Below are 56,497 nucleotides of genomic sequence, written 5' to 3' on the forward strand. Positions count from 1 at the left end.
ATGTTATAAACAGACCTATACCTACTGTAATAGCCTCTTTAAGTGAATTTGGAATTGATTCCGTAAGTATCTTAGATAATTTAGTAAAAGCTATAATAGCAAATACAATTCCTGATACAAATACTGCTGCAAAACCTTGCTGCCACGTTAATCCCATATTTGTAGCAATAGTATACGAAAATAGTGCATTTACTCCCATACCTGGAACTAAAATCATTGGCGCATCACTTATAAATCCAACTAATAAACATCCTACAAAAGAAGTTAATATAGTAGCTACTATACCGCCTTCTATAGGTACTCCAGCATCTCCTAGAATAGATGAATTAACTGCGATTATATAAACAATGGCAAAAAATGATGTGAGACCTGCGATGATCTCTTTTTTTAGAGTTGTATTATTACCCTTAAGATCAAATACTTTCTTATTTTTTTTCAATTTTTTCACCTTTTATATTTTATCCCTCGCCCTCCCGTGTTCAAAAAACATCACTTTTTATTATATTTAAAACTTTATATAAAATCAACTTTTATTTAATATCTATCCTTAAAGAGTTTCTACATTAACAGAACTAACCTTTTCAAGTTTCTGAATTTTTTCTATTAACTCCAAGGAATTTATATTATTTTTAATTCGAATTCTACATTCAATAATATAAAACTCCTTATTATTTTCTACATATTTACTCATTTTATAAAAAGAAATAGTACACTTTTCCTGGCTCAATACTTCACATAAATCATATATGGGTGCTTCTAATAATGTTATAGAAACATCTAATGTTTTACTTGTTGTCAATCTAAACAACTTTTGTAATCCCTCTAATCCTACAAACACAACTAGTGTACAAAATATGCCAATCCAGTACAGCCCCGAACCTATAGCCAACCCAATTCCTGCTGTTACCCATATTCCTGCCGCCGTAGTCAAGCCTTTTACTACTTTTCTTTCTATTATTATAGTACCTGCTCCTAAAAAACCTATTCCACTAACAACTTGTGAAGCCATTCTGCTAGGATCTAAACCTATCGAAGTATGTCCTAAAATATCTAGAAATCCATACTTTGATATTATCATAATTAATGCACTACCTACTCCTACTAAAAAATGAGTTCTAAATCCAGCTTCTTTTGAATGTAATTCTCTTTCCAATCCTATAATTCCAGCTAAAACTCCTGCCAATATAATTTTAAAAATCATTGTAAAAGTATTCATCATTATAACCACTTCCATATTAAGATAAATTATCTATTATTAATATTATTTATAACTCCTAAATAAAATAGGCTTATATTTATATATAGTATATATTATATATAAATATAAGCCTTGTATCTCATCTATAAAAAAATTTATTTAAACTTTTTATTAAAGTCTTAACTACATAAGTATTCATTAAACAAATGTATAAAAAATATCTTTATAATTCCACTTACTTAAATTACGCTTTTATATCATCTTTAACTGATACTTTACCATTAGTTTTTCTGGCTATAATCGGTAAAATTAGTCCTAATCCAAGTAATACAAACGGTGTCCCTATATTAAGTGCTAATTTAAAATACCATTCTCCTGAAAAAAGTTCAGCACCTTTAGGAATCATTCCCATTATACATGCGAATGCAGTAAAGAAGAAACACCATCCCCCTAAAATTAAAGCGAATTTTCTATTTTTAAATGCTTTATATTGTAAATCAAATCTCTCTTCATTTTTTCTTAAACAAATATATGCAAAGAATACCCAAAGATATCTCATCGGCATAACTATTGAATTTAGGTCTAACAACCAAGTAAATAAATTATTAAAATCTCCTATACCTAAAGCTGGAATTAACATTAAGATTCCAACTAAAACAGCTGTTAATTTGTAACCATTTATAAGTACTCCATTTTTATTTTTCTTTGCTAATGCTTTAGGAATATAACGTTCATCTGCTTCACTAAGTAAAACTTTTAATGGAGCATCTATTGCAATTATAAAACCTGAAATTTGTACTGTAAAAACAGCAGCTGCATATAAGATTAAGAAGAAGTTTCCTAATCCATAATATTGACCTAATAATTTAAAAGAATAATAAGACCCATTCATTTTTAAATCTTTTGGAATTGCATTACTATTAAACATCATTCCCATAGCTACAGAACCTAAAACAGCACTAATAATAACCATTATAGCTAAAAGTATCATAGCTCTTGGAAATTCCTTTGTTGGATTTTCACAGTTGCTAACATAAGGTGATAATTTTTCACATCCTCCAACTGCAAATACAAGCATAGATAAAGTTGCAAAATATGTTAAATCAAATTTGGGTATAAAATTTTTCATAGCCAATAGATTTGGTGTAGCTGATTTTAAATCTACCATAAATGGTGCGGCTATCATTAGAATTATATATAATATAGACATGATAAACATTGAAGAACCAGCTATAGTAGCTAATTTTTTTAGAGAATTTACTCCTCTAGATGAAAAGTACATAAATATTAAAAATATAATTAAACATAAAATTTGTATTTTACTACTTGAAAATTTTTTAATTAATTCTCCACTTCCAGTTAAAACCCATGATAATGATATTAAAACCCCATGAGGTTTTCTTGCTATATATGGAATATGAACAACCCAATAAGTCCATCCAGCTAAATAAGCTAAAAAACTTGCATTCTTTGAAAAAGAAGTTTCTTTAATCCATTCACCTAATCCTGATTGAGTTTTGTTAAATACTGAACCTAATTCCCCTACCATTAATACATATGGTATAAAATATAAACTCATAATTAATATCCATGACACAACTATTCTTAATCCTTGATTGGCATAGTTATTAACTATATTTCCAAAACCCCATACCGACATAAATCCCATCATGGCTAAATTATACCATCTCATCTTACTTTTACTTGCATTTCCCATAAAAGCCCCTCTTTTCTTGTTAATTTTTTATTATTCCCACAGTTACATTTTAATCTTTTATAATAGATTTTAAATATTGAAATTCTATATTTTTATTTTTAATAATATTTATTTTCTGAATATTCTATTTGCTTTAATATTATTAATAATAAGTAACAACTTTAGATCATTATTTACATTTATATTTATTATTTTCTTATTTTATGACATTTTAATTTTTATAATTTAATTTTAAGCTATTTTTTTAACTTTTAACCAATTTTGTACTGGTTAAAATATGCATATAAAAAAGCAATAGGTTTTAAGTAAAATTTAATGTTTTCTTAAAACCTATTGCTTTTTGGGTTAACTATTTAACTAGATGTTTCATTCTATCGTTAATTTGTTAACTAAATTTCTTTATTTAACATAGCCATAATTTCTTTACTTACCTTGTCCACATCTATCTTATCATCGATTTCCATAGTAATTATCTGGCTCTTCCCCTTTGCTTCTCCTGTAAGATATAGGATTTCTCCTGACTTATTATCTACTTTACGTAACACTTGAGCCATATCACCTTTTTTTATTGTAACTGTTCCACCATTCTCAATACTTATCTTTCTATTTTGTGTAAATCTTATTGTTTGTCCTAATTTTACTTTCATACTTAGTCTTACACTCCTTAAAATTATATTAAACTTACTAATTAAATAATCTTTTATATATAATAAAACTTAATAGTTTAATATAAATTTTATGCATCTAGCACTTCTTGCTCATCATCATCTTCTTCTTTTATTTTACTTTTATTTTCTTCTATTTTTTTGTTATCCGCTTTATATCTTTTTAAATTAGATTTTTTTAATATAAAACTTGATAAAATCAAGCAAATTCCTTCCGATACTGATGTTGCCATCCATATTCCATTTCCTCCAAATAAGGCTACCATGACAAATAAGGACGCTATAATTATAATAAGTCCTCTTCCTAAGGAAATAATTGTTGCATGAATTGGTTTAGCTACAGAAGCAAAAAAACCTGATATAAGAATATTATATCCTAAAATAAGAAATGAAATTGAAAAAATCCTAAACGCCTTTACAGAATAATTAAAAATATCACCTTGCACATTTCCATCTATAAAAACCCTTACAATAGGTCTTGTAAAAAACATTGAAATTACAAAAACTATTATAGAACAATAACCTATCACTCTAAAACTCATTTTTAAAAGTTTTTTTACTGTACTATTTTCACCTTTGCCATAATAAAAACTAGTTAACGGTTGCATTCCTTGCGTAATACCTATCATAGTCATAATAATTAAAGTATTTACATAAGAAATTATACTATAAGTTACAACTCCATTTTCTCCTATATATCTTAAAATACTTTGATTAAATAGAAAGATAACTACACCAGATGATAATTCTGTTATCCCGTCTGGAACTCCTATAAATAAAATTTTTCTAATAATAGAAAAATCAAATTTGAACTTTACAAAATTTAATCTTGATCCCTTTCTTTTCAAAAAATGGACTAAGAAAAATATACAAGAAAACAATTGTGAAATACCCGTAGCCACAGCTGCGCCTTCTATTCCCCATTTAAATTCTATAACAAATAACCAATCTAATACTATATTCGTTAAAGCAGATATAACAACGCCTACTATAGCATATTGTGGAAATCCATCTGTTTTTATTATTACTTCCAAAGAATAAGAAACAATAAAAAACATATTAAATATAATTATTATTTTAAGATAAGTTTTAACAAATTCAATAGTCGTTTTTGACGCTCCTAAGAAAAGTGCTAATTTATCCAAGTTTAGAAGGCTAGTTATTAAAATAGCCATAGAAACTATAACTAATAATGTTACGTTCATAGAAAAGATTTCGTTAGCTTTTTTTGAATCATTTCTTCCCAAATGAATGGCTATCATGGTAGATGCCCCTGTAGTAAATAACATAGAAACTGAAAAAATAAAATTTACAAAAGGCATAGCTATATTAACAGAAGCTAATGCTGTTGGTCCCACACCTCTACTTACAAATATACCATCTACTATAGTATATAAAGAATATACCCACATAGATGCTACCGAGGGAAGTAAATACTTTAAAAATTTTTTTCTTAATCCTTTAGTCTCAGTATTTTTATCTACTGACGTACTCATATTATCACTCCTTTAATAATAGTATAAACTATGGTATAATACCAAGGTCAAACTTTTTGAAAATTTTAAGGAGTGTTTTTTATGAAAAACTACTATAAGATAGGCGAAATATCTAAAATATATGATATAGGTAGAGATTCATTAATGTACTATGAAAAAATAGGAATATTAAATCCATTTAGAGATAATAATGGTTATAGAATGTATAGCATAAGAGATATTTGGAAACTTAATGTAATAAAAGAACTCAGAAATTTAAACTTTCCTATGAAAAAAATAAAAGAATACTTGGATAACCGAAGCATAGATTTCACTAAAAATATATTAATTGAAGAAATTTCTTTATTAGAAAAAAAAATTTTAGAACTTAAAACTCTAGAAAAAAACATTAAAAAGAGATTAGAAGCTATAAATTCCGTTGTATCGAATAGTAATTTATATAAAATTCAACTTCAATTCATGAATGAACGAAAAGCATTAAAATTAAATGGAGATATTCATCGAGATGAAGAGATCGATTTTCTTCTAAAAAAACTTCAAAGAAAATATGAACATAAATTTTATGTTCTAGGAAATAACAATTTAGGTGCAATATATTCTATGGATAAAATCAACCAAAATATATTTAATCATTTTAAAGCAGTATTTTGTCTTCTAGAAGATGAAGATCCTGATTATAATTTGACTTTAAAAGAAGGCTATTATGTAACTTTTTCATACGGTGGCCCCTATAAAAAAAATCATGTTTATATTACTAAACTTTTAGAATTCATAGAAAATAATAATTATAAAATTCTAGATAATCCTATTGAAATTTATAAAATAGATGTTCATGAAACTAGTTTAGAGGAAGAATTTATAACCGAGATACAAATTCCTATAGAGATAAATAATTAAAGTTTTATCCATATATAATAAAAAAATTATAGCACTTGATACTAAATTATTTAGACATCAAATGCTATTTTAAATTTATTTTATAATCAATTCAACTGGACAATGATCTGATCCTAAAACATCTGTATGTATATCGGCACTAATTAACCTATCTTTAAATTTTTCAGATACACAAAAATAATCTATTCTCCATCCCGCATTATTTTGTCTTGCATTAAACCTATAGGACCACCAAGAATATACTCCCTCTTTTTCAGGATTAAAATATCGATATGTATCAATAAATCCTGATTTTAGTAGCATAGAAAATTTATTTCTTTCTTCATCTGTAAAACCTGCATTTTTTCTATTACTTTTAGGATTTTTAAGATCAATTTCCTTATGAGCAACATTTAAATCTCCACATATAACTACAGGCTTTTTTTCATCTAATTCTTTCAAATATGCTTTAAAATCATCTTCCCATTTCATCCTATAATCCAATCTTTCAAGTTTTTGTTTAGAATTTGGAGTATATACTGTTACAAAATAATATTCATTAAATTCTAAAGTTATTACTCTACCTTCTTTGTCATGCTCATCAATACCTATACCATAAAACTCATTAATTGGCTTCTTTTTAGTAAAAATAGCTGTACCTGAATACCCTTTTTTCTCTGCATAATTCCAGTACATATTATATCCCTCTAAATTTAAATCAATTTGTCCTTCTTGTAATTTAGTTTCCTGAATACAGAATATATCCGCATTCATCTCCTTAAAATATTCCAAAAAACCCTTTTTTACACATGCCCTAATCCCATTTACATTCCAAGATATGAATTTTTCCATATTAACTTCCCTCTCTTTTATTTTCTTAATAGTTTCTCTCTTAATTTTAACATAAAAATTAAAAGAGGATGTTCTTTACAGAACACCCTCTTTTAAAAGATTATTTTTCTAATTGCTTGTCTACCGCTTCAGCTGCTTTTAAAATAAAGTTTATTATATCTTCTCTAAGTTCCTTTTCATCACATCCCATATATGGAGACATTGGATATGCCTTTATAGCTGCTATAGGCTCCCCATAAGGTGTTAATCTAAATTTACTTGTAAAGCTTAATGCAGGCCCATTTTCTTCAAACAACATTCTTTGTATTTCTTGTGAAATCTTAAATTGATAATCATTATGTTTCTTTAATTCTTCTCTATAGTTTTCATCTTCAAATTCTTTTTTATATTGATGCTTTGCAAAATTTTCTACATTTAATTTTTCACCTAAAGTTTTTGGATACACTCTAAATAATGTAACTGAACCATGGTCATCTTCATTTACACAAACCATGGAGTCTTCTTTTCCTATAACTTTTCTTAAGGATTTTTCTGATTCTATTAAATTTCCTAATATAGCTCTATATCCTTCTAAACCAAAGTATTTTAAATTACACCATGCTGAAAGAGCATATCCTCCTCCTCTAGAACATTCTAATGTATATTCCCCTGGTGTATATGCACTAAATTGATATAAGTATGCCATTTGTTCTCTTCCTCTAGCCAAGATTTCTACATCTTCACTATCCTTCATACAAATCATACTACAATTATAGCAAGTAAATCCTGTTTTATGGAAATCGATTCCTATAGCATCGGCAAGATTTATATCTTTAATTTTTTCTCTACATTCATCTATAGCTTTTAAAGTATCCTCTGAGAATTCCATAGGATTATTTTTAAAATCATAGGTATTAAATACACTCCATGCCCATCCTATAACTGCATCTGCATATATAAATGGTTTTTGTTTAACATTATACTTCTCTGCAAGTCTATCACAAATTTCTCTAATACCTCTTATATCATCAATAGCAAAAGCATCTGTAGTTCCCATTGTCGCTACAATCATAGCTACTGGTTTTCCTTCTTTATAACATTGTTCCATTGTTTCTTCTAAATGTTTTAAATTCATTGAACTATCTTCATTAAGATCTATAGATCTTACATTGTCCATTCCTACGCCTGTCCAATCACTACAATTTTTAACTGCATAGTGTCCAACTTTAGATGCTAATATTTGAGCCTCTGTTCTTATTCCAGTATTTCTACTTTCCTTACCAAGACATTTAGTTAAGGCCAACTTAGTAGCAAATAAATATGCTCCTGTACCTCCAAAAGTAAAATGTCCTGTTGATTTTACCGGATCATATCCAACTAATTTTGAAATTATAGATGCTACCTCTATTTCTAAAGCTGCTATATTTCCAGAATATTCTTGTTCTACTAAATTAGGATTAAACATAGCTCCCATTAAACTTCCCATTACTGAAGGAATAGCAGCTGGTGGAGCTACATTAAACATAGCTTTTGGATGTACCCAATTGAACATTCCGTTAAAATAACCAGCTACGTCTTTCATAACATCTTTGATATCAGTAGATTTTTCTGGAATATTAGCTTTCTTTTTAACTTCTACAATGTCATCAGCATTAGCTATACAACATTTAGATTCCCCTAAAAAACATTTTTTATCTTCTCTATCACCCTTTAGAGAATTTACACTGCGCAAAGTTTCTCTAACAATATCTTTAAATTCCTCTTCCTTGGCTTCTTCTTGCCATGGTGCTAAAAAAGCTGGTTGAACTTTGTTTTTTAGAATTTCTTGCCACTTTTGTTTTTCATTTTTGTTAATCATTTTATCCCCACTCTCTTGTTATTTTTTATACAACCTTACTTTTTCATTATAATACTAATTTTATAAATTTTCTATGTACAAGTTAAATTTTTTTCATAATGTAATTTATTGCATATTTTTGTTTAATTTTATTTAATTTTAAAACTTATTAGTGTTACTTTATGACTGTTTTTGTATAAATTGGTTTTATTATTTTTTTAAGCTTTTTTTATATCATTATTAAAAATACTTAAAATTTTTACACTTATATTATTATAATCAAGAAATTTACACTAAAAAATCATTGTTTTTTTATAACTTAGACTTTTATTACAATTTGTTGTATTATTTTATATGTAACTTTTATATGACTATTTACGAAAGGAGACATAAAAATGGATAAAAAAAATCATAAGGTAGTAATAGCTATAATGCTTTCTATGTTCTTAGCAGCTTTTGAAGGAACTGTAGTTACCACTGCCATGCCAACCATAGCAAATTCACTTAATGGTTATGACTTAATAAGTTGGATATTCTCTGCTTATCTTTTAACTTCGGCGGTTTCTACCCCAATTTATGGTAAGCTTTCAGATCTATATGGTAGAAAAAAAATGTTATCTGTTGGTATTATAATTTTCTTAACGGGTAGTTCACTTTGTGGATTTTCTCAGACTATGTTACAATTAATTATTTTTCGTGCCCTTCAAGGACTAGGTGCAGGATCTATTTTGACTATTACTTATACAATTATTGGAGATTTATTTGATGTATCGGAAAGGGCTAAAATTCAAGGATGGCTTAGTACAGTTTGGGGGATAGCCAGTTTAGTAGGACCTTTTATAGGAGGATTTTTAATTAACTATTTATCTTGGCATTGGATATTTTTCATAAATGTTCCTTTTGGTATAATCGCTATAATTATACTAAATAAAAACTTACAGGAAAATATTGAGAAAACTTCTCCTAAAATTGATTATTTAGGTGCTTTTTTATTGACTATTTCTATAGTATTTTTACTTTTAGGGGTTCTTTCAACTTCTTTAAAAGTTGCAGGAATATTTGTTATAATTTCTATAATTTCCCTTGTAATTTTTTATTTTACTGAAAAACACTTTGAAGAACCTATAGTTCCTTTTGATATATTTAATAAGACAACAACATTAGCTAATTTAATATGTTTTATAACCGCAGGTGTACTTGCAGCTATAGAAACTTACAGTCCTTTATATATTCAAAATGTATTAGGATTTAATGCTATTATATCAGGATTATCTATGGCTCCTATGTCAATAACATGGCTTTCCAGTTCATTTATTTTAGCTAAGGCATTGCCAAAATACGGTCATAAAAAAATACTTAAATTGGCTACATTATTACTTGTAGTAAGTACACTATGTCTTAAATTTTTAGGAACTTCTAGTCCTATTATTTTCTTAATGATATGCACAACTATCATGGGTTTTGGTTTTGGTTCTATCTTTACTACAACTACTATAGTAGTACAAACTCATGTTTTAGAACAAAAAAGAGGTGTATCTACATCAACTAATGCTTTAATTCGTACTTTAGGACAAACTATTTTTGTTAGTATATTTGGTGGTATTTTAAACTCAGGTATAAGTTCATACTTTAATAAACTAGGAATATCAGGAATTACTCCAGATAACATAGTTTCACAAACATCTAAAAATATATCTATATTACAAATAAAAGAATCCTTCTTTACAGGTGTACATTCAATATTTGTAACATTGACATTTTTTATGATAGTATGTTTAATATGTGCTTTAATTCTTCCTAAGAAAAATAAATATCAATAGCAAATAATTAATAAAACGGTAATGTATAAGTACTTTAATCTTATACATTACCGTTTGTTTTATAAAAAACCTAAATAAATTTATATTCTATATTTGAAATTTGTTATTTATGCAATTTAAAAATATTTCTTATAATATACTCATATAATTGTGGAACTTCTTTAATTGAATAAGAAAGATTTAATCTTTCAGTATATTTATGAAAATCCTTTCCAAACCCTCCAAAAATAATACTTGGGATATTTAGTTTTTCAAGACTTTCTATTGGAAGATTATAATTATATCCTAATCCTAAAATATTACTACATATACTTCTTATATCTTCTCCTTCATTTAATCCTGTATAGCTTAAATCAGAAATACCCATAAAATAACTTTCCTTGAAAATATCCCTATTAAACTTTTCCTTAGCATATTCTATAGTATTTTCTACTGCTTTTAAAAGAATCTTTGAATTTTTATCTTTAGAATCAAGAGTTCTAACTGGATAATATGAAGGTGAAAAACCAATTATTATTACAGGTGTTTTATCTGGATATTTTTCAAAGGTTTCTCTTATTATATTTATTGCTATATTTTGATGTCCTAACTTTTGATTTTTCCATAATAAGATCTTTTCTTCTAATTCTTTGTTAAATTTATCACCATAAGTTTTTAAAACCTTTTCATAAAGTTCATTATATGTCATTACCTTAGGCTCAATATGATTTTCAACTTTATGTTCTCCTAAATGCTCATTATATAATTTCATATTAGAATTAACTATATTTATGGCATTTTGAAAAGCTCTCAAAGAAAGTCTTTTTAGTTTATCTACAATTTCTTCTGGTGAACTTGTAAGATAAATCATATTGTAATATGCGGCAGCTGCACAAGGTAATTGAACTGAATAAAGTTCTTTTAAATCCTTTTGTTTTAAACATACTGGTGGAGGAGTTATATTATCCTCTACTACATCACAAAGTTCCACATTAACTTCCATAAGTTTATTTAGTTCAGATGCCAAAATATTGGGGTTAAGCCCACTAAAAGGTTCACACACATGGGATTCTTTGCCTACAAAATAGAAAAGAGGCATAATTTTTCCACAAGAACCTAAATAAATCTTTTTAGTAGTATCTCCATCATATTTAGGAAGTGTGCATTCTGAATTTAGTAAAGCTATAAATTCATATCCTTCTTCCTTACTTAATTTTTCAAGATATTCAGCAGCTGCTACCATTCCTTCTGAGTTACTTTCTTCTCCTGGTACTGCTACCATCATTAAGTTTCCATCAATAGTATTGTTGGTTGATATTTCTCTTAAAACTTCCATATGGAGTGCTATTCCATACTTCATATCTGCAGAACCTCTTCCAAATAACCAATCTTCACTTTCTAAATCTTCTTTAACTTCTCTAGTTAATGGAAACTCCGAAACTCTTTTAGTAAATTCTTCTGCATCAAATGCTATATTTTTTAAATGTCCAAATTCATCTATCCCTACTACATCTGTATGTCCAGTAATAATTATTGTTTTATTCGTCTTTTTAGGATTTTCATATAATGCGGTTACAAAAAATCTATTATAGCAATCATCTTTTACTGGAATTTTTTTAACTTTATTTGGATTCTTTTTAAAATAAGGCATTTGTAATATCATATTATATATTTCTTCACCTGAAAGATTCTCACTTTCAGTACCAGATATTCCTGGAACCTTTATTAGATGAAGAAGTGTATTCATCATTGACTCTTCTTTAATCATGTTTACTACACCCTCTTGTATTAATATATTTTCAAATACGATAATACTCTTGTGCAAAACTTTTTTCAATAAAAACTATATTAATGAACACATGAATTATCTTTAACTTTATTATGATTTTTATATTTAAGCATTATAAAAGAACCAAATAATATAAACATTATTCCTAGAATTGTATTCATTGGTATTCCTTCTTTTAATATAAAAAATGCTAAAATAGGTGCCAATGCAGGTTTTACAAAAAACACCAATGATGACATAACCACAGATGTTTTATCCATAGCTAAAAAATAAAATACATATCCAAGTCCTGTTACTATTACCCCTAAGTAAAGTAATATAAGCAAATTATCCATACTTATGCCTTTAAAAATAGGTATATTGTACAACATAGCCCCTGTTTCAGTTTTAGATATACCTTTAAATATAGGTAATTTAGATAATAAAATTAAAATCAACATTAAAAAATCTCCTACTAAAAAGGACACACCATTAATAACTATACTTCCAAACTTATGTGATTTAGTTTTTACAAGTACACTATATAATGAAAAAGTTACTGCGGATAAAACTGCTAGTCCAATACCTTGCAAATCAGAAATACTCAATTTTAAATTTAATGGATTCAAAATACAAGCAATACCTACTAAACTTATACTAATTGAAATAATATTGCTTTTATTTAATTTTTCTTTTAAGATCAAACAAGCAAATGGTATTGTAAAGACTGGATTTGTACTAAATAAAATAGCTACTATAGATGCCTTGGTATAACCAATGGCAACTTGCAAAACTGACATACTTATCACAACACATAACAAACCTGTTAAAAGAAAATATTTTATATCACTTTTAGTTAACTTTATCTTTTTGTTTTTTAAAATTCTTATACTAGGTATTAATAATATTAATCCTCCTATTAAAAATCTTAAAAAATTAAGTTGAAATGGATTAAAATCACTATTAGCTATTTTTCCTGCTATCTCCATAGTACTAAAAATAAATGCACCTAAAGCTATATATAAATATCCTTTTTTCACTGTTCAACATCTGCCTTATTAAATATTTTTATACCCCAAAATTAGACTATACAATTTAACCTATATATCTAATTTATATATAATGTTTCCATCTACAATTGTATAAAGTACTTTACTTTGTATTTCTAATGGGTCTCCATCAAATATAACGATATCTGCATCCTTTCCTTTTTTAATGCTACCAACTCTATGATCTATACCTAAAATTTGTGCTGGATTTATTGTTATAGCCTTTAAGGCTTCTTCTCTATCCATACCTGATTTAACAGCTAAAGATGCGCATATTGGAAGATATTCTAATGGTATAACTGGACAATCTGTTGTTATGGCAACCTTTAATCCCGCTTTACTTAAAACTCCTGGAGTTTTAAAAGATTTTTCTCTTAATTCATACTTTGATTTACTGGTTAAACTTGGTCCTACAATTGTGTCATATCCTTCTTTTGCTAGTTCATCTGCTATCAAATGTCCTTCTGTACAGTGATCTAATGTAAGCTTAAGCCCAAACTCTTTAGCTATTCTTATTGCAGTAAATATATCATCTGCTCTATGTGCATGAGCCTTTAATGGAATTTCTCCATGAATTACAGGAAGCATAGATTCTAATTTTATATCAAACTTAGGCCTCTTACTCTCATCCTCTCCTGCACTTTTAATTTTTCTATCATACTCTTTAGTTTTCATTAATATTTCTCTAAACAAAGCTGCCGTAGCCATTCTTGTCATAGGTGATTTTCCTTTACTGTTGTAAACTCTCTTAGGATTTTCTCCGAAAGCACATTTCATAGCGGTAGGTGCCTTAATTATCATATTATCTATTCTTTTTCCATAGGTCTTAATAGTTGCAAATTGTCCTCCGATAATGTTAGCACTACCAGGACCAACAGCAGCACAGGTAACACCTGATTTATAGGCATCTTTTAAAGCAGTATCCATTGGGTTAATAGCATCTATTGCTCTTAGCTCAGGTGTAATTGGATCGGTCATCTCATTTATATCACTACCTTCAAATCCTATTCCATCTTCTAAAATAGCAATATGAGTATGTGCATCTATAAAACCTGGCATAACAATTTTGCCTTTTGCATCTATTACTTCTACATCTTTAGTAATTTTAATTTCTTTGCCTATCTCTTCTATTTTTCCATTTTTAATTAAAATAGAACTTTCTTCTAATACAATTCCTTCCATAGTAAAAATTTTACCATTTTTAATAAGTAACATATGATTTTCCCCCAAATACATAATTTTAATTTATAACTTTTATTTTACTTCTTATAACAATTATATTCAATTGTTCCATATAATATAAAAATAAGGAATAAGTTTTAAAATTAAACCTATTCCTCACCTTTATAAACTATTTATTATTTATATTATTTTTTAATTCGTCAATATATGATACTGCATTTAAAACGGCTACTTGACCTTCTCCTGCTGCCTTCATGTATTGATAAGGTTTTCCTATGCAATCTCCTGCCGCATAAAGACCTTGAAGATTAGTTTCCATTTTTCTATTTACCTTTATATGTGCACCATCAACCTCAATTCCTGGTACCAGCTGATTAGGTGATACACTATCCCTTAGAAAAAATACTCCATCTGTTTCTATTTCTCTACTTTTTGTAATAATTTTTTCTACCTTACTCTCTCCTACAACCTCATAAGGTCTATCCTTTACTACTTCAATTTCACTATTTAAATTGTACTCTCCACTATACATAGGAATATAATAAAGCTTTTTTGTAAGTTCACTAACATAATTAGCTTCTTCCTCTGCTTCTTTATTATAGCCAACCACAGTAACTATCTTTCCCTTATACAAGGGTGCATCACAAGTAGCGCAGTATCCCACACCTTTTCCTAGTAATTCTTCCTCTCCTTTTATAGGTTTTGAAAATTCCACTCCTGTAGCCAATATTACGGTTGTAGCTTCGTAGATTTTTTCGTTAACCATAAGAGCAAAATAATTACCCATTGCATATATGTTATTTATTCTTTCATAAGTTACATTTACATCCATTTTATCCATGTGAGTCTGAATTTTTTCTTTTAATTCTAATCCCGTAACATCATAAAAACCTAAGTAATTATTAACTTTAGGGGCTTTTATCAATTTATTACTCAAATTTTTTTGTCCAAATATAATAACATTTTTATTCCTAATCTTAGCATTTATAGCAGCAGAAATTCCTGCTGGTCCACTACCTACTATAGCAATATCATATCTATTTTCCATATTTAATCCCCTTTCATTATATTGCTTTAATCATATTACTATAAATATTTTTCTATCATTTGTTCAATAGCTGCTTGTGGCTTAAAACCTACACTAGTTTCTATACTGTTCCCTTCTTTAAAAACAATTAGAGTTGGTATACTTGCAACTCCATATTCCCTAGCAAGACCTTGATTTTCATCTACATTAACTTTAACAACTTTTATTTTTCCATCATATTTTTTTCCTAGTTCCTCCATAACTGGAGTAAGCATTTTACATGGTCCACACCAAGGTGCCCAAAAATCAACTACAACTGGTATACTACTTTTCTTTACCTCTTCTTCAAATATGTTTTCATTTAGTTCTTTCATTTAAAATTCCTCCATTTATAATATATACATTTAGTATCTTTTATGAACTTCTTTTTTATTCTAATTCTTTATGGCTTTATTTTTTAAACATATAACACTATTTACTATTAAGATCTTCAACTAATTTTACGATTTCTAAAATCTTGGAATCTTTAATACTATAACAAGTTTTCATACCATCTTTTCTAGCTATTAAAATTTTAGCATCTTTTAAAACTCTAAGATGTTGAGATACATTTGACTGACTAAACTCTACATCTTCATTTAACTTACAAACACAACATTCTCCTGTCATTAGTTTTTTAATAATTTTTAATCTTACAGGATGAGCCAATGCCTTAAATATCTTTACAGTATCCTCCATAAATATTCTCCTTTACTTAATAAGAATATAAGAAAATTCTAATATTCTTATTATATTTTGTCAATATATAATTTTTAACCTCTTTATGATAAATTTAACCACTCTGTAATAAATTTAGGTTATTAAATAGTTTAAAATTATATTATAATATTTGTGTTAAATTTTTATAAATAACTAGAGGTGAATTATTTGAGTAAAATACTTATTATTGAAGATGAATTACCTATTTTAGATTTAATAAAAATGAATCTATCTTTAATAGGACATGAAATACACACTGCTAGTGATGGATTAGAAGGTTTTAATATGTTACAATCCAGTACCTATGATCTATTATTAATAGATATTATGTTACCTAAAATGGATGGTTTTGAAATATTGGACAAAATAAATAAAAAATCCATGGGCATAATCATACTATCAGCTAAGTTTGAGACAATAGATAAGGTTCGTGGTTTAAAGTTAGGTGCAGATGATTACATAACAAAACCTTTTGAAAGTATGGAACTTTTAGCAAGAGTAGAGGCTCTTCTAAGAAGATGTCAAAAAGAAGATCCTATAAATAACAACATTATTTACAAAAACCTTGAACTAAATGAAAATGAACGAACTGTTAAATTAAATGATATGTCTGTAGAATTAACTATTAAAGAATTTGAACTTTTATTGTTGTTACTTAAAAACCAAGATATAGCTTTTAAACGTGAAACTCTTTTAGATCATATTTGGGGATATTCATTTAGTGGTGGAACCCGTACAATCGATATGCATATTTCCAAATTACGCCAAAAACTTAATTTAGAAGATGAAATTATAACTGTATATAAACTTGGTTATAAACTTAAAAAAATAACTTAACTTTAAGGAATATATAAATATGAAAATTTGGAAAAGTTTCTTTTTATGGTCAACACTAGTTTGTGGAACATTATTTATACTATCTCAATTTATATTAATACAAAATAGTTATAATATCACTTTAAATAATAATATAAAAAAAGATATCTCAAACACAAAACATCTACAATTATTTTTAGAAAGTACTATATTAGACTTTTTGAATACACCTGATCCGGAAGAACCTACATCTGAAAAGGATATACTTTTTACTAAAAAAGCTAAAACTTTTATTTCTATAAAATTAAATGAATACTTAAAATACTCTAAGGATACTTATGTAGAATTTACGGATGATCACAACAAAAAAATCTATTCTAATTTTCCATTTGATATAGCAAAACGTGAAGAATTAGAAAATAAGTCCAAACATATGAAATATATAATTAGAGACATACAGAATAAAGAATTTATATTTATTGTTACTCCTATTAAAGTAAATTCTAATCAAAATTATATCTTAACATATATATCAGATATCTCTGATACATTCCTTAGACGGACAGAAGATTATAAATTCTCATTAAATCTTTTAATAATCTTTATAATTTTAATGGGAACTTCTATGTTAATAATAAGTAAAAAACTTAGTAAATCTATTACAGAATTAATAAATAAAATTAACATTTTTAAAGATGAAAATAAAATTTGTCCCAAATTCAATAAAAAGACTTTTTATGAAATAAAAATTTTAGAAAATGAAATTAACACTATGCAAGAGAGCTTAAAAGAAAATTTAAAAATATTAAGAGAAGAAAGTGAAAATAAACAAAACTTCATTCAAAGTTTCACCCATGAACTAAAAACTCCTTTAACCTCAATTATTGGATATTCAGACTTCCTGTTAAATGTAAAAAATATAGATAGTGAAACTAACTTAAAATGTCTTAACTATATAAAATCTGAAGGTAAACGTTTAGAAAATTTATCCTTTGTTCTTATGGACTTATTTTTAATTACTGGTACCTCTATTAATAAAAAAACTTATTCTACAAATTCTTTGATAATTGATTGTATAAACTCAATAACACCTAAAGCAAATATGCGAAAAATTTCCTTATTGAGTAATATAAATGATTTTAAGCTATTTGTAGATGAAGAGCTTTTTAAAGTATTATTACTAAACTTAATTGATAATGCAATTAAAGCATCCTCTGAAAATAGTAATATTATTATAAATTCTTATTTAAAAGATTCTAAAAAATATATAGAAATAATAGATTTTGGAATAGGTATACCCAAAAAGGATTTAGATAAAATTAAAGAACCTTTTTACGTTGTGGATAAATCAAGAGCAAAAAAAAATCAAGGAGTTGGATTAGGAATGTCTATAGTTTATAAAATATGTGATTTACTTAAAATAACTATTACTATTGAAAGTGAATTAAATAAAGGTACAAAGGTAACCTTATGTATATAAAAAGATTTTTTATATTTATTGGATTAATCATGATCTTCTTGACTTTAATTGCCTGTACTCAACGACATGTTGTTAAAGATAAATTATATATTATAGCAGAAGAACATGCTAATATTAATATCAAGGATGTAAATATTTTAAAAAGTTTAGGTAAAAATTTAAGTAAATCTGAGGCTACATCTTTAGCATATTCTATACTAAATAAATATTTTGAAATATCCCCAAAGAGTATAATTTCATACGATACTTATGTAGTATATAACAACGAAAAGAGAACTTATACTTGGAATGTCTATCTTAGAAATAATGATAATAATATATACTTAGTTTCCATAGATACAATTTCCGGATTGGTTCTTCATATAGATACAACTGGCATCACTACTTTTACCGAATCCCAAGAACTACTATCACGCGATGATGTTCTTATCATTTTAAAAAATTTTTTTAGAGAAGATATTAAAAATATTAAATTAATAGATTATACCTTTCAAAATTACATGGGAAAAGCTAATGTATCTATTAATAATGTTTCCTACTTTGTTTTAATAGATACTCATTCTAAAAAAGTAGATCTTATATATAAGAATTAAAATACGAATTTACAACTTCATTACATTTTTATTATATTTCTAATATACCCTTAGTATATTCTTATTTACATAAATAAGAATTACTAAGGAGGTTTTTTTATTTTGTGTGGTTTTATATGTTTTTTTTCAAATAAAAATTTACAAACAGATACTATAAATAGCCTAGAAGATTGTTCTAAAACAATTATTCATAGAGGACCTGATAAACATAATTCTTTTGTAGATAAAAATTTTTTTATGTCCTTTAATAGATTAAGTATATTAGATTTAAATACAGGAAATCAGCCATTTCATTATAAAAATAGGTACGTTACAGTCTTTAACGGTGAAATTTATAATTACAAAGACATAATAGACGAACTAAAAGAAGACTATTCTTTTGTTGATAATACAGAGGTAGAAACTATAACCTTTGCCTATGATAAATGGGGAGAGTCTTTTATAAATAAACTTCGTGGTATGTTCGCTATAATAATTTTTGATAGGCAAAAAAATAAATTTGTTGCCTATAGAGATTACTTTGGAATTAAACCAATTTATTATATGCAACTTAAGGATGGAGTAGTATTTAGTTCAGAGGCAAAAGCAATTTATAAATTTTCAGATAAACAATTAAATATTCTGGGTTTAAATAATTATCTTTCTTTTCAATATATCCCTGAACCTAGTACACCTGTTGAGGACATACATTGTGTACCTGCTGGTTGCTATATAACAAACAAAAAAGAAATTTTAAATTCTTTATCAAATAATAAAAATAATGAATTAGAAATTGTTAGATTTTTCAATCCCGCTTTAACTCCTTGTAAAAAAACTAATAAGGAAGATCTAAAAAAAGAAATCGTGGATACGCTTAGAAATTCTGTAGAAAAACATCTTCAAAGTGATGTTCCAGTGGCAACTTTTTTATCTGGAGGAATTGATTCTTCTATAATTACAAAACTCGCTAGTGAATTTAATAGTAACCTTACCACATTTTCTATTGGATTCCAAATGGATAATTATAATGAAGTACCTTTAGCAAAACAATTTGCCCAAGATATAGGTGTTAAAAATATCAATTTAACAATAAACCATGAAGATTTATTAGAAGAAATATATAATATAGTTTATCATATGGATATTCCAGTTGCAGATCCTTCAATAATACCTTTATATTTTGTAACTAAAGAGGCTAGCAAATATTTTAAGGTTGTTCTTTCTGGAGAAGGTTCTGATGAACTTTTTGGAGGCTATAACATATATACTGAAGAAAATTCTTTAAAGGTCTTTAAATACATACCTAAGAAATTAAAGCAAATAATAGCTAAAATAGCCTACAATAACCTTCCTATTAATATGAAAGGTAGGAGTTTTTTAATAAGAGGATGTACAGAATTAAAAGATAGATATATAGGAAATGCAAATATTTTCGAGGATAGAGAAAAATTTAAACTTATAGAAAAAAACTATATAAAAAAGTCTCATTTAAAGGTAACGGATTCTCTTTTTAACTCTGTAAAAAATCTAGATCCGGTTTCTCAAAGACAATATATAGATTTAAACACTTGGCTTATTGGAGATATTTTATCTAAAACTGATAGAATGTCTATGGCACATTCATTAGAAGTAAGAGTACCTTTTTTAGATAAAGAAGTTTTTGACCTTTGCTCAAAATTACATAAAGAAGATAAAATAAATAACTTTACAACTAAACATTTACTAAGAGAGGCTTTTAAAGATATATTACCATCTTATTTATACGATAGAAAAAAATTAGGATATCCTGTTCCTATTAGAGTATGGTTTAAAAATGAACTATATTCTTGGGCAAAAAATACAATTCAAAACACACCATTGGATATTTTTGATAAATCTTTTGCTCTAAATCTCTTAGAACTTCATAAAGAAGGACATGGAGATTATAGCCGTAAACTTTGGACTATTATAATTTACATACTTTGGTATGAAATTCATATATTAAACATAAGAAAATTATAATTTCTTTATATTTTTAATTAGAGTTGCTGATAATTTTATTTAATATTATAAATTTATCAACAACTCTATTTTTTATATTTTAATATGATAAAGTATACTTTTAAACTATTTATCAATTAAACTTTTAAAGGAGTCATAAAAGAATATGCACAAAAGATTAGATTGGATTGATTCACTAAGAGGAATAGCCATTTTATTGGTCATTTTAGGACATTGTACCCCATACATAGGACATAAAGCCCATATATGGCACATTATTTACTCATTCCATATACCTTTATTTTTTATTATTTCAGGATATCTTTTTAAAGAAAAAAACTTTTTGGATCTTATTTTAAAAGATCTTAAACGATTACTTCTACCATATATAATCACTTTACTGATTCTTCTAATATATAATCTTTTAAAATTTCCTTTTAATTCATACTATATATTTAAAGTATCATTATTAACCATTTTATATGGTTCAGGTCCTGTACCTGTATTTATTCCCTACTTAGGTTCAGTAGGTTGTCTTTGGTTTTTACCAACTTTATTTCTTACACGTTTAATATTTAATTTATTTCTAAAAGTTGTAAAAAATAAAAATATCTTTAAACAAATTTTAGTTTTAATGTTTTTAGTTATAATGGGATATATTTTAAAGAATATATCTTTTCTTCCCTGGGGATTGGATTTAGCCCTAGTATGTCAGTTATTCTTTTTTATAGGTTATACTCTAAATAATCAAAAAGTTACCTTAAACAAACTCTCTATCTCATCCATATTAATTATGATATTTTTATGGTATATATGCATTATTAATTGTGCCTTTGACATTAATCTACGTATATATAGAGATTTCATTATTTTTTGTACTGGTTCCATTAGCGGTAGTATATTAGTTATATATTTATGGAATTTTCTGAGCAATATAAAGTTATTAAGTACTTTTTTTATATATGTTGGTAAAAATTCTTTGATTATTTTATGCGTTCATTTTTTAGAAACTAATATAATTCCTTGGAATATACTTTTTAAGTATAATTCTTTCATAGAACTCAGTAATTCAAATTTATTAAAATTAATATTATTAAAATTCTTTATAATTATTACTACTTGCATATTAATAAAATACATAACAAATTTTATTAAAAGATTTACTTACATAAAAATTTAACCAAAAACAACTTTAAAGATTAAAAACTTTACTAGAATCTAGTATAATAGTTTATATATTCTTATAGAAAAGAGGTACTCAATTGGACAATATAAATACATCCTATAAAACCATAAAAATACCTAACTGTTTATGTAATATTTTTAAAAATATAAAATTTATTTTTAAAGATAAAGCATTTATATATTCTATTTTAGCTATTTTAGTTAAAATATTTTTATTTTTTGCTGTTATGGGTGATCATAATGTATCAAAATTTAATTTCAAAACCATGTTTTTCAATGTCCCCCCTATCATGGTATATCTAAGTTTTATATGCATGTTTTTATCTTTTACATATCTTTTTAAAGGTAAAAAACACTTATTTAGTATTATAATATTAGATATCTTATTAACCATACTAATGATTGGTGATCTGTGGTATTTTAGAAGTAATCGTTCTTTTTTAACTTTTCATATGTTAAGTTATACAGCTAATTTACACAACCTTTCAGATAGTATTTTTGCTATGTTTAGACCAATAGATCTTATATTTTTATTGGACATATTAATTTTATTATTGTACTTTTTTAAGATAAAAAATAACTATTTAACTTTTAAAAGAAATTTCTCTTCTTTTTTAATTTTATTTATTATACCTTTGTTTTATTTACCTTATGCCCATTATAAAATAGATATATCTAAAAATTGTTTTTCAGATCAACATTTGTTTTTTACTACTTGGACTCAAGATCAAAACATGTTTAACTTAACCCCTATAGGATTTCATATATATGATGGATATAGTTTTTACAAAGATAGTAGAAAGCATACGCTTACAAACTCTGAAAAGAAAGAAATTGAAACTTGGTTTAAAGCTAAAGCCGAAAAATTACCTGACAATAAATATAAAGGAATATTCAAAGGTAAAAACCTTATTACAATACAAATAGAGTCATTAGAAAATTTCGTAATAGGTAAATCTATAGATGGTGAAGAAATTACACCAAATCTAAATAAACTTTTAAAGAATAGTTTATATTTTAATAATATAAAAGAGCAAACCTTTGCAGGAACTACCTCCGATGCAGAACTTCTTGCAAATACCTCTATTTTTCCTGTAAGACGTGGAAGCACATTTTTTAGGTATCCTAATAATACATATCCTTCTTCTCTTCCTAAACTTTTAGAGGACATAGGATATAACACTATAGCAATTCATCCTGATAAAGGCTCTTACTGGAATTGGTTGCCTTCCCTTAGTTCTATAGGTTTTAAAAAATGTATAGATTCTAGTCATTTTAATATGGATGAAACTATTGGATTAGGACTTAGTGATGGAAGTTTTTTCAAACAATTAGTTCCTATATTGAAGCAACAAAAAAATCCTTTTTATAGTTTTTCAATAACTTTAAGTAATCATGCACCTTTTTCCATGCCTGAAAAATTTAAAGATATAAAAATTCCTGATAAGCTAAAAGGAACTGTTATTGGAAAATATTTCGAATCTGTTCATTATACAGATAAAGTTATTGGTCAATTTATAAATTCCCTTGAAAATAACAATCTTTTAGAAAACTCAATTATTGTTTTCTATGGAGATCATGAAGGTCCGCATAAATTTTTTCAAGATCAAGTACAATCTATAAAAGGACTTCCTAAATGGAGTAAAAAAAATGATCTTAATACTCCTTTAATAATCTATTCAAAAGATTATACTGGAGAAACCATAAATACCTATGGTGGTGAAGTAGATATAACCCCTACCCTTGCATATTTACTAGGAGTTGAGAAGGATAAGTACATTTATTCAACTATGGGAAGGAATATTTTAAATACAAAAAGGAATTTTGCCATTCTTCCTAATGGTACTATTAAATCAAAAAATCTAACAAAAAAAGAAATAGACATGTTCTCTAAGGCAACCTACTATAGCAACAAAATTATTGAATCAAATTATTTTAAAAAGGAGCATTAAGTATGAAATTACCTGTTATAACAATTCCGTTTATCTTAATACTTATCTTAATACCTATACTTTCCATTGAAGGTATTACTCCTTGGTTAATTTCTATATTCTTTATATATAGAATTATAAAAAACTCTAAAAAATTAGATATACCTACAAAACAATCCATACTTAAAATATCAATAATAAATACAATACTTGGTGTGTCTATGGGATTAATTTTTAACTTAACTTGTATCTATGGAACTAAATTATTTTATATGTTTCAATAATAAAATACTATTACACAAAAATAAGCTTATCTGTTAAGACAAGCTTATTTTTATATTAAAATTTTTTAATACATTTTATTTATTAAGTACGCTACATTTTCAGAGAATCTTTTAACCGTTTTTAGTCCCTCGTCATCTTTTAATGCATCTCCTGGATCTTTTCCAAAAACTATATTCCAGTATGTTGAACCTGGTACTATCATATCATTTATCATGTAAAACATCATCATTTCTTCAATAGTAGATGTAAGCCCCCCTCTTCTAGCAATTGCTATAGGGCCGCCTACCATACGTGATAAAAAGTTTCCTTCATGAATTGATGCCATTGCAATTCTTTGTAATGCTGTCATTGTTTCCGCCCTTGCTGTTCCCCAATAAACAGGACTTGCTACAATAAGACCTTGTGCATTTTTTACTTTTTCTATTATTTCATCAAAATCATCATTATATCCACCTTGATAATTCATAGAATCTTTTAAATTCATTCCCGCTATAGAAACAACCTCTGCTTCAACTCCATTTTCTTCAATAACCTTTGCACATTCTTTAAGTACAAACATACTATTTCCATAAACATTAGGACTTCCGCTTAAAAGAATAACTTTACTCATAATATCCCTCCATAATAATCCTTTATATTTTAATATTACCACTTTTATTAGTATATTAACATACTAAAATATTAGTATAAATCTACATATTATATTTTAAATTAAAAAAATTACCATATTTTTATATGGTAATTTTTTTAATAATTATTCTAATTACAATCTATTTTATATCCTATATGATATCCATCTTTAATATAATCTACATATATGTTTTTTATCTGATTTTCTAAACTTGAGTTAATTATAATTCTATTTCCTTCAACTTCATATACCTTATCATTTTCTCCTGGTTCATCCAGAACCACGCCTATAATAGGACCATATCATCTGCTTACTCTTTTTATATAAAATCTTATTAACTTATGTTCATTTCCTTCTTGTGCTAATATAGCATCAAATTCTCTTTTAGCTGAGTCTGTTATATAAAGATTCATTTACTTTTCTCCTTTCTTACTTTTTTTACTTTAGTATCTTCTTATATACCAGACCTTATACCTTTTAATTATCTAAAACATTTCTGTATCAATTCTATATCCTGTATAATATTCATTATCTATATAATTTACATAAAGAACACTAAATTCTAACTCCAATTGTTTTTTTATTATAAACTTATAATTATCAACTTCATATACGCTATCATCATTATTTCGCTTATCCAAAGCTAAATCCATAATAGGACCTTGTCATACATTTCCTGTTTTTTTACTTATTCTTATATATTCCTTATTATTTTTATCGCTTAAAAGTTTACTTAAATCACTTTTAGCTGAATTAGTCAAATATATCTTCATATTTTAAATTAACTCCCTTATCCTTTTAAATTTATTATTTTTATATACTGTTTGTTCTTTCCTTTACATCTGTTCTAAATTTGTCAATTCCTATTCTATCAATAAAAAAGCCTAGTTTTTCTCCTAATTCTGCATTCTCTTTATAATAATTAATTATAGATTCTATTAACTTCATAGCTTCACTTTCACTTAAATCTATATCTATAATATTAGCTGACCTAGGATTATATCCACATGATCCTCCTGCAGTTATAATAAGACCTGTTTTATCAGCTATAACACCTATATCTTTACTATAAACACTTCCACATGCATTTCTACATCCTGATACTCCTATTTTAGTTCTGCAAGGCATCTCCATCCATTGATACTTTTTAGATAATTTCATTCCCATTCCTATAGTATTATATTTTGATCTTTTACAAAATCCCGCCGGACACATCTCTACATTTTTAACTGAATTTTGAGTTTTAACTCCTGGCTCCATACCTAACTTTCCCCAAATTTCTGGTAGATCTTCTTCCTTTAAATTAGTAATCATTATTCTTTGACCAGAAGTTATTTTTAAAACACCATTATATTCTTCTGTAACTTCAGCTATTTTTTGCAAATTTTTAGGTGTTATAAAACCCCCTGGAATATGTGGAGTTATACTAAATCTTCTTTCTCCATTTCTAACCTTTTGTAAGTTCCCAAAATTTTTTCCCATATAATTATATCTGTTTAAAACAGTCCTCCTTTCCCTTTATTATTAATTAGTATATATCAACATAAAAAATTTAGTAATATTTTAAATTGGTTTTTATATTATATCATAGATTATTTAATTTCTTCTATTGAAATCATATATGTATACTGTTAATAAAAAAACCTTAAAGTAGTTTAAATTTTTTATTACTTTATAACTACTTTAAGGTATATTTTAAATTTTTTATATTTCTTATAAGATAAAAAATCTTATATCATAAGACTTACCATTGATAATGATTAACTCCTCCATCTTTACCATTTGATTTATCGAACCAAGAATCTAAAAGTTCAAACCAATTTCCAACTTTATTTATTCTAGGATCTTGTCCATCTTTGCACCAACTTAATTTACCATAAGGAGTTTTTAACCCCGCTTTTATTGTATCTATTGAATTGTACCAAGTTTGAGTACTCCAATGGGTTAACTCATTGGGTGAATAATATGAATAGAATGTTTTATCTCCATCAGGTAAAAATATACTTAATCCATTTTTGCTATCTTTAAACGAAGTTTTACCTTTAAATTTAGGACCACCAAAGGAATAAACTATCATTTCATCAACAGTATTCATAACATCTGTAGCTAGATTTTTTATATTATTACTAAAATCTTTACTATCTTTTATTTGTTCACATAAATCGTATAAATCAAAATATGGGCATGCTCTCCAATAAATTGGCTGATTTTCCTCAAAATAATGCATTACTGGAGCTTTTCTTCCTGTTCCCCTTAGTTTTTCTATTGCCTGCTTTTTATTTTCTTTACTTAAGCTAATAGATAATTTATCTACTGATTTTTTAACTTTTTCAACTTTAGACAAATCATAAAAACTTAATGATTGGTCAGTTTCCCAATTTTGATTTACAGAATCTCTTTGTTCTTCTATAAATAAAGCTCCTAGTTGCTCATTTGTAACCGTAGCTGGATCAAAACAATGTTCCTTACCACCTAAAGTTGAATCATCTTCATTACTTACTTCTCCTCCAGCCTTCAACCTTGAAAATATAGTATCATATTGTAAACCTGAACCTCTAACTGATGGACTTGATGCTACCATTGTATCAGCTGAAAATCCTCCATTACCTGGTCTATATTGATAAGCAACTTCTGCTGTTCCCATTAAACATGCATCAAAGACCAACAAATCAACAGATTGTTTTTCTGTCAAACAATCTGAAATCTCTGCATTATAAAGTATATCTGGTTGATTTCCATCATAATTAGTAATATCTTGGCAAATATCTCTACTTATCTTTTTATTATTTTTTGCTCCACCACCATGATTAGCCATTATAAGAACATACTTATCTGCTTTGTAATTAGCCTTTCCATAATCAATAAATTTTTTAAGTGTTTGAGGATCTCCCATATTAGCTTCATAATTCGAGTTTAATGTTATCTCTGGAAATTCTTTTCCTCCATCTAATCTTTTTACACTATTATGCTCAATTTTATAAAGTCTAGTATCTTCGAAATTTTCTCCTAAAACATGAGAATCATTACTAAATCCTTCAGTTCTATCAACTAAAGCAATTAAGTTTAAATTAGGATTATTATTATATCCTCTTTTCATCTCTTCTATATCATCTAATAAATCTGGTTCTAAGTTATTATCTGCATCACAATAATATAAAATAGTTACTTTTTGATCTTTATTCTCTTTAAGTATTTTTTGATTTATTTCTTTAGTATTTTTAGTTATTGGAGCTGCATTTACAGTCTTCCCCCCCATAAATGTAATTGTTGCCAAAGCTGTGGCTAAAATTATAGCTATTTTCTTTTTTAACATAAAACCCCTCCAAAATTATATTTTATAAATACCTTGTTAAAAACTTTATTATTGTTTTTATATAAAATAAAGCACCGTAAAAAATTTCTTACAGTGCTTTATATATTATGTCTTTATTCAGTTATAAACAAATTTTACTCTATATTACCATTGATAGCCGTTTAATCCACCTCTACTATCATTATTTATATCAAACCAAGAATCTAAAAGCTCAAACCAATTTCCAACCTTGTTTATCTCAGGGTCTATTCCATCTCTACACCAACTTAACTTTCCATAGTCACCATTTTGTACTAAAGCTTGAGTATCTATTGCATTATATCCATATTGAAATGCCCAATGTGGTATATACCCTTTTCTTGTTCTAAGTCTTCTGCTACCATCTGGTAAAAATATACTTAATCCATTTTTTCCTTCTTTAAAACCGGTTTTACCATCGTATGCCCTTTGACCAAATGAGTAAACAACCATGTCATCTACATTTTTCATAACATTGCTTGCTAATTCTTTAGTATGTCTACTAAAATCATTACTCTTTGTTATTTGTTCACATAAATCATATATGTCAAAATACGGATATTGTATCCATAAATTTTCTTCTAATGATGTACCATCATTATCTCTTTCATATTCATTAAAATAATGTATTAAAGATATATTCTTTTTACTACCTCTTAGTTTTTCAAGAGCATCCTTTTCATTTTCCTTACTTAAATTAACGGATAATTTATCTATTGAATTTTTAACTCCTTGAACTTTACTTAAATCATAAAAACTTAACTGTTGATCATTTCTATATTTTGTAGAATCCCTTTGCTCTTCTACAAAGATAGCTCCTATTTGTTCATTTGTAATTGTTGCTGGATCAAAACAACGTTCTCTTCCTCCTAATGTCTTATCGCTTTCATAACTTGTCTCTCCACCAGCTTTTATTCTTGAAAAAATATTATCATATTTAAATCCATATCCCCAAACTGATGGACTTGCTGCTACCATGGTATCAGCGGAAAATCCACCATTACCTGGTCTATATTGATAAGCAACTTCTGCTGTTCCCATTAAACATGCATCAAAAGTTAAAACATCAACAGATTGTTTTTCTGTTAAATTATCTGATATCTCAGCCATATAAAGACAATCATCTTTGCCTTCTGCTGAATTTGGAGCATCATCATCCCAGCAAATTGCTTTACTCAATTCCTTTTTCATATTAGGTTTATTTTTTGCTCCACCACCATGATTAGACATTATAAGAACATATTTATCTGCCTTATAATTAGCTTTTCCATAATCAATAAATTTCTTAAGTGTTTCTGGATTTCCCATATTAGCTTCATAATTTGAGTCTACTGTTATTTCAGGAAATTCTTTTCCACCATCTAATCTTTTCGTACTATTATGTTCTATTTTATAAAGACGTGTATCAGTAAAATCTTCTCCCAATGTTTTGCTGTCATTACTATATCCCTTTGCTCTATCCACTAATGCTATTAAATTTAAATTAGGATCATTATTATATCCTCTTTTCATCTCTTCTATATCATTTAATAAATATGGTTCTAAATTATTATCTGCATCACAATAATATAGGATAGTTACTTTTTGTCCTTTACTTTTGTTAATAGCTTCTTTAGCTTGTTTCTCATTGTTAACCACTTGTACTTGTTGTTTAGGGTTAACATTTTCATTTTTAACAATTGGACTTGCACTTACAGGTTTACTACTTACAAATGTGACTGTTACCAAGGTTGCCGCTAAAAGCATTGATATTTTCTTTTTTAACATAATATACCCCTCCAAAATTTATATATTTAATTTTAATTTGGTAACAACTTAATTTTATAATATTAAAGCACTATCCTTAGTTTTTTATTTAATTTCATACATTTTTTAGTATTTATGTTATATATTTTAATGCAGTGTTAACTTTTTGTAAAGTACTTTTGTTAAAATTAATACAACTTATTTTCATACAAATTTATACTTAAATTTACAAATTTATACTCTATATTACCATTGATAATGATTTACCCCTCCGTTTTTATTATTTGTCTTATCGAACCATGAATCTAAAAGTTCAAACCAATTTCCAACCTTATTTATTTCAGAATTTCGTCCATCTTGACACCACTTTAACTTTCCATAAGAATTTTCTATTCCAACTTTTCTAGTATCTATAGAATTATACCAACCTTGTGTTTCCCAATGAGTAAATTTATATCCTGTATATTCTTCTATTATTTCTCCATCTCCATCAGGGAAAAATATACTTATTCCATTCTTACCTTCCATAAATTTATGAGTTCCTTTAAATAAGTCTCCACTAAAAGAGTATACTATCATATTATCTATGTTGTTCATAACTTTTAACGCTAATTTTTGAGTTATTTCATTAAAGTTTTTATTAATTGACACTTGTTCACATAAATCATATAAATCGAAATATGGATACTTACACCAATCATCTTCATCACTTTTATCAAAATAATGAATCAAAGTTGTTTTTCTTTTTCTACCTCTTAAATTACAAATCTGTTCTTTTTTATTTTCACTACTAAGATTTACAGCCAGTTCATCTACTGATCTTTTAACCTCTTCCATTTTATTCAAGTCATAGTAACTTAATTGTTGATCATTTCTCCATTTTTCTTTTAATGCATCTCTTTGTTCTTCTATAAATAAAGCTCCTAATTGCTCGTTTGTAATTGTGGATGGATCAAATGTTTGCTCCTTTCCTCCCAAAGTTAAATCTTCCTCCTCACTACACCCTTTTCCACCTTTTATTCTTGAAAAAATCTTGTCATATTTAAAGCCTTCAGCCCAAACTCTAGGACTAGATGCTATCATGGCATCAGCTGAAAAGTTTCCATTTCCAGGTCTATATTGATATGCAACTTCTGCTGTTCCCATTAAACATGCATCAAAAACTAAAACATCAACAGATTGTTCTTCTGTCAAATAATCTGAGATTTCCCCGATATAAAGACAATCTGAACCATTTCCATCATCATGACTATCATCCCAACAAACTGCCTTACTTAATTTTTTCTTCTTTTTATCCTTAGCACCATTGCCATGATTAGAAATAATAAGAACATATTTATCTGCTTTATAATTAGCTTTTCCATAATTAATAAATTTTTTTAATGTTTCTGGATCTCCCATATTAGCTTCATAATTTGAATTTAATGTTATTTCGGGAAATTCATTTCCTCCATCCAATCTTTCTACACTATTATGTTCTATTTTATACAGCCTTGTATCATCAAAATCTTCACCTAAAACAACTGGATTGCAACTATATCTTGGACTTCTATCAACTAAAGCTATTAAATTTAAATTAGTATTATTATTATATCCTTTCTTCATTTCTTCAATATCATTTAATAAATCTTCTTCTAAGTCATTATCTGCATCACAATAATATAAAATAGTTAATTTTTTATCTTTATTCATTTCATCTCCCATTACTATAATACTTTGCATAAATGTCATAACTATAAATAGTACAAATAATATACATACCTTTTTCTTTTTCACCATATTCCTTCCCCCTAAAATTTTAAATTTTATATATTAATTATACAAATTTTCTTAATTTCCTTTATTTTTTTAATGATTTTATAAATATTTCATACACATAAAAAATCCCATGAAATAGACTTTTTTTAAATTGTCTACTTCATAGGATACATTTTATAGAAAAATAGATCTTTTTATAACTCACTATAATTATATCTTTTTTAGTTTCTTCATTTATACCGAAAAGTTAGAAATTAACTCTGATAATTTATAAGCCGATTCTTTTAACTCCTGTGCTTTCTCTACTACATAATTTGATTTTTCCATAACTTTGGAAGTTTTTTGAGCTATATTAGTAGTTCCTTCTGCACCTTCATTTGAAGCAATGGCTACACTATTGATAGCATCCATAACATTTTTAATAGAACAATTCAACCCTGATGATATATCTTCAAGTTGATTGGAAACCTCATTAAAATATTCGGCATCTTCACTATACTTATCGCCTGTATTAATAAGCATATCATAATCCTTTAAAATGTAATCATCAATAAATTTTAAGATATTATTTGAGTTGTCAGAAAGATTTTTTACAGATTCAACTACATCTTTTACTATTTTTTGAATTTCATTAGCTGTTTCATTAGATTGTTGAGCAAGTTTTCTAACTTGTTCTGCCACAACAGCAAATCCTTTACCAGCCTCTCCGGCTCTTGCTGCTTCAATAGCTGCATTTAAAGATAATAAATTTGTCTGCTTTGTTATAGATAAAATAGCCTCTAACAATATGTTAATTTTCTCAACATCTTTTGATTTTTCAATAGCTTTTGCTAATTTTTTTTCATTATCTTTATAAACATTAAATGTATTGTTCTTAGATGTTTCTCCATTAATCTTTAACATTTCTGCTCTTTCTTTAATTTCTTCTGTTCTTCCGTTAACTTCTTGCATTTTATCTACAATACTTTGTATACTATCTTGTATTTCTACAGATGTGGCACTCATCTCTTGAGCAGATGCTGCTGTTTCCTCCATTTCTGCTGACAACTCTTCAGTAGTAGATGATGTATCTTCTATGTTTTTATTTAATTCATCTATATTTTCCTCTACTTCTTTACTTACTCTAGTACTTATATTTGTTTCTTGTACTACACTTTTTATTATATCTCTTACAGATTGCTGAGTTTTATTTATAGATTTAGTTAAATCGCCTATTTCATCTTTTCTATTACTATCTAAATTTAAAATTTTAGAAAAATTACCTTCAGCTAATAATTTTAGATGCTCCACAACCTTTTTTATAGGCATTCCTATATTCATGGAAATTATGAAAGTAATAATTATTCCTATAATAACCGAAATTAATACAATAATTAAAAAATTTAAAATAGCTTTGTTACTTTCAATATCATTTATTTTATTTATATTTTTAGCATCTTCCATATTATATTCTGCAAGCTTTCTTAAATTTCCTTGAAAGTCTTCAAAAATATCATTTATTTTTTGTCCCTCTTTAAATCCATCTTTTACTTTATTACTTAATGCTAAATTGATTATTTTTTTACTTTCTTCCTCATACTTATTCCATTTACTCTTTATTTGTGTTAACAGAACTTTTTCTTCTGAATCTATTCCTGTATTTTCATAAATCTTTAAATTTTTTTCAAACTTAGCCTCTGTTTTTTTAGTATCCTCAATTAATTTATTTTGAATATCTTTTTTATCATTATATAACAAAATATTTACTGTATCCATTCCTATCCTTCTAGCAAAAGTTCTATTTTCATTTAACACCTGTACAGATATTAAATTCTCATTATACAAATCCTTCATCTGCCCTCTCATATGTCTAATATCTAAATATCCACTAAATCCAATTAAAATAATAAAAAACGTCATGATTGCCCAAAGTATTAAAATCTTTGTTTTAATTTTTAAATTACTAATAACATTTAAATTCATGCTGTCATCCCCTTTGTATATTTAAACTATATTATTTATTCGTCCATTAATAAAAATATATAATACTTTTGCAAATTTTATGTTTTTATTGAAAGTTTATGTATATATAAGAATATTTTATTAACTAAACTAAAAAAATATACTTTATTAAACAACTTATGAAAATAAAAAAATAGAGTATTCTCTTTAATTGAATACCCTAAAATGTTTATCACTTATAAATATTATACTGAAAAACTGGACACTAACTTAGATAATTTCTCCAATGAGCCTTTTAGTTCTTCAGTTTTATCTAATACATAATTAGATTTTTCCATAACTTCTGATGATTTTTGAGCTATATTGGTAGCACCTTCTGCTCCTTCATTAGATGCTACAGCTACACTATTTATAGCCTCCATAACATTCTTAACTGAAGAATTCAATTCATCGGTTACTTCATTTAAATTTTCTGCCATATTATAAAATTCACTTGTATCATTACTATACATTTCCCCTGTATTTATAAAACTATCATAATCCTCAAAAACATTTTCATCAATAAACTGTAGAATATTTTTCGAATTATTTGAAAGGTTATCCACTGATTCTATTACATCTTTTACAATTACTTTAATTTCATTAGCTGTATTATTAGATTCTTCCGCAAGTTTTCTTACTTCATCTGCAACTACTGCAAATCCCTTTCCTGCTTCTCCTGCCCTCGCTGCTTCAATAGCTGCATTTAAAGATAATAAATTAGTTTGTTTTGTTATAGCAAGTATAGCCTCTAATAAGACATTTATTTTTTCAACATTTTTAGATTTCTCTATTGCCTTTTCAAGTTTTTCTTGGTTTTCTTTATAGATCTTAAGTGCATGACCCTTAGATTCTTCTCCACTTAATTTTACTTTATCCGCTTTTTCTTTAATTTTAATTGCCTTTTCTTTAACATCTTGCATTGTTTTTGCAATACCTTGTATATTTTGTTGAATTTCTACAGAACTTGCACTCATTTCCTCAGATGCAGCCGCTGTTTCTTCCATACCTGCTGATAGTTCTTGAGTAGTAGATGACGTGTCTTCTATATTTTTATTTAATTCATCTATATTTCTTTCAACATCTTTACTTATTTTTTCTCCAAGCTCAGTTTCATTTAATACATTACTTATAATTTCACTTACTGATTTTTGCATTATACCTATAGAATTAACTAATACTCCAACCTCATCTTTTCTATTAATTAAATTAGAATCCAGTTTTTTAGAAAAATCTCCTTTTGCTAAAATATCTAGATATTTTACTAATTTACTTATTGGCTTGCTTATACTATTAGAAATAATCTTCATAATTAATATTCCCATAACAATAGAGATTAAAATTGAGATTAAAAAAAATCTAACTGCATCTTTACACTCTTTTTTGTTATTCTCATCAATTCTTTTAGCCTCATTTACATTATACTCTGATAGTTCATTTAGCTTTTCTTGAAAACCTTCAAACAGAAGATTAGTTTCTTGAATTTCACCTTCTTTATTCTTAAGGTTATTTTTACTTTCTAAATCTATTATTTGCTGATTTTTCAATTGAAAATCGTTCCATTTATCTTTAATTTCACCTAATAATTCTTTTTCTTTTTTATCTAACTTAGTTGCCTCATATTCTTTTAAGTTATTATTAAAGATTTTATTAGATTCATCAATATCATTTATTAATTTCTCTTGTATATCTTTTTTACCATTAGACATCATTATATTAAAAGTATCCATTCCGATTCTTCTAGCACGTGTTCTATTCTCATTTAAAAGTTGTATGGACACCAAATTTTTTGCATATAATTCATCCATTTTAGCTCCCATTTTCTTTATATTAGAATATCCCACTATTCCTATTAAGAAAATGAAAATAGCCATACAGACCCACAGTATAAAGATCTTTGTCTTTACCTTATAATCATTAATACTTACTTTCATTCACCCATCTCCCTTTAATTACTCTTTATAATCTTGGTCAAAACTTAATATATTCTGTACTTATCCTTTTAAGACCAAATTTCATAAATATAATTATATCAAAATTTTATTATTTTTTTAAATTTTTAAATTTTTATCACAAATTTTATTTACTTTTTTTTATCTTAAATCTTTTCTTTAATATAAATTAACTTCTCAAGATAGAGAACTATTTTTTCACAATAAAATACTGATTTATTTTACATAAATCAGCTTTTATTTTACTTTAAAGTTTTTTTAAAAACTTTTTAGATGTTATTCTTATTCCTATGGACCCAATAGGTGCAGTTATTAATACACTTAGAATTGCTATAGCCTGCATTATTTCTCCACCTAAAACCCCCATTTGAAGTGGTATACCTGCCTTGGCTGATTGAACTGTAGCTTTAGGTAAATATGCTATAACACAAAATATCCTTTCTTTTACATTTAGCTCTGTACCTATTAAAGAGATTAATACGCCTATTGATCTTATACTTAATGATATTAAAAGTAACTTAAGACCAATTCCAAGATATTCTCCTACTAACATAGGATTTATAGCCATACCTACAAAAGCAAATAAATATATTTTACCTACTTTCCAAATTTTATTCATATAATTCAATATAATTTTAGCAGTATCTTTAAAATAACTTCTTAAAAAGAACCCATATATCATTATAGTAAGTAATGAATTAAAAAGTGATATATGTAATAAATTTTCTATCTCTCTCATTGATAAACATACTAAAAAGGTTATAATAACTTTTAACATATCCATTTTTATGTACATAAAAATTATTCTTGTTAATTTAGCAATTATGTAACCTATTGCTACACTTAAAATTAAAGTTATAGGTATTAAAATTACCTGATTCAATATTGAAATACTCTGCCCCTTGCTACTTTCAATATAAATTCCTAAAAAAGTAGTAAATAACGTTATAGCTATAGTATCATCTGCTGAGGCACCAACCAATAACATCTGAGGGATTGCTTTATCTTCTCCTATCTTTTTTTCTATTAATGAAACCATTGATGGTACTAATACAGCTGGACTAACTGCAGCTATAATAAATCCTAATATGGCACCTTGCACAAAAGAGAATTTTAAAAAAATAGTTGAAAAATAAGCTATAGTAAGTCCTTCTAAAGTAGCTGGAACTATACTTAACAAAATAGCTGGCCTTCCTATTTTTTTCATTTGTTCCATACTGATACCTAATCCCCCTATAAAAAGAACCGTAACTAATGCTAAGTCCTTTATATACGGAGATATTTTAATTGTTACCTTAGGAACTATATCTATAAAAGATGGACCAATCACCATTCCTACAATAATCATTCCTATAAGCGATGGTAACTTTAGACGCTCTACTAATTCCCCCCCATAAAAAGCTAATATTCCTATAAACAATAAACCTATTATTATAAGAAATAAATTCATAAATAAATTCATACAATTCCTTCCTTTCAAAAAAAATAAACCCCTACCCTAAAATTTGGGTAGGAGTCATTAGCTAAAAGCACTTTAAGGCGAACTCCATCGCCTATTATACAATTTTTTATTATTTTATAATATTTCATAGAAATAATCAATCTTTTATTTAGATTTTAATCCCTTAAAAATCATATAATCTACTATTTTATCTAATTCAATCTTTTTATTTTTTAAATACAATTCTCCTAAAATAGCTTCTACAGAATCTGCTAACATATTATCTGTTAATGTTCCATTAAACTTTAAAACTCTATCTATCTTTAATTGTTTAGCTATAGAAGATGCATTATTTATAACATTTCTATACTCTTCATTTAAAATTTTATTATCAGCAAAAGAGAACATATCATACAACTTAGTAGATACTTCACATCCTAAAATCTTGTCTCCAATAAATTGTAATTTTTCAAATTCTCGTTCTTTTTCTCTTTCTCTTATACTATATACTAATGAATTTACCAATATATTTTTTTCTTTTAATTCTTCAATGATTCTATACATACTTCTTGACTCCTACTTCGATTATTTATATATTTTTAGCTACATACTTAATATTTTATCATAAAATGAATAGTCATTGGTAAATTTTCTTATTAATCTAACTATATAACATATGTAATTTCTAAATTTCTTTTCTTGAAATATCAAATCCAATTTCTTTTTCTATTAAATCTAAAACATATTTATCTTTTGGATCTATAAATAAACAAGTTCTTCCCATCTCACCAGCTCTTCCTGTTCTTCCTATACGATGTATATATGTCTCTGTATTTTCTGGAATATCATAGTTATATATATGGGTAACACCATTTACATCTAATCCTCTTGCAGCTACATCTGTTGCTATTAAATATTGTATTTTTAAGTTTCTAAAATCTTTCATAACTCTTTCTCGTTTAGCTTGTGTTAAATCCCCATGTAATTTTGTACAGTTATATCCTTTTTGATGAAGAAACTCCTCAAGTTCGTCAACTCTTCTTTTAGTTCTACAGAAAATAATAGCCATAAATGCATTATCTTTATCTAAAATTTTACACAATGCGTCTCTTTTATTTCTATCTGTTGTCTCAACTACATACTGTTCTATATTTTTAAGCGTAACCTGATCTTCATCTATTGTTATAACCTTAGGATTATTCATATATCTATATGCTAATTTTTTTACCTTTGAATCCATGGTAGCAGAAAAACAAAGAGTCTGACGATTTTTAGAAGGTGTATATTTTATAATTTCTTCAATTTCATTTTTGAATCCCATGTAGAGCATTTGATCTGCCTCATCTAAAACCAAAGTTTTTAAATTACATAAACTTATAGTTTTTCTTTTTAGGTGATCTAATAACCTTCCTGGAGTTGCTATTATTAAATGAATATCTCCTTTTAATTTATTTAGCTGTGAACCTATATCCTTTCCTCCATATGCGGCTAGGATATTTAAGTTTTTACTTTCAGTTAATTTTTTAGCCTCTTCAGTAATTTGTATTGCAAGTTCTCTAGTAGGTGTTATTATAAGTCCTTGAACAAAATTTATATCAGAAGACATATTTTCAAACATAGGTAATAAAAACGCTAAGGTTTTACCAGTACCAGTTTGTGCCTCTGCTATAACATCATTTCCCTCTTTTATACTTACAATACTTTTTTCTTGAATTTTGGTTGGTTCATTAATTCCCTCTTTTTTTAATATATTTATTATATCTTCACTAATTCCCATTTCATTAAATTTCATATTTTATTATTTACCTTTCGACTTGTATATTTTTTAAGTAACTATATCTTATTATAAGTATTATCTCAATAACTATCAATGTTTCCCTTATAAAGATTATATAAAAATTTTAATGTTAAATCCCTTAATAATACCCCAAAATAATTTTTATTTTTAATATTTTTATAAAAATATTAAAAAAACACTTGCACTATTTTTTATATAGTATATAATAGGTTAAGTAAACAACTTTGATTCAAAAATAAATTATTTATGAATAACATTTTTAGGATTATATAGAGCTAAGAAATTAACTTATTTATATACATTCTGAAATTTTTATTAAGTATTTATTTTCCACGAATTAAAGTAATAAAAATTTCGGAGGTACGAAACATGCAAGGTACAGTTAAATGGTTTAACGCAGAAAAAGGATTTGGATTTATCACTACTGAGGAAGGAAAAGACGTTTTCGCTCATTTCTCTCAAATCCAAAAAGAAGGATTCAAAACTTTAGAAGAAGGTCAAAACGTTACTTTTGAAGTAGTTGAAGGACCTAAAGGACCTCAAGCTGAAAACATCCAAACTATCTAATTAATTTAGAAAAGTTAAGACCTAAAGAGAATTCTTTAGGTCTTTTTAATTTATTATTAGTTTTTTTATTTTTATATACTGAACTTATATGTATATATTTTTATAATTAGTTTCATAATATTTTATAAAAAATATATAGTTCATTTTCTATATATATTTTTTTTCACATTTTTTCAACTCATCTATAAACTTTTCTTCTTGTAATATTATATCAGTTAAAACTTTATATTCTATTGTATTTATATCTTCATATTGCTGAATTAATCTTCCTCTAACATTTATAATTAAAGCTTTTTCTTCCTCATTTAAATTTATACATCTTTCTAAGAAATCTTTAACTTCTCCATTACATGAAAAACTTATCATGGTATTATGAAACTGAGATATTAAAGATGATATTTTATCATATATAAATATATCTATATCCTTTAAATCTTTATGTTTTAAATCCTCCTTTAATAATTTACAATGTTCTATTTTACTATTCCTATAATTAATAAATACATTGATAATTAAACATAATGGTTTATTTGATCTATATTCATTTTGGGTATCTTTATATAAATCTAAAATTTTGTTTGATATATCAATTTTTCTTTCTAATAAATCTATTACATTATATGCCATATAATACACCTCTTTTTTATACCTATATTCTATATTACTCTAATTCTTATAATAGATTTACTTTTTTTGAAAAATTTCTATATTCTTTTTTTTGTTAAATAAAAAAATCTTACTTAACCTATAAATTAAGTAAGATTAAATAATAAACTTTTTATTCTTTTATTAGAGTAAAAGCTACTGAAGAAATTTCTTCTTGTTTTGCAGTTATTTCTTGTATTGATGCAGATATATTATCTATAGCTGACTTAACATTTTCACTCTTATCATTTAAAAGTTCAGAGACATTTCTTATATTTTCTATGCTTTTATTCATTTCTTCTTGTTCTCTTATAGTTGATGTTGCCACTCTATTGCTCTCTGCTGCTAATTTTTTAACTTCTGAAGCTACAACTCCAAATCCCTTACCTGCATCCCCTGCACGAGCTGCTTCAATAGATGCATTTAATGAAAGTAAATTAGTTTGAGAAGATATTTGTACTATTTCATCTGACGAGTTATTAAATACTCTTATTTTTTCTTCCATAGTTTTTACACTATCCTCTAAAATTTTAGCTGTATTATTCATATCCTCCATCTCATTTATTATATTTTGCATCTGTACATTACTCTCTGAATTTCCTTCTGCTATTTCTTGTATAGAAGATATTATTTGTTCTACATTAGATTTAAGTTCTTTAGAACTTTTAAGTCTTTCTTCACTTAATAATTCTACTTTCTTTAGCGCAGCTTCTATTTCCATATTTTTATCATCTAAAATACTTTTTTCTTGTTCTATAATAGTTTTATTATAACTCATACAGTTTTCTTTTAAATTTAATTCATTATATATAGCTTTAACCATTTGCCTACAATTTTTATATCCACATGCGGAACAATCTATATTCCTATCTCTTTCATTAAATTTTAGTAATTCCTTATATATCTCTTCTTCTTCTTTTTCACTAGGACTCCTTAATTCTTTAGTATTTAACTTACTATATTCTCTATAGAAATCTTCTATATTCAATTCTTTATCGAATTTCTTATGTAACCTTTTTATTTCCTTTTTATTCTTTTCCTTCTTAATATTATTGAATTTAAAATCTATATTATCCAATTCATTCTTATCACATACACTAGCTGTTCCTATATTACATCCAAATTCGCAATTTAAAATATCTAATATACCTGGTAATATCTTATTCGAAACTTTTCTCTCTTCATAACTATTTAAATACCTATATGCTATTTCTTGCCCTTCTATTTGTCTAATCCATATGTCACTATTATAATTTTCTATATTTTCCTTTAATCCACCCGGTCTGCTAAATAAGAATCCTAGTCCACTTTCTTTATGAAAATCTACTTCCTCATAAGAATCTAAATTTATGTTATTTCTTTTTAAATACTCTTCAATTTTTTTAAATGTAACATTATATTTAACATATCCTTTAGTATTCTTATTCTGAATTTCATCTTTTTTAGCTATACATGGTGATAAAAATGCAAATTCTTCCTGCACCTTTAAATATTTTTTAAAATAAATTGCCGCACAAATTAAAGGACTTTGTATAGGCGCTAAACTCTCCAGTAACCCTGTTCTATTTTTTTCTATGTAATTAACTATTGATGGACACGGTTGAGCTATAATAGGCTTTTGTGGATTATTTTTTATATACTTTAAATATGCCCATATAGTTATATCTGCTCCAAAAGACACATCATAAAAACACTTTACTCCTTTAGACTTTAAATATCCAAATAATTTTTTATAATTAGGAAAATTAGCCCTAATAGCAGGTGCAGCTAATATAGATATATTTTTCCCTTTATCTAACCCTTCAAAAAAATACTCTATATCATCTCTATAGTTTCTTGCTTTATGTTCACAAACCTCTATACACTTACCACAATGAATACACTTATCAATATTTATTTTTACCTTGTTCATTCCGTCTTTTATATATGCCTTATTAGCATCTAATACTGGACAATATCTTATACATTGATTACACCCAACACAATTTTCCTCATTTGTAAATATTAATACATTATCCTCCATAAAAACACTCCTCTTTTAATAATAACCCTCCTTCTTATAATTCGAACATTTCCAACTTTTTTTAACTTAATTTATAATTTTTTTATTTTTTTATTTATGAATATTCGCATTCACAATAAAATTGTTAAGTATATCTATTATTCTTAAATAAATAAAAAAATTAATTTAAGAATTTTTTTCATAATTAAATTAATATTTATATATATTTTTTCATATTAAAATTTCTGACTTCAAGTATTAATAAAAAAGGAATTAGCCTAAATAAGTTTTATTTAGGCTAATTCCTTAAGTAATTTAAATCTTAAATTTTGAAACTATTTCATTAAGTTTTTGTGCAAGTTCAGCTTGATCCTGAGATGTACATGCAACTTGTTCCATTGCTTGAGTTGATTCATTTACACTATCTTGAATTTCATTTAAATTTTCTGATGAATTTTGAGCCATTTCAGCCATATTTTGAACTGCCTCATTTACCTGTTCTATGGTTCCTGTAATTTCCTGTGTCATAGAAGCTAATTCTTCTGACATATTGCTTACGAATATGCCATCATTTTCATATTCTTCTCCTACTTTTATAAAATTTTCAAACTGTTTAATAACATTATTGTTCATAAAATTTAATAACTCATTACTATTTCTAGATAAATTACCAAATGAAACTTGAACCTCTTCTATAGTAGATTCTACATTTTCTACTGCTTGAGCTGATTGTTCAGCAAGCTTTCTTACTTCATCCGCTACAACTGCAAATCCTTTTCCTTGCTCTCCTGCTCTTGCTGCCTCTATGGCCGCATTAAGGGATAATAGATTTATTTGTTTTGCTATACTTGATATTGTATCGGCCATGACTTTAATTTCACTAACAACTTTTCCTTTTTCAATATCCTTTAAAATTTCTTTTTCCATATCCATATAAATTTTATTAGTGTTTTCAACTGCCTCTTTACTATTTTGTTCTACTGTAACAGCCCTTTCCTTAATTTCAATAGCATTATTGCTTCCATATAGTGCCTTATCAGATAATATTGAAACACTTGAATCTACTTCTTCAACTGATGCTGATAACTCCTGAGCCGTTGCACTTGTTTCTTGAACACCAACATTTATCTTTTTAGTTGACTCATTAATATTTTCAAGTTTAGATGTCATCTCTTCCACAGTAGCAGATAATTCTTCACTGGATGCACTCATATCTTGTGTGCTATTTATAACACTTTTAATAAGAGTATTTACATTATCTTGAGCTTTATTTAAAGCTTCACTTGTCTGTCCAAACTCATTTTTCTCTGAAATATCTATTTTAGTGGAAAAATCATATTGAGATAATCGATAAGCAAACCTTTTTATTTTATTTAGCGGATTTATTATTGATTTTATAAGTAAAATTGCACATATTATAAGTAAAATCACTGAAATACTAAATATGATTATTATTGCAGTTATAGAATCATTAAAAATGGAGTTATTTACAGCTATAGCGTCTCCTGCCCATTTAGCATTTAATTCTACTAATTTGTCTAACTCTCTTAAAACTTCATCTTTAGTTTGTTTAACTTCAGTAAATTTTTTTAATGCTTCTTTTTTATCTTTAGTAAAACAGACTTCAGTATATTCTTTTCTAATACTTCTATATACACTTATTTTTTCTTCTAATTCATTCATTAATTTTTTATCTTCATCTTTAGTAATTCCTGTCTTGTATAATTTAATACATTCATCGCTTTGTCTTGTAATTTTTTCATTTTCTTCAATTAAATTTTTTACTTCTTCTTTTGTAGTAACATGAGGTAGTATTTGTAAATTAGAATATATTGTTAAAAAATTCTTATTTAAGTCATTAATTGAAATTATACCAATAATATTATCATAATATAATCCGTTAGCAGATTTATCTATTTTATTAATACCTAAAACCCCAAATCCCCCAATAAACATCATTAATAATGCGATTACTAAAAAGCTAGTTATAAGTTTACTAGATATCTTTAAATTTTTTAATAATTTCATCTATATTTCCTCCATTAGTATTTTATTTTATCGACATTTTCTTATATAGATTTTATTCAACTTAAACTCTCCTAAATTTAAACCACCTTTATATTCGTAATGTTTATGAATTTCTTTATGTATAAATACACTTTTATTCCTTTGTAATATTTACCAACATTTTGTAACATAAATATATCGTTCATCATATATTAAAAATATAGTAAGAGCTTAACTAAACAATCATAACTCAAAATAGCTCTGATTTATATTTTTACAAGTTAATTACTCCTTATATGTAATAAAAATCTCCTTCAAAAACAAACAGTTATTAATCTATGTTCAGGTTAATAACTGTTTTTCCTTTTAATATTAAATTAATTTTATATTTAAACATTATATTCCATAATATATCTATTTTATATTTAAATTTTTATTAATAAATTTCTTAACATCTTTTATGTTATTAGTTTTAACTTTCATAGTAAGCGAATTCCATATACTATCTGAATAACTTTTGTTATACGGTTTACCCACTCTTGGATCAAGTATAGTAATAATACTTTATCTTTATAATTACGAATTAATCTAACTGTGCCTTGTCTAAGCTTTATTAACATCTCAGGAACATCTACATCCATCAAAGGATTTTTGATAATACTTTTCTTTATATCATTATACTTATTCTTCCTATGATAAATATAAATTTTTTACATAAAAAAAATAATAAAGAAAAATTAAAATAACTTTTTCTTTACTATTTATTATTCTAAATTCATAAATAATCTTATCTATTATATTGCATCATATAGTTCATTAATGGACATGACATATTATTTCCATTATTATAGCCCATCATTTGAGAATACATTGCTTGCATAAAATTTTGCATTGGATATGCTGTTTGATACATAGAATTTGGTGATGAATTGCAAGGAAAAACATACCCTACAAAACAATATCCTTGTTGATTTGGTGGAATTGGTGTTGGTTGATCTGGTACTAAGTCACAATCAACTTCTTTACAAATCGGATTCTCTATAGTTCCTGTAATTACAAAGCATCTATCATCAGATTCTACATATTCCTTACTAAATATAGTAATAAGGTTTTTTTGTGATGCACTACCTTCTATATTTATAGAAACGGATGTTACTTCATCTGGATATTCCACTTTATTTATTGTACTCATCGGAAATACAGCACTTTCAGTTGTATAATTTTCTCCTAAAATTTTATAACTTATTAATACTTTAACAAAAAAATTACTATAGTTTGCTTTTTAACATATTCAATATTATTATCTCTAACCAACTTTTTATTAGTTTTATCCATAGTTTTTCACCTTTTAATCTCAGTCAAGATTTCTCTTGCTAATGTATTTTATGCTTTTTAAATCAATATTGTTACATAATGCTCTTAGATAAATCTACTATTAACTTTTATCTTTTTTAAGTTTATTTTTTATGAATGATATTATAAAAATTAAAATTGGAAAGATAATTTGTATCATTAATCCAATAATAGGCCAATAATGTTGATCAAAGTATTGGTAATCCATTATACTAATAGACAATATTGTAGACATAAGTATTACAATTATTATTATGGGAATAATAGCTTTTTTATAGTTTTTCAACTTAAATATATTTTTAGCGCCCTTACAAGCACCTAAAACACAAAAATTCATTTCCAAAAATTGAACTATAGTAAATGCTGTAGCTACTATTATCTCCATTCTTTGAAATTCACCTTGTATTCTTAATCTTTTCATACTTTCATAACCTGAAAAATATGTGTTTGAATAAGCCTCTCCACCTAATAATAATATATTAGATAAATTAAAACCTACTACTGCAAAAGAACTTACAATTAATCCTATCAAAAAAATATTTTTACTATTTTTATCTGGTACTAAACAATCAAAGAAGGTAGTAAATACAAATATCTCTGTAAATGGAAATGTCATAAGAATCAAACTTTCCTTTAATATTTGTACAAATCCATTTTCAAAAATAGGATATAAATTCTCTAACCTCATACTTGGAATTAAAAATGCTAAAGTTATTATAAAAAATATAACTATAATTCTTAAAAAAAATTTACTCCACCCAACCATACATTGCATTTCTTGTTTTAAAAAATATATACTTAAAATACCTATTAAAATCATAGTTACTACTGAAGGTGTATTTCTCATAGATGTTATTTTAACAAAATCAACAAAATCTCTTAGAATAAAAGATGATAACATACATAAGTATATAATAATTATACTACTAAAAAAAGTTCCTATTATTTTTCCAAATACAATTTCTAAAATTTCAAACAAGTTTTTTCTAGTATATAAGCTCATTAGTTTACCATATATAATCATAAAAGGTAAACTAAGCACTATTGCTATAATTGTGGCTATCCAGGCATCTTGTTTAACTATTCCACCCATATTAAATAAAAGATATGTACTTATATAGAAATTAAAAATTAAAATTTCCATTTCCTTATTACATATACTATCTCTATTCATAATCTCTACTCCTAAATAACTGTACTATATCATTTACAACTTAAACTTATCTTTAATTAACTTACGAATCGCTTTTATTTTTTAATAAAATTTTATTTTTTATAAAAATTATAATAAATATAAATATTGGAAATGCTATTTGAATAATCCCTCCATAAATTGGCCAGATGTTCATATTAAATTTAATTGACTCTATCATACTTTTTGATAATCTTCTTGATAATAAAATCATAGATATTGTTATAATACTTAATATATATCTTTTATTATTTGTTGAAAAAATATTTTCTACTCCTTTCCAAGCACCTAATACACAAAAAGTCATTTCTGAAAATTGTAATATAGTAAAGGCTATAGTAACAATTATTTCTAATCTTTGAAACTCACCTTGAATTTTTATTCTTTTTATAGCTTCATATCCTGCATAATAAAAACTGGAATATGCCTGTTTACCAATTAGCAGTATATTAATAACTACAGAGCTAACAGCAATAACGCCTCCAATAAGTAATGCTTTAATAAAAACATTTTTTGTGTTTTTATTAAATTTTACATAATCAAAAAATGTAAGAAATATAAATAACTCGGTAAAAGGAAATGTTAGCAATTTATAACTTTGTATTAAAATGTTCTTAATTTCAGTATTAAAAATAGGAAATAAATTTTGTACATGCATTTCTGGGATTAAAATTAATGAAATCATTATAAAAAAAAGTACTATAAATCTTATAGAAAATTTTATCCATGATACTATAACTTGCATATTAGTTGATAGTAAATATATATTTAACATTCCTATACAAAACATAATAACAATGGTAGGAGTATTAGGTAATGATGTTATTTTAATAAAATCAACAAAATCTCTTAAAATAAACGTTGCTAATAAAAATGAATACATAGTAACAGCTATATTTAATATCTTACCAAATATTTTTCCAAAAACACTTTCAATAATTTGAAAAATATTTTTTCCAGGATAAAAATTTATTATAGCACCATACATACTCATTATTGGGATAGCTACTATTAAAGCAATTAAAGTAGCTACCCATGCATCTTCTTTTAATTCTCCTCCCATACTAAATAACATATACGCACCTATACTAAAACTAAATATAATATACTGCATTTCTATATTACTTATTTTATCTTGTTTCATAAATATTCCTCCGACATATTGTTAATTACTAATTTTTAGGTGTTATATTTTTATTAGTTAATCCGCTATATCTTATATTTATACTTACATTTGTTTTCGTTGAAGTCTGAGAATAAATATTATCCCAATCATCACAAACTTTTTTCCATTGTTTAGGTCTTTGTTGTTCTACTATTTTTCCGATTCCTAATATATCAGTTTTATATTGATTTTTTGATTTTTCTATTATAGAATCTATACTACTTTCTATGTTCTTCTCTGCCTTTAATTTCAATTTTTGTTTTTCATCTTCTGAATCAAAATTAATCTGTTTTGTATCCATTTCTGATAAATCTACATCCATGTATAAATTAATATCAACGGCCATTTTTCCATTTTTATCTGTAACTTTTATTTTCTTTTTAACTTTACCTAATTCTAAACTTACATAATTATTATCATCTATTTTTATAGGAATAACATATTTAGGTCTTTTTTCTTTTAGAAGCTGTAAAAACATTGTTTCTTTTTCTTCTAACTTACCTACCATTTTATCGCTTTTAAAGATTGCAGTACCTCCCACTTCAAAATTTATACGTTTTTTACCTTTTACTATTTTAACCATGGGAACTATACCTGAAATTCCTTTAGAAGATATATTATCTATAAATTCTAAAACATCTACCTTACCATATTTTCCAATAAGTCTTGAATTTTTAATTGTATCTGATAAATCAAAAGAAACTATTTGATCCTCATCTTTTTTCTTATTAAGTATATCTGCAGCTCTATTACTATCAGCTATCATAATCCACATATCATTTCTAATTTCAGCATCTCTATTTACTAAATCCAAAACTGGTACTATCCCTTCTTTTGATATATTTTTACTTACTATAAACACTTTTGCATGAGATGCTTGAAGCATTTGTCCTACCTTTTTTATTACATCTCTTATAGCTTCATGAACTGTTTCTCCTTGTGATTCTATAATCTTAGATGTTATTATTTGAGAACTTACAGACGCTTCTAATATTTCTGTAGTTAATATGTATCTTCCTGTTTTACTATCTTTGTCTATGGCCATTCCTGCAATATACTTTACATCATTCATTTCTATGTAATCCCAACATCCACAAAAAGATACTGTAAATACTATAATCATACAAATTAAAATAAATAGCCTTTTAACCTTCATTACTTATTCCTTCTCTTTTTATAATTTTTAATTCTAATACGATCTTTACAAATAAATTTTGTTCTGTATTTTAAAATATTCCAAGGGGACCTTATAGCTGAATCTCTTATATTTTCGTTATTTAAATCTATAAATTTTAGCATGTATGGTATCCCAAAACTTTTAGTAGCCATTAAATGAATAAATAATCCCATAGTAGAAAAAATTACTCCATATATTCCAAAAAAAGAAGCAAAGATTAAAAATATAATTCTAATAATAATAACACATGCTCTCATTTCATATAATACAAGTTCACTTATACCTGTAATGGCTGTTACTATTACAACAGGTGAGCTAACAAATTTAGCATTAACTGCGGCATCTCCAAGTACTAATGCTCCAACAATACTCACTGCTGAACCTATATGTTTAGGTAATCTTATACCAGCCTCTCTTATTATTTCAAACATAATTAACATAACAAATGTTTCCAATGCTGCTGGTAATGGAACTCCTTGTCGTGATGCATATATGCTCATAGCAAGTTTGGTAGGAATAAGTTCTTTATGAAAAGTTGTAAATGCTATATAAATAGCCGATGCACTAATTGTTAATATAAATGCTATAATTCTGATAATTCTATTTACAGATGCATAAGTAAAATTCTCATAATAATCCTCATCTATCTGAAAATGTTCTACAAATAAATAAGGAACAGTTAGCACAACAGGAGATCCATCACCTAATATAGCAATTCTTCCTTGTAACATTTTAGAAGCGACTACATCAGGTCTTTCCGTAGTTCCTACAGTTTTAAACGGAGATAATACATCATCTTTTATGAATTCTTTCAACGAATTAGCTGAAAAAATGCCTTCTATATCTAACTGTGATAATCTATTACGTACTTCTTGTAATATTTTAGGTTGAACTATATCTTCCATATATGCTATACAAATTTTAGTCTTAGTTCTAACTCCAATTTCACTAAATTCAAATTTCAAACTTGGAGAATTTATTCTTCTTCTAATTAAAGAAATATTTATACTTATAGACTCGTTAAATCCTTCCCTAGGACCACTTAGAATTGTTTCTGATTGAGGTTCATCTATTGCTCTTGTTTTCCATCCTAATGTATTAAGTATTAATCCTTTATCAAGACCTTCTACAATTAATAATGTACTTCCATAAAGTATTGAACTAACTATTTGTTCCGTATCACAGCTTATCTTTGTCTCATCTACTATTACAACTTCTTCTTGTATATACTTTAATACATCTTCCTCACAAGCGGTAAACGTATTACTTATTAGTTCAAATATTATATTTTCATTTACAATTTTTTTATCAGTCATTCCCTCTACAAAAATCAAACAAAATTTTAATCCAGTAGTTCTATTTTTAAAAACTCTATAAACGATACTATCATCATTAAAAAATATAATATTTTTAAATAAATCTATATTTTGTTGAAGTGATTTTTTTAAAGTATAATATTTAAGATTTTCATTTGTTACAACATTTCTAAGACTTTTCTCTTCTTTTCCCATATAATCACTCCTCTGCTACCATATCTTTTCATATAATCTTATATTATTTCCATAAAATATCACAATATACACTATTTTATTTTTACTATAAATAAAAACTTTTAATATAAAATAGGGATAATTTTTAATTTATAATCAATACTAATTTTTAGGGTAAATATTTAAAAGGAGTGATTAATTAAATGTCTAGCTCATCAAAAAAAGTTATATCTTTACTACTTGCATGTAGCATTATATGTATTTCATTATTAGCATATAATTCTGATAAAAAAGCTATAAAAGCACTTGGTAAAAATAGTAATTTAAAGAAATCTGCTACTTGCATGAATAATTCAAATAATTTAAGTACAAAAGAATATAATTGGTATTTTAAGCATGTTGCAAACGGTAAGCCACCATTAGGGCAACCTGAAACTGCAGATTTTATTGGAAAATATGATACTCATTTTTTAGGAGATTCATCAAAAAAAGTTATTTATTTAACTTTTGATGAAGGATACGAAAATGGATACACTGCACCAATTTTAGATGTTCTAAAAAAACATAATGTAAAAGCTGCTTTTTTCGTAGTTCAACCATATATTAAATCAAATCCCGATTTAATAAAGAGAATGGTTAATGAAGGTCATTTAGTGTGTAATCATAGTCACCATCATCCTTCAATGGCTTCAATACATGATCAAAACAAATTTAACAAAGAATTATCTGATGTTGAAGAATCTTTTGAGAGTTTGACTGGTAAAAAGATGCCTAAATATTTTAGACCACCTATGGGAAAATATAGTGAACAATCTTTAAGTTACACTCAACAATATGGATACAAAACTATATTTTGGAGCTTTGCTTATGCAGATTGGGATCCTAAAAAACAACCTTCTCATGAATATGCCAAAAAGAAAATTTTAGATAAAACTCATAATGGTGCTATTATGCTTCTTCATGCAGTTTCTAAAACTAACTCAGAAATTCTAGATGATATATTAACTCAGTGGGAAAAACAAGGATATGAAATTAGACCTTTAAGTGATATCTAATTTGTAGAATAAAAAAGATGCCTAAAATTTTGGCATCTTTTTTATTCTACAAATTAGTCTATATAAATTAATATATAAGCATTAATGTTACATATTCAAATTATACTTAGTAAGCCTATTTTCTCCTCATAAAAATCTAAAGTGTTTTTACTTACATACAATACTTAATTAACATCTTAGTAGTGAAAAATTTGTTTACTAACACTAGAAACATATATGTCTATTCCTATATAAAAATCTTTTGAAAACTTTTAACTTTTTATTATAAGTCTTTAACATTTTTTTCTTGTAGTTTATTATTTTCTATATCCTAACTTTTTTCAAAAATGCACCTCATAAATTAATCTTATAAAATAGTTAATAATTTCTTATATTATGAATCCCAAAATAAAATCTTTTCTTTTTATTTTTATTCAACAAAAATCACTATAATATTATTTATTAATTCTTCATAAATAATATTATAGTGATTAAATCTTATATTAATATTAAGTTTTTAATAGTTTTCTAAAAATACTTCAAAATAACCTTGTGGATGAGCACAGGCTGGACATAATGCTGGTGCTTCTTTACCTTCATATATATATCCACAGTTATTACATTTCCATAAAACAACCTCTTCTTTTTTAAATACACTTCCATTTTCTATATTATTATATAATTTTCTATATCTTCTCTCATGTCTTTTCTCAACTTCTGCAACTTTTTCAAATATAATTGCTATTTCTTGAAATCCTTCTTCTCTAGCTATTTTAGCAAATTCCGGATATAATTCTGTCCATTCTTCATTTTCACCATCAGCTGCCGCTTTTAAATTTAATTTAGTTTCTTGATGAAATGATACGGGATAAGTTGCTGTAATTTCTATTCCTTCATCTTTAAAATCTTCTTTTAAAAATTTATAAAATCTTTTCGCATGTTCTTTTTCTTGTTCTGCAGTTTCCATAAAAATATTAGCTATTTGAACATATCCTTCTTTTTTAGCTATACTTGAATAATAAGTATATCTTGTTCTTGCTTGTGATTCTCCAGCAAATGATTTCAATAGATTTTCAGCTGTTTTAGTATTTTTTAGACTTTTCATTAATACTTCCCCCTTATTCATTTTTTATTTTTTATTAATTATTAAATAATAATTATTATTATATACGTTTTTATATGTATATTCAATAAAAATATTTATTGTTAACAACATTGTAACTAATTTTTTAACCTTTTCATTTTATAAATTTATATTATGAATTGTTTTATAGTAATAAGATACCTTAAATTATTATTCACTACTTATAGTATTTCTTTCAATTATCTATATAGTACTAACTTTATTAATTTTGTAATAAATTCTTCATTTTTAATCTAATCTTTTCTTCATTTATATTTTTTAAAATAATAATATAAATAAATTAAGGAGATAAAAATGATAAAAAAAGCACTTATAAAAAAAAATCCTATAAACTTATTAATAGCTATTATATTTTTAGCATTTATTTTTTCTAACAAAAATATTTTCATAAAAAAAATACGTTCAGATAATTCATTACCTGAAAAAATATATAATTTTATGAAGTACAAAGAAAACAGAATTAAAATTTTCAACAAAGCTATAGCTCTTAATAATGGAAGTTCGTGCAATACATGTGTATATTTCGTATCAGAAGTTTTAAGAAATAACAATATTGATATTGATACCTCTACATGTAACACACACCAATTAATAGATATTCTCGAAGAAAATAACTTTAAAAAAGAAAAAGATTATAAGAAGCTTAAACCTGGAGATATATGTTTTACCACAGATGAATATTTAAATACGGAGGGAATTCCTTCTCATACTTATATATTTATGGGATGGGAAAAAGAAAATAATTATAGTTATGCATATATTTGTGATAATCAAGCAAAAGATTATAAAAATAAAATATATCATTTAAGAAATATAAAAAACCATGAAATACTAAATAACAAATCCAAAGAGCCCTTTAGTTTTTTTATGTATAAATAATGTTATAATATATTTAAAATATTTATTATGGGGGATTATACATGGAAAAATATAAGGTTTTAGTAGTAGATGATGAAAAAGAAATAAGAGATGCGATAGAAATCTATCTTAGAAGTTTAGATAATATAGACATTGCCATGGCCAATGATGGAATAGAAGCATTAGAATACTTAAAAAACAATGATGTACATGTGATTATTCTAGATGTTATGATGCCTAATCTTGATGGTATTAGAACCTGTATGAAAATTAGAGAAACTAAAAACACTCCAATTATAATGTTATCTGCTAAAGGTGAGGATACCGATAAAATTTTAGGATTAAATATAGGTGCTGATGATTATGTAAGTAAACCTTTTAATCCATTAGAACTAATAGCAAGAGTAAAATCTCAACTTAGAAGATATTTAGATTTAGGAAATGTTACTATTAAATCTTCTGATAACTCTATAATAGTAGATGATTTAGTTATTGATAAAAAAAGTCATATTGTAACCCTAGATAATTGTGAAATTAAACTTACACCTATAGAATTTGACATTTTAGTTTTATTATCTGAAAATCGTGGTAGAGTATTTTCTTCAAAAGAAATTTATGAAAAGGTATGGAATGAACCTGCCTATAATGCAGAAAATGTTATTTCAGTACATATAAGAAGAATACGAAAAAAAATAGAAATTGACACGAAAAATCCAAGATATATCAAGGTGGTGTGGGGTGTTGGATATAAAATCGAAAAATAATAATATTATTTTGCGTAAGTTAGAAACATTTCCTATTACTTTAATAATATTAATATGTTTTTTATTAACTATAACTTATTTAGAAACTTCCACTATAATTAATACTTATCATATAATACAAAGAACTTCAAATGAATTATCAAATTTTAAAAACGAAATAAATAATTTAGATATTCTAGAAAACTCAGATAACCCTATATATATTAACTATGATTTTTGGTTGAAAGAATGCGCTAAAGTTGCTAATGTAAGTATTTATAATGAATTTAATAATTTAAAAATATTATCTTCAAAATCTCAAAAACAACTAAATGAATTAAGTAAAACCTTTAAATTAACTATAAAAGATATTCAATATGATGATTTAGTAAAATACATAATAATAGATAAATCAAAAAAAACTTTTATAACAAACGACATCCAAGATTTATCACTTATAGAAAAGAATATAGAAAGATATAAGGAACAAAATGGAGAATTATTTAAATATATAAGTTCCAAGGGTAAATGGTATCATATAACTTACGATTCTAACATTTCTCCTGCCTATAAGTATTTAAAAAATTATTCTTTTAACATTACAAATAGTAGTAGATATGTAGAAGCTTATTGGTTTCCTAAAGAATATAAGATTACAAAACAAAGTAAAAATGTATTATCTAATTTTATGCTTAATAAAAGAAATTCAATAAAAAACAATATAAATACAGCAGAAATGCACCTTTTAAATGATAAAAAATCTCTAAATCTTCATATTGCAAAATTAGGTGTAATTATTTTGCTGATACTTAGTATATTATATATTTTGTTTAAATTAGATCTTAAAAACATTATTGAAAATTTTAAAAATGGCTATCTTTATAGTTCCTTTACATATATAATCAATTGGTTTGAAAATAGAAATACTTTATTTAAAATAATCATATATGTATTTTTATTATCTTTAACTTTATTGATTATAGCTATTTTTTTATTTAGTAATTGTACTAGTAAATTTAAACTAATTCTTTTTATATGGATTCTCTTCAATATTTGCTATACATTACCTAAATTCATAAAGTTTTGTCTTTACATAGACAAGATCCATAGAGGAACCTTAGAAATAACTAATGGAAATTTAGAATACGTGATTCCTGAAATAGGTGATAAAAAGCTTAGTTCTTTAGCACAGAATATCAATAAGTTAAATAAAGGTTTTAAAGTCTCTATTGAGGATCAAATAAAAAATGAAAAATTAAAAAGTGAATTAGTAGCTAATGTTTCACATGACTTAAAAACACCTCTTACTTCTATAATAAATTATACTGATATACTTTTAAAAAAAGATATAGAAGAAGAAAAAAAAGAGGAGTATCTACAAATTTTAAACAGAAAAAGTTTAAAGCTTAAAACTCTTATTGAAGACCTTTTTGAAGTTTCAAAAATGAATAGTGGTAAGTTAAAACTTGAAAAAAATAAGGTTAATGTAGTAGAACTCTTAAATCAATCTATTGCCGAATATTCAGATACTGATGTCTATAGTAGTAAAAATTTAAACTTTATATTAAATACTTTTCAGCCTGTTATAGATATGAATTTAGATGGTCATAGAATGTCCCGTGTTTTTGAAAATTTAATAAATAATGCCTTAAAATATTCTTTAAAAAATTCTCGTGTTTTTGTAGACATAGACAATATAAAAAAAGGTATTAAAATTATATTTAAAAACACTTCATTTTATCCCCTTGATTTTGATAAAAAAGATATTTTAGAAAGATTTACTCGTGGTGATAAATCAAGAAATTCTAATATAGAAGGAAATGGTCTTGGACTTGCTATAGCTAAAAGTATAGTGGAATTACATGGTGGTATAATGTATATTGATTTCGATGGTGATTTATTTAAGGTTATAATTGAATTATACTATTGATAAATAAGGGGCTGTCGCACTAAAAAATAGTGCGACAGCTTTTTGCGTAAAAAATAAATCTCCCACTCGAAAGAGTGAAAGATTTATAGTAAAATTAATA

At 25.8% G+C, this 56,497-nt stretch carries 48 protein-coding genes and 1 riboswitch (1 of these 49 running past the window's edge); of the genes, 14 read left to right on the forward strand and 34 right to left on the reverse strand.

What is annotated here, in order from left to right:
• The 5 genes from QOZ93_RS06445 to QOZ93_RS06465 form a co-directional block, all read right to left on the reverse strand.
• Positions 1-448, reverse strand: the 5' end (the start) of a protein-coding gene (locus QOZ93_RS06445) for an NCS2 family permease (protein ID WP_422723874.1). The gene continues 860 nt to the left of window position 1, outside the view; only the first 448 of its 1,308 coding nucleotides appear in the window; the start codon lies at positions 446-448; the stop codon falls past the left edge of the window.
• A gap of 99 nt (positions 449-547) precedes the next feature.
• Positions 548-1,219 (reverse strand): MgtC/SapB family protein, encoded by a 672-nt coding sequence (locus QOZ93_RS06450; RefSeq protein ID WP_307355570.1) that lies wholly within the window; start codon positions 1,217-1,219, stop codon positions 548-550.
• Between the two features lie 223 nt (positions 1,220-1,442).
• Positions 1,443-2,915, reverse strand: a complete 1,473-nt coding sequence (locus QOZ93_RS06455; protein WP_111943085.1) for an amino acid permease — start codon at positions 2,913-2,915, stop codon at positions 1,443-1,445.
• 389 nt (positions 2,916-3,304) lie between these two features.
• Positions 3,305-3,562 carry a hypothetical protein gene (locus QOZ93_RS06460; RefSeq protein ID WP_307355571.1) on the reverse strand — a complete coding sequence of 86 codons (258 nt, stop codon included), beginning with the start codon at positions 3,560-3,562 and terminating at the stop codon, positions 3,305-3,307.
• 89 nt (positions 3,563-3,651) lie between these two features.
• Complete coding sequence (locus QOZ93_RS06465) at positions 3,652-5,076, reverse strand: MATE family efflux transporter (RefSeq protein WP_307355572.1); 1,425 nt, start codon at positions 5,074-5,076, stop codon at positions 3,652-3,654.
• An 81-nt stretch (positions 5,077-5,157) separates the two neighbouring features.
• Between QOZ93_RS06465 and QOZ93_RS06470 the strand changes: the two genes are divergently transcribed.
• A complete protein-coding gene (locus QOZ93_RS06470) occupies positions 5,158-5,973 on the forward strand; it encodes a MerR family transcriptional regulator (RefSeq protein WP_111943091.1) in 816 nt (271 codons plus the stop codon).
• 75 nt (positions 5,974-6,048) lie between these two features.
• On the opposite strand, the gene QOZ93_RS06475 is transcribed toward QOZ93_RS06470, so the two are convergent.
• A complete protein-coding gene (locus QOZ93_RS06475; protein WP_111943093.1) occupies positions 6,049-6,804 on the reverse strand; it encodes an exodeoxyribonuclease III in 756 nt (251 codons plus the stop codon).
• Between the two features lie 100 nt (positions 6,805-6,904).
• On the reverse strand, positions 6,905-8,641 hold the full coding sequence (locus QOZ93_RS06480) for a pyridoxal phosphate-dependent decarboxylase family protein (protein ID WP_307355573.1): 1,737 nt from the start codon (positions 8,639-8,641) through the stop codon (positions 6,905-6,907).
• A gap of 374 nt (positions 8,642-9,015) precedes the next feature.
• On the opposite strand from QOZ93_RS06480, the gene QOZ93_RS06485 reads away from it, so the two are divergent.
• Positions 9,016-10,440 carry an MDR family MFS transporter gene (locus QOZ93_RS06485; protein WP_307355574.1) on the forward strand — a complete coding sequence of 475 codons (1,425 nt, stop codon included), beginning with the start codon at positions 9,016-9,018 and terminating at the stop codon, positions 10,438-10,440.
• Between the two features lie 103 nt (positions 10,441-10,543).
• On the opposite strand, the gene QOZ93_RS06490 is transcribed toward QOZ93_RS06485, so the two are convergent.
• The 6 genes from QOZ93_RS06490 to QOZ93_RS06515 all read right to left on the reverse strand — a co-directional run bounded on the left by QOZ93_RS06490 (position 10,544) and on the right by QOZ93_RS06515 (position 16,183).
• Positions 10,544-12,187 (reverse strand): M20/M25/M40 family metallo-hydrolase, encoded by a 1,644-nt coding sequence (locus QOZ93_RS06490; RefSeq protein ID WP_111943101.1) that lies wholly within the window; start codon positions 12,185-12,187, stop codon positions 10,544-10,546.
• Positions 12,188-12,267: 80 nt separating this feature from the next.
• Complete coding sequence (locus QOZ93_RS06495) at positions 12,268-13,227, reverse strand: DMT family transporter (RefSeq protein WP_307355575.1); 960 nt, start codon at positions 13,225-13,227, stop codon at positions 12,268-12,270.
• Between the two features lie 60 nt (positions 13,228-13,287).
• Positions 13,288-14,451, reverse strand: coding sequence for an amidohydrolase (locus tag QOZ93_RS06500; protein ID WP_307355576.1), 1,164 nt, complete (start codon positions 14,449-14,451; stop codon positions 13,288-13,290).
• Positions 14,452-14,587: 136 nt separating this feature from the next.
• Positions 14,588-15,466, reverse strand: a complete 879-nt coding sequence (locus QOZ93_RS06505) for an NAD(P)/FAD-dependent oxidoreductase (protein ID WP_307355577.1) — start codon at positions 15,464-15,466, stop codon at positions 14,588-14,590.
• A 38-nt stretch (positions 15,467-15,504) separates the two neighbouring features.
• Positions 15,505-15,819, reverse strand: coding sequence for a thioredoxin (trxA, locus tag QOZ93_RS06510; protein ID WP_307355578.1), 315 nt, complete (start codon positions 15,817-15,819; stop codon positions 15,505-15,507).
• 97 nt (positions 15,820-15,916) lie between these two features.
• Complete coding sequence (locus tag QOZ93_RS06515) at positions 15,917-16,183, reverse strand: ArsR/SmtB family transcription factor (protein ID WP_307355579.1); 267 nt, start codon at positions 16,181-16,183, stop codon at positions 15,917-15,919.
• Positions 16,184-16,372: 189 nt separating this feature from the next.
• Here QOZ93_RS06515 and QOZ93_RS06520 point away from each other — a divergent pair, with 189 nt between their 5' ends.
• The 7 genes from QOZ93_RS06520 to QOZ93_RS06545 all read left to right on the forward strand — a co-directional run bounded on the left by QOZ93_RS06520 (position 16,373) and on the right by QOZ93_RS06545 (position 24,452).
• Entirely contained in the window at positions 16,373-17,041 is a 669-nt protein-coding gene (locus QOZ93_RS06520; RefSeq protein ID WP_307355580.1) for a response regulator transcription factor, read from the forward strand.
• 19 nt (positions 17,042-17,060) lie between these two features.
• The gene (locus QOZ93_RS06525) at positions 17,061-18,500 is read left to right on the forward strand and encodes a sensor histidine kinase (RefSeq protein ID WP_307355581.1); all 1,440 of its coding nucleotides are present in this window, start codon (positions 17,061-17,063) and stop codon (positions 18,498-18,500) included.
• Complete coding sequence (locus tag QOZ93_RS06530) at positions 18,491-19,093, forward strand: hypothetical protein (protein WP_307355582.1); 603 nt, start codon at positions 18,491-18,493, stop codon at positions 19,091-19,093. The genes QOZ93_RS06525 and QOZ93_RS06530 overlap by 10 nt, the downstream gene beginning before the upstream one ends.
• Before the next feature lie 102 nt (positions 19,094-19,195).
• Positions 19,196-21,073 carry an asparagine synthase (glutamine-hydrolyzing) gene (asnB, locus tag QOZ93_RS06535; protein WP_307355583.1) on the forward strand — a complete coding sequence of 626 codons (1,878 nt, stop codon included), beginning with the start codon at positions 19,196-19,198 and terminating at the stop codon, positions 21,071-21,073.
• Positions 21,074-21,218: 145 nt separating this feature from the next.
• On the forward strand, positions 21,219-22,232 hold the full coding sequence (locus tag QOZ93_RS14075) for an acyltransferase family protein (protein ID WP_422723875.1): 1,014 nt from the start codon (positions 21,219-21,221) through the stop codon (positions 22,230-22,232).
• A gap of 82 nt (positions 22,233-22,314) precedes the next feature.
• Entirely contained in the window at positions 22,315-24,189 is a 1,875-nt protein-coding gene (locus tag QOZ93_RS06540) for an LTA synthase family protein (protein ID WP_307355584.1), read from the forward strand.
• Between the two features lie 2 nt (positions 24,190-24,191).
• Positions 24,192-24,452, forward strand: coding sequence for a hypothetical protein (locus QOZ93_RS06545; protein ID WP_111943113.1), 261 nt, complete (start codon positions 24,192-24,194; stop codon positions 24,450-24,452).
• Between the two features lie 65 nt (positions 24,453-24,517).
• On the opposite strand, the gene QOZ93_RS06550 is transcribed toward QOZ93_RS06545, so the two are convergent.
• From QOZ93_RS06550 to QOZ93_RS06605, 12 genes are all read right to left on the reverse strand, one after another.
• Positions 24,518-25,063, reverse strand: coding sequence for a flavodoxin family protein (locus QOZ93_RS06550; RefSeq protein ID WP_307355585.1), 546 nt, complete (start codon positions 25,061-25,063; stop codon positions 24,518-24,520).
• Between the two features lie 149 nt (positions 25,064-25,212).
• The gene (locus QOZ93_RS06555) at positions 25,213-25,368 is read right to left on the reverse strand and encodes a hypothetical protein (RefSeq protein WP_162630399.1); all 156 of its coding nucleotides are present in this window, start codon (positions 25,366-25,368) and stop codon (positions 25,213-25,215) included.
• Positions 25,369-25,569: 201 nt separating this feature from the next.
• Positions 25,570-25,737 (reverse strand): hypothetical protein, encoded by a 168-nt coding sequence (locus QOZ93_RS06560; protein WP_162630400.1) that lies wholly within the window; start codon positions 25,735-25,737, stop codon positions 25,570-25,572.
• A 160-nt stretch (positions 25,738-25,897) separates the two neighbouring features.
• A complete protein-coding gene (locus QOZ93_RS06565) occupies positions 25,898-26,566 on the reverse strand; it encodes a nitrite/sulfite reductase domain-containing protein (protein WP_307355586.1) in 669 nt (222 codons plus the stop codon).
• A 262-nt stretch (positions 26,567-26,828) separates the two neighbouring features.
• Complete coding sequence (cloSI, locus tag QOZ93_RS06570; RefSeq protein WP_307355587.1) at positions 26,829-28,397, reverse strand: clostripain; 1,569 nt, start codon at positions 28,395-28,397, stop codon at positions 26,829-26,831.
• Positions 28,398-28,541: 144 nt separating this feature from the next.
• The gene (gene cloSI / locus QOZ93_RS06575; protein ID WP_307355588.1) at positions 28,542-30,182 is read right to left on the reverse strand and encodes a clostripain; all 1,641 of its coding nucleotides are present in this window, start codon (positions 30,180-30,182) and stop codon (positions 28,542-28,544) included.
• Between the two features lie 225 nt (positions 30,183-30,407).
• Positions 30,408-31,892, reverse strand: a complete 1,485-nt coding sequence (gene cloSI, locus QOZ93_RS06580) for a clostripain (protein WP_307355609.1) — start codon at positions 31,890-31,892, stop codon at positions 30,408-30,410.
• A 261-nt stretch (positions 31,893-32,153) separates the two neighbouring features.
• Positions 32,154-33,881: a methyl-accepting chemotaxis protein gene (locus QOZ93_RS06585; protein ID WP_307355589.1), complete on the reverse strand. Its 1,728-nt coding sequence runs from the start codon at positions 33,879-33,881 to the stop codon at positions 32,154-32,156.
• A gap of 224 nt (positions 33,882-34,105) precedes the next feature.
• Complete coding sequence (locus tag QOZ93_RS06590; protein ID WP_307355590.1) at positions 34,106-35,833, reverse strand: methyl-accepting chemotaxis protein; 1,728 nt, start codon at positions 35,831-35,833, stop codon at positions 34,106-34,108.
• A 265-nt stretch (positions 35,834-36,098) separates the two neighbouring features.
• Positions 36,099-37,313, reverse strand: a complete 1,215-nt coding sequence (locus QOZ93_RS06595) for a cation:proton antiporter domain-containing protein (protein WP_307355591.1) — start codon at positions 37,311-37,313, stop codon at positions 36,099-36,101.
• Positions 37,314-37,354: 41 nt separating this feature from the next.
• Positions 37,355-37,414, reverse strand: a riboswitch (Fluoride riboswitch).
• Positions 37,415-37,457: 43 nt separating this feature from the next.
• Entirely contained in the window at positions 37,458-37,856 is a 399-nt protein-coding gene (locus tag QOZ93_RS06600; protein ID WP_111943131.1) for a ribonuclease III domain-containing protein, read from the reverse strand.
• Between the two features lie 121 nt (positions 37,857-37,977).
• Positions 37,978-39,084 (reverse strand): DEAD/DEAH box helicase, encoded by a 1,107-nt coding sequence (locus QOZ93_RS06605; RefSeq protein ID WP_307355592.1) that lies wholly within the window; start codon positions 39,082-39,084, stop codon positions 37,978-37,980.
• Between the two features lie 375 nt (positions 39,085-39,459).
• Here QOZ93_RS06605 and QOZ93_RS06610 point away from each other — a divergent pair, with 375 nt between their 5' ends.
• Positions 39,460-39,657: a cold-shock protein gene (locus QOZ93_RS06610; protein WP_111943135.1), complete on the forward strand. Its 198-nt coding sequence runs from the start codon at positions 39,460-39,462 to the stop codon at positions 39,655-39,657.
• Positions 39,658-39,804: 147 nt separating this feature from the next.
• Here the strand turns inward: QOZ93_RS06610 and QOZ93_RS06615 are convergent, their stop codons facing one another.
• From QOZ93_RS06615 to QOZ93_RS06650, 8 genes are all read right to left on the reverse strand, one after another.
• Positions 39,805-40,284, reverse strand: a complete 480-nt coding sequence (locus QOZ93_RS06615) for a hypothetical protein (protein ID WP_307355593.1) — start codon at positions 40,282-40,284, stop codon at positions 39,805-39,807.
• Positions 40,285-40,435: 151 nt separating this feature from the next.
• Positions 40,436-42,325: a [Fe-Fe] hydrogenase large subunit C-terminal domain-containing protein gene (locus QOZ93_RS06620; RefSeq protein WP_307355594.1), complete on the reverse strand. Its 1,890-nt coding sequence runs from the start codon at positions 42,323-42,325 to the stop codon at positions 40,436-40,438.
• Positions 42,326-42,619: 294 nt separating this feature from the next.
• Complete coding sequence (locus QOZ93_RS06625; protein ID WP_307355595.1) at positions 42,620-44,332, reverse strand: HAMP domain-containing methyl-accepting chemotaxis protein; 1,713 nt, start codon at positions 44,330-44,332, stop codon at positions 42,620-42,622.
• Between the two features lie 766 nt (positions 44,333-45,098).
• On the reverse strand, positions 45,099-45,503 hold the full coding sequence (locus tag QOZ93_RS06630) for a hypothetical protein (protein WP_307355596.1): 405 nt from the start codon (positions 45,501-45,503) through the stop codon (positions 45,099-45,101).
• 243 nt (positions 45,504-45,746) lie between these two features.
• The gene (locus QOZ93_RS06635; RefSeq protein WP_307355597.1) at positions 45,747-46,838 is read right to left on the reverse strand and encodes a GerAB/ArcD/ProY family transporter; all 1,092 of its coding nucleotides are present in this window, start codon (positions 46,836-46,838) and stop codon (positions 45,747-45,749) included.
• Between the two features lie 61 nt (positions 46,839-46,899).
• Positions 46,900-48,000: a GerAB/ArcD/ProY family transporter gene (locus QOZ93_RS06640; protein WP_307355598.1), complete on the reverse strand. Its 1,101-nt coding sequence runs from the start codon at positions 47,998-48,000 to the stop codon at positions 46,900-46,902.
• Positions 48,001-48,028: 28 nt separating this feature from the next.
• Positions 48,029-49,177 carry a Ger(x)C family spore germination protein gene (locus QOZ93_RS06645; protein ID WP_307355599.1) on the reverse strand — a complete coding sequence of 383 codons (1,149 nt, stop codon included), beginning with the start codon at positions 49,175-49,177 and terminating at the stop codon, positions 48,029-48,031.
• Positions 49,177-50,709 carry a spore germination protein gene (locus QOZ93_RS06650; RefSeq protein ID WP_307355600.1) on the reverse strand — a complete coding sequence of 511 codons (1,533 nt, stop codon included), beginning with the start codon at positions 50,707-50,709 and terminating at the stop codon, positions 49,177-49,179. The genes QOZ93_RS06645 and QOZ93_RS06650 overlap by 1 nt, the downstream gene beginning before the upstream one ends.
• A 182-nt stretch (positions 50,710-50,891) precedes the next feature.
• Here QOZ93_RS06650 and pdaA point away from each other — a divergent pair, with 182 nt between their 5' ends.
• On the forward strand, positions 50,892-51,743 hold the full coding sequence (gene pdaA / locus QOZ93_RS06655; RefSeq protein ID WP_307355601.1) for a delta-lactam-biosynthetic de-N-acetylase: 852 nt from the start codon (positions 50,892-50,894) through the stop codon (positions 51,741-51,743).
• Positions 51,744-52,239: 496 nt separating this feature from the next.
• Here the strand turns inward: pdaA and rbr are convergent, their stop codons facing one another.
• Positions 52,240-52,827 carry a rubrerythrin gene (rbr, locus tag QOZ93_RS06660; protein ID WP_307355602.1) on the reverse strand — a complete coding sequence of 196 codons (588 nt, stop codon included), beginning with the start codon at positions 52,825-52,827 and terminating at the stop codon, positions 52,240-52,242.
• A gap of 333 nt (positions 52,828-53,160) precedes the next feature.
• Between rbr and QOZ93_RS06665 the strand changes: the two genes are divergently transcribed.
• From QOZ93_RS06665 to QOZ93_RS06675, 3 genes are read left to right on the forward strand one after another with little or no spacing between them, the layout of a single operon-like run.
• Positions 53,161-53,745: a hypothetical protein gene (locus QOZ93_RS06665; protein WP_307355603.1), complete on the forward strand. Its 585-nt coding sequence runs from the start codon at positions 53,161-53,163 to the stop codon at positions 53,743-53,745.
• Between the two features lie 41 nt (positions 53,746-53,786).
• Positions 53,787-54,488, forward strand: coding sequence for a response regulator transcription factor (locus QOZ93_RS06670; RefSeq protein WP_307355604.1), 702 nt, complete (start codon positions 53,787-53,789; stop codon positions 54,486-54,488).
• 10 nt (positions 54,489-54,498) lie between these two features.
• Complete coding sequence (locus QOZ93_RS06675; RefSeq protein ID WP_307355605.1) at positions 54,499-56,397, forward strand: sensor histidine kinase; 1,899 nt, start codon at positions 54,499-54,501, stop codon at positions 56,395-56,397.
• Positions 56,398-56,497 lie beyond the last annotated feature (100 nt).

Origin of the sequence: Hathewaya limosa (genome assembly GCF_030815255.1) — a bacterium.
Lineage (GTDB): Bacteria > Bacillota > Clostridia > Clostridiales > Clostridiaceae > Hathewaya > Hathewaya limosa.

Excerpts from the sequence above, each read along its gene's own strand:
- QOZ93_RS06450 (WP_307355570.1), bottom strand. The coding sequence starts at position 1,219 with ATGATGAATACTTTTACAATGATTTTTAAAATTATATTGGCAGGAGTT.
- QOZ93_RS06455 (WP_111943085.1), bottom strand. The coding sequence starts at position 2,915 with ATGGGAAATGCAAGTAAAAGTAAGATGAGATGGTATAATTTAGCCATG.
- QOZ93_RS06460 (WP_307355571.1), bottom strand. The coding sequence starts at position 3,562 with ATGAAAGTAAAATTAGGACAAACAATAAGATTTACACAAAATAGAAAG.
- QOZ93_RS06465 (WP_307355572.1), bottom strand. The coding sequence starts at position 5,076 with ATGAGTACGTCAGTAGATAAAAATACTGAGACTAAAGGATTAAGAAAA.
- QOZ93_RS06470 (WP_111943091.1), top strand. The coding sequence starts at position 5,158 with ATGAAAAACTACTATAAGATAGGCGAAATATCTAAAATATATGATATA.
- QOZ93_RS06475 (WP_111943093.1), bottom strand. The coding sequence starts at position 6,804 with ATGGAAAAATTCATATCTTGGAATGTAAATGGGATTAGGGCATGTGTA.
- QOZ93_RS06480 (WP_307355573.1), bottom strand. The coding sequence starts at position 8,641 with ATGATTAACAAAAATGAAAAACAAAAGTGGCAAGAAATTCTAAAAAAC.
- QOZ93_RS06485 (WP_307355574.1), top strand. The coding sequence starts at position 9,016 with ATGGATAAAAAAAATCATAAGGTAGTAATAGCTATAATGCTTTCTATG.
- QOZ93_RS06490 (WP_111943101.1), bottom strand. The coding sequence starts at position 12,187 with ATGATTAAAGAAGAGTCAATGATGAATACACTTCTTCATCTAATAAAG.
- QOZ93_RS06500 (WP_307355576.1), bottom strand. The coding sequence starts at position 14,451 with ATGTTACTTATTAAAAATGGTAAAATTTTTACTATGGAAGGAATTGTA.
- QOZ93_RS06505 (WP_307355577.1), bottom strand. The coding sequence starts at position 15,466 with ATGGAAAATAGATATGATATTGCTATAGTAGGTAGTGGACCAGCAGGA.
- trxA (WP_307355578.1), bottom strand. The coding sequence starts at position 15,819 with ATGAAAGAACTAAATGAAAACATATTTGAAGAAGAGGTAAAGAAAAGT.
- QOZ93_RS06515 (WP_307355579.1), bottom strand. The coding sequence starts at position 16,183 with ATGGAGGATACTGTAAAGATATTTAAGGCATTGGCTCATCCTGTAAGA.
- QOZ93_RS06525 (WP_307355581.1), top strand. The coding sequence starts at position 17,061 with ATGAAAATTTGGAAAAGTTTCTTTTTATGGTCAACACTAGTTTGTGGA.
- QOZ93_RS06530 (WP_307355582.1), top strand. The coding sequence starts at position 18,491 with ATGTATATAAAAAGATTTTTTATATTTATTGGATTAATCATGATCTTC.
- QOZ93_RS14075 (WP_422723875.1), top strand. The coding sequence starts at position 21,219 with ATGCACAAAAGATTAGATTGGATTGATTCACTAAGAGGAATAGCCATT.
- QOZ93_RS06545 (WP_111943113.1), top strand. The coding sequence starts at position 24,192 with ATGAAATTACCTGTTATAACAATTCCGTTTATCTTAATACTTATCTTA.
- QOZ93_RS06550 (WP_307355585.1), bottom strand. The coding sequence starts at position 25,063 with ATGAGTAAAGTTATTCTTTTAAGCGGAAGTCCTAATGTTTATGGAAAT.
- QOZ93_RS06560 (WP_162630400.1), bottom strand. The coding sequence starts at position 25,737 with ATGGATTTAGCTTTGGATAAGCGAAATAATGATGATAGCGTATATGAA.
- QOZ93_RS06565 (WP_307355586.1), bottom strand. The coding sequence starts at position 26,566 with ATGGGAAAAAATTTTGGGAACTTACAAAAGGTTAGAAATGGAGAAAGA.
- cloSI (WP_307355587.1), bottom strand. The coding sequence starts at position 28,397 with ATGTTAAAAAAGAAAATAGCTATAATTTTAGCCACAGCTTTGGCAACA.
- cloSI (WP_307355588.1), bottom strand. The coding sequence starts at position 30,182 with ATGTTAAAAAAGAAAATATCAATGCTTTTAGCGGCAACCTTGGTAACA.
- cloSI (WP_307355609.1), bottom strand. The coding sequence starts at position 31,892 with ATGACATTTATGCAAAGTATTATAGTAATGGGAGATGAAATGAATAAA.
- QOZ93_RS06585 (WP_307355589.1), bottom strand. The coding sequence starts at position 33,881 with ATGAATTTAAATGTTATTAGTAATTTAAAAATTAAAACAAAGATTTTA.
- QOZ93_RS06590 (WP_307355590.1), bottom strand. The coding sequence starts at position 35,833 with ATGAAAGTAAGTATTAATGATTATAAGGTAAAGACAAAGATCTTTATA.
- QOZ93_RS06595 (WP_307355591.1), bottom strand. The coding sequence starts at position 37,313 with ATGAATTTATTTATGAATTTATTTCTTATAATAATAGGTTTATTGTTT.
- QOZ93_RS06600 (WP_111943131.1), bottom strand. The coding sequence starts at position 37,856 with ATGTATAGAATCATTGAAGAATTAAAAGAAAAAAATATATTGGTAAAT.
- QOZ93_RS06605 (WP_307355592.1), bottom strand. The coding sequence starts at position 39,084 with ATGAAATTTAATGAAATGGGAATTAGTGAAGATATAATAAATATATTA.
- QOZ93_RS06610 (WP_111943135.1), top strand. The coding sequence starts at position 39,460 with ATGCAAGGTACAGTTAAATGGTTTAACGCAGAAAAAGGATTTGGATTT.
- QOZ93_RS06615 (WP_307355593.1), bottom strand. The coding sequence starts at position 40,284 with ATGGCATATAATGTAATAGATTTATTAGAAAGAAAAATTGATATATCA.
- QOZ93_RS06620 (WP_307355594.1), bottom strand. The coding sequence starts at position 42,325 with ATGGAGGATAATGTATTAATATTTACAAATGAGGAAAATTGTGTTGGG.
- QOZ93_RS06625 (WP_307355595.1), bottom strand. The coding sequence starts at position 44,332 with ATGAAATTATTAAAAAATTTAAAGATATCTAGTAAACTTATAACTAGC.
- QOZ93_RS06630 (WP_307355596.1), bottom strand. The coding sequence starts at position 45,503 with ATGAGTACAATAAATAAAGTGGAATATCCAGATGAAGTAACATCCGTT.
- QOZ93_RS06635 (WP_307355597.1), bottom strand. The coding sequence starts at position 46,838 with ATGAATAGAGATAGTATATGTAATAAGGAAATGGAAATTTTAATTTTT.
- QOZ93_RS06640 (WP_307355598.1), bottom strand. The coding sequence starts at position 48,000 with ATGAAACAAGATAAAATAAGTAATATAGAAATGCAGTATATTATATTT.
- QOZ93_RS06645 (WP_307355599.1), bottom strand. The coding sequence starts at position 49,177 with ATGAAGGTTAAAAGGCTATTTATTTTAATTTGTATGATTATAGTATTT.
- QOZ93_RS06650 (WP_307355600.1), bottom strand. The coding sequence starts at position 50,709 with ATGGGAAAAGAAGAGAAAAGTCTTAGAAATGTTGTAACAAATGAAAAT.
- pdaA (WP_307355601.1), top strand. The coding sequence starts at position 50,892 with ATGTCTAGCTCATCAAAAAAAGTTATATCTTTACTACTTGCATGTAGC.
- rbr (WP_307355602.1), bottom strand. The coding sequence starts at position 52,827 with ATGAAAAGTCTAAAAAATACTAAAACAGCTGAAAATCTATTGAAATCA.
- QOZ93_RS06665 (WP_307355603.1), top strand. The coding sequence starts at position 53,161 with ATGATAAAAAAAGCACTTATAAAAAAAAATCCTATAAACTTATTAATA.
- QOZ93_RS06670 (WP_307355604.1), top strand. The coding sequence starts at position 53,787 with ATGGAAAAATATAAGGTTTTAGTAGTAGATGATGAAAAAGAAATAAGA.